The sequence below is a fragment of the Telluria sp. Soil_C_11 genome (assembly GCF_057657395.1).
This window is the reverse complement of sequence record NZ_JBDGIN010000002.1, coordinates 109665-165886: the sequence shown is the minus strand read 5'-3', so window position 1 is coordinate 165886 and position 56222 is coordinate 109665. Positions and strand designations below refer to the sequence as shown.

Annotated in this window: 47 protein-coding genes and 1 riboswitch (2 of these 48 cut by a window edge); of the genes, 24 read left to right on the top strand and 23 right to left on the bottom strand. The window is 67.9% G+C overall.

The annotated features are described in order from the left end of the window. The 3 genes from AC3A6M_RS03640 to AC3A6M_RS03630 all read right to left on the bottom strand — a co-directional run. On the bottom strand, positions 1 to 1516 hold the 5' portion of the coding sequence (locus tag AC3A6M_RS03640; RefSeq protein WP_487851376.1) for an EAL domain-containing protein. 1451 nt of this gene lie to the left of the window's left edge; the window shows 1516 of its 2967 coding nt (coding positions 1–1516); it begins with the start codon at positions 1514 to 1516; the stop codon falls past the left edge of the window. 70 nt (positions 1517 to 1586) lie between these two features. Beyond that, on the bottom strand, positions 1587 to 2345 hold the full coding sequence (locus tag AC3A6M_RS03635; RefSeq protein WP_487851375.1) for a hypothetical protein: 759 nt from the start codon (positions 2343 to 2345) through the stop codon (positions 1587 to 1589). 140 nt (positions 2346 to 2485) lie between these two features. After that, a complete protein-coding gene (locus AC3A6M_RS03630; RefSeq protein ID WP_487851374.1) occupies positions 2486 to 3328 on the bottom strand; it encodes a PhzF family phenazine biosynthesis protein in 843 nt (280 codons plus the stop codon). Positions 3329 to 3460: 132 nt separating this feature from the next. Here AC3A6M_RS03630 and AC3A6M_RS03625 point away from each other — a divergent pair, with 132 nt between their 5' ends. Continuing rightward, a complete protein-coding gene (locus AC3A6M_RS03625; RefSeq protein WP_487851373.1) occupies positions 3461 to 3748 on the top strand; it encodes an autorepressor SdpR family transcription factor in 288 nt (95 codons plus the stop codon). Next, complete coding sequence (locus AC3A6M_RS03620) at positions 3745 to 4389, top strand: SdpI family protein (protein WP_487851372.1); 645 nt, start codon at positions 3745 to 3747, stop codon at positions 4387 to 4389. Before AC3A6M_RS03625 ends, AC3A6M_RS03620 begins: the two co-directional genes overlap by 4 nt. Here AC3A6M_RS03620 and AC3A6M_RS03615 read toward each other — a convergent pair whose 3' ends face one another. Beyond that, entirely contained in the window at positions 4390 to 6216 is a 1827-nt protein-coding gene (locus AC3A6M_RS03615) for an amidase (RefSeq protein WP_487851371.1), read from the bottom strand. A gap of 49 nt (positions 6217 to 6265) precedes the next feature. Further along, positions 6266 to 7162, bottom strand: a complete 897-nt coding sequence (locus tag AC3A6M_RS03610) for a LysR substrate-binding domain-containing protein (protein ID WP_487851370.1) — start codon at positions 7160 to 7162, stop codon at positions 6266 to 6268. Positions 7163 to 7263: 101 nt separating this feature from the next. Here AC3A6M_RS03610 and AC3A6M_RS03605 point away from each other — a divergent pair, with 101 nt between their 5' ends. Together AC3A6M_RS03605 and dkgB are read left to right on the top strand one after the other, a co-directional pair. Beyond that, entirely contained in the window at positions 7264 to 8478 is a 1215-nt protein-coding gene (locus AC3A6M_RS03605) for an MFS transporter (RefSeq protein WP_487851369.1), read from the top strand. Positions 8479 to 8495: 17 nt separating this feature from the next. Continuing rightward, entirely contained in the window at positions 8496 to 9305 is an 810-nt protein-coding gene (dkgB, locus tag AC3A6M_RS03600; protein ID WP_487851368.1) for a 2,5-didehydrogluconate reductase DkgB, read from the top strand. A gap of 191 nt (positions 9306 to 9496) precedes the next feature. Here dkgB and AC3A6M_RS03595 read toward each other — a convergent pair whose 3' ends face one another. After that, positions 9497 to 10216: a glutathione S-transferase gene (locus AC3A6M_RS03595; protein WP_487851367.1), complete on the bottom strand. Its 720-nt coding sequence runs from the start codon at positions 10214 to 10216 to the stop codon at positions 9497 to 9499. A 277-nt stretch (positions 10217 to 10493) separates the two neighbouring features. Between AC3A6M_RS03595 and AC3A6M_RS03590 the strand changes: the two genes are divergently transcribed. After that, positions 10494 to 11456 (top strand): DUF535 family protein, encoded by a 963-nt coding sequence (locus tag AC3A6M_RS03590; protein ID WP_487851366.1) that lies wholly within the window; start codon positions 10494 to 10496, stop codon positions 11454 to 11456. Positions 11457 to 11539: 83 nt separating this feature from the next. Then, positions 11540 to 12697, top strand: coding sequence for an iron-containing alcohol dehydrogenase (locus AC3A6M_RS03585; RefSeq protein WP_487851365.1), 1158 nt, complete (start codon positions 11540 to 11542; stop codon positions 12695 to 12697). Between the two features lie 36 nt (positions 12698 to 12733). Here the strand turns inward: AC3A6M_RS03585 and AC3A6M_RS03580 are convergent, their stop codons facing one another. Further along, complete coding sequence (locus AC3A6M_RS03580; RefSeq protein WP_487851364.1) at positions 12734 to 13477, bottom strand: oxygen-binding di-iron domain-containing protein; 744 nt, start codon at positions 13475 to 13477, stop codon at positions 12734 to 12736. A gap of 186 nt (positions 13478 to 13663) precedes the next feature. Continuing rightward, a riboswitch (TPP riboswitch) is annotated at positions 13664 to 13767 on the top strand. A gap of 91 nt (positions 13768 to 13858) precedes the next feature. Here AC3A6M_RS03580 and AC3A6M_RS03575 point away from each other — a divergent pair. After that, entirely contained in the window at positions 13859 to 16024 is a 2166-nt protein-coding gene (locus AC3A6M_RS03575; protein ID WP_487851363.1) for a TonB-dependent siderophore receptor, read from the top strand. Here the strand turns inward: AC3A6M_RS03575 and AC3A6M_RS03570 are convergent. Beyond that, on the bottom strand, positions 16021 to 16536 hold the full coding sequence (locus AC3A6M_RS03570; RefSeq protein ID WP_487851362.1) for an AAA family ATPase: 516 nt from the start codon (positions 16534 to 16536) through the stop codon (positions 16021 to 16023). The genes AC3A6M_RS03575 and AC3A6M_RS03570 overlap by 4 nt on opposite strands. Further along, the gene (gene pnuC, locus AC3A6M_RS03565) at positions 16533 to 17135 is read right to left on the bottom strand and encodes a nicotinamide riboside transporter PnuC (RefSeq protein WP_487851361.1); all 603 of its coding nucleotides are present in this window, start codon (positions 17133 to 17135) and stop codon (positions 16533 to 16535) included. Before pnuC ends, AC3A6M_RS03570 begins: the two co-directional genes overlap by 4 nt. Positions 17136 to 17272: 137 nt before the next feature. On the opposite strand from pnuC, the gene AC3A6M_RS03560 reads away from it, so the two are divergent. The 7 genes from AC3A6M_RS03560 to AC3A6M_RS03530 all read left to right on the top strand — a co-directional run bounded on the left by AC3A6M_RS03560 (position 17273) and on the right by AC3A6M_RS03530 (position 26590). Next, positions 17273 to 19228: an alpha/beta hydrolase family protein gene (locus tag AC3A6M_RS03560; protein ID WP_487851360.1), complete on the top strand. Its 1956-nt coding sequence runs from the start codon at positions 17273 to 17275 to the stop codon at positions 19226 to 19228. Between the two features lie 168 nt (positions 19229 to 19396). Further along, on the top strand, positions 19397 to 20644 hold the full coding sequence (locus AC3A6M_RS03555) for an efflux RND transporter periplasmic adaptor subunit (RefSeq protein WP_487851359.1): 1248 nt from the start codon (positions 19397 to 19399) through the stop codon (positions 20642 to 20644). A gap of 10 nt (positions 20645 to 20654) precedes the next feature. Continuing rightward, the gene (locus tag AC3A6M_RS03550) at positions 20655 to 21353 is read left to right on the top strand and encodes an ABC transporter ATP-binding protein (protein WP_487851358.1); all 699 of its coding nucleotides are present in this window, start codon (positions 20655 to 20657) and stop codon (positions 21351 to 21353) included. Next, entirely contained in the window at positions 21343 to 22584 is a 1242-nt protein-coding gene (locus tag AC3A6M_RS03545; protein ID WP_487851357.1) for an ABC transporter permease, read from the top strand. Before AC3A6M_RS03550 ends, AC3A6M_RS03545 begins: the two co-directional genes overlap by 11 nt. Continuing rightward, positions 22584 to 23780 (top strand): ABC transporter permease, encoded by a 1197-nt coding sequence (locus AC3A6M_RS03540; RefSeq protein WP_487851356.1) that lies wholly within the window; start codon positions 22584 to 22586, stop codon positions 23778 to 23780. Before AC3A6M_RS03545 ends, AC3A6M_RS03540 begins: the two co-directional genes overlap by 1 nt. 21 nt (positions 23781 to 23801) lie before the next feature. Further along, a complete protein-coding gene (locus AC3A6M_RS03535; RefSeq protein ID WP_487851355.1) occupies positions 23802 to 25193 on the top strand; it encodes a sigma-54-dependent transcriptional regulator in 1392 nt (463 codons plus the stop codon). After that, positions 25190 to 26590, top strand: coding sequence for a sensor histidine kinase (locus AC3A6M_RS03530; protein WP_487851354.1), 1401 nt, complete (start codon positions 25190 to 25192; stop codon positions 26588 to 26590). The genes AC3A6M_RS03535 and AC3A6M_RS03530 overlap by 4 nt, the downstream gene beginning before the upstream one ends. 185 nt (positions 26591 to 26775) lie before the next feature. On the opposite strand, the gene AC3A6M_RS03525 is transcribed toward AC3A6M_RS03530, so the two are convergent. Further along, positions 26776 to 28929 (bottom strand): S46 family peptidase, encoded by a 2154-nt coding sequence (locus AC3A6M_RS03525; RefSeq protein ID WP_487851353.1) that lies wholly within the window; start codon positions 28927 to 28929, stop codon positions 26776 to 26778. Between the two features lie 197 nt (positions 28930 to 29126). On the opposite strand from AC3A6M_RS03525, the gene AC3A6M_RS03520 reads away from it, so the two are divergent. Then, positions 29127 to 30131 carry a bile acid:sodium symporter family protein gene (locus AC3A6M_RS03520; RefSeq protein ID WP_487851352.1) on the top strand — a complete coding sequence of 335 codons (1005 nt, stop codon included), beginning with the start codon at positions 29127 to 29129 and terminating at the stop codon, positions 30129 to 30131. Between the two features lies 1 nt (position 30132). Here the strand turns inward: AC3A6M_RS03520 and AC3A6M_RS03515 are convergent, their stop codons facing one another. The 7 genes from AC3A6M_RS03515 to AC3A6M_RS03485 form a co-directional block, all read right to left on the bottom strand. Further along, positions 30133 to 30597 carry a hypothetical protein gene (locus AC3A6M_RS03515; protein WP_487851351.1) on the bottom strand — a complete coding sequence of 155 codons (465 nt, stop codon included), beginning with the start codon at positions 30595 to 30597 and terminating at the stop codon, positions 30133 to 30135. Between the two features lie 164 nt (positions 30598 to 30761). Then, on the bottom strand, positions 30762 to 32225 hold the full coding sequence (locus tag AC3A6M_RS03510) for an efflux transporter outer membrane subunit (RefSeq protein WP_487851350.1): 1464 nt from the start codon (positions 32223 to 32225) through the stop codon (positions 30762 to 30764). Then, on the bottom strand, positions 32222 to 35578 hold the full coding sequence (locus AC3A6M_RS03505) for an efflux RND transporter permease subunit (protein ID WP_487851349.1): 3357 nt from the start codon (positions 35576 to 35578) through the stop codon (positions 32222 to 32224). Before AC3A6M_RS03505 ends, AC3A6M_RS03510 begins: the two co-directional genes overlap by 4 nt. Further along, a complete protein-coding gene (locus tag AC3A6M_RS03500; protein WP_487851348.1) occupies positions 35575 to 38805 on the bottom strand; it encodes an efflux RND transporter permease subunit in 3231 nt (1076 codons plus the stop codon). Before AC3A6M_RS03500 ends, AC3A6M_RS03505 begins: the two co-directional genes overlap by 4 nt. Before the next feature lie 196 nt (positions 38806 to 39001). Beyond that, positions 39002 to 40447, bottom strand: a complete 1446-nt coding sequence (locus AC3A6M_RS03495) for an efflux RND transporter periplasmic adaptor subunit (protein ID WP_487851347.1) — start codon at positions 40445 to 40447, stop codon at positions 39002 to 39004. 192 nt (positions 40448 to 40639) lie between these two features. After that, positions 40640 to 42511 carry a signal peptide peptidase SppA gene (gene sppA, locus AC3A6M_RS03490; protein WP_487851346.1) on the bottom strand — a complete coding sequence of 624 codons (1872 nt, stop codon included), beginning with the start codon at positions 42509 to 42511 and terminating at the stop codon, positions 40640 to 40642. 114 nt (positions 42512 to 42625) lie between these two features. After that, on the bottom strand, positions 42626 to 44095 hold the full coding sequence (locus tag AC3A6M_RS03485; RefSeq protein WP_487851345.1) for a sodium:solute symporter: 1470 nt from the start codon (positions 44093 to 44095) through the stop codon (positions 42626 to 42628). Between the two features lie 204 nt (positions 44096 to 44299). On the opposite strand from AC3A6M_RS03485, the gene AC3A6M_RS03480 reads away from it, so the two are divergent. Next, a complete protein-coding gene (locus AC3A6M_RS03480) occupies positions 44300 to 45388 on the top strand; it encodes a CDP-alcohol phosphatidyltransferase family protein (protein ID WP_487851344.1) in 1089 nt (362 codons plus the stop codon). A gap of 132 nt (positions 45389 to 45520) precedes the next feature. Here the strand turns inward: AC3A6M_RS03480 and AC3A6M_RS03475 are convergent, their stop codons facing one another. From AC3A6M_RS03475 to AC3A6M_RS03460, 4 genes are all read right to left on the bottom strand, one after another. Further along, positions 45521 to 45961, bottom strand: a complete 441-nt coding sequence (locus AC3A6M_RS03475) for a hypothetical protein (protein ID WP_487851343.1) — start codon at positions 45959 to 45961, stop codon at positions 45521 to 45523. Between the two features lie 91 nt (positions 45962 to 46052). Next, complete coding sequence (locus AC3A6M_RS03470) at positions 46053 to 47639, bottom strand: NYN domain-containing protein (RefSeq protein ID WP_487851342.1); 1587 nt, start codon at positions 47637 to 47639, stop codon at positions 46053 to 46055. 68 nt (positions 47640 to 47707) lie between these two features. Then, positions 47708 to 48292 (bottom strand): cysteine dioxygenase family protein, encoded by a 585-nt coding sequence (locus tag AC3A6M_RS03465; RefSeq protein WP_487851341.1) that lies wholly within the window; start codon positions 48290 to 48292, stop codon positions 47708 to 47710. Then, a complete protein-coding gene (locus AC3A6M_RS03460) occupies positions 48289 to 48711 on the bottom strand; it encodes a DUF1810 domain-containing protein (RefSeq protein ID WP_487851340.1) in 423 nt (140 codons plus the stop codon). Before AC3A6M_RS03460 ends, AC3A6M_RS03465 begins: the two co-directional genes overlap by 4 nt. 43 nt (positions 48712 to 48754) lie before the next feature. Between AC3A6M_RS03460 and AC3A6M_RS03455 the strand changes: the two genes are divergently transcribed. The 6 genes from AC3A6M_RS03455 (at position 48755) to AC3A6M_RS03430 (ending at position 54537) form a co-directional block, all read left to right on the top strand. Then, positions 48755 to 48964 carry a DUF3820 family protein gene (locus tag AC3A6M_RS03455; RefSeq protein ID WP_487851339.1) on the top strand — a complete coding sequence of 70 codons (210 nt, stop codon included), beginning with the start codon at positions 48755 to 48757 and terminating at the stop codon, positions 48962 to 48964. A gap of 101 nt (positions 48965 to 49065) precedes the next feature. After that, the gene (locus AC3A6M_RS03450; protein WP_487851338.1) at positions 49066 to 49767 is read left to right on the top strand and encodes a pirin family protein; all 702 of its coding nucleotides are present in this window, start codon (positions 49066 to 49068) and stop codon (positions 49765 to 49767) included. 165 nt (positions 49768 to 49932) lie between these two features. After that, positions 49933 to 50316 carry a response regulator transcription factor gene (locus tag AC3A6M_RS03445; RefSeq protein ID WP_487851337.1) on the top strand — a complete coding sequence of 128 codons (384 nt, stop codon included), beginning with the start codon at positions 49933 to 49935 and terminating at the stop codon, positions 50314 to 50316. Further along, positions 50313 to 51416 carry a HEAT repeat domain-containing protein gene (locus AC3A6M_RS03440; RefSeq protein ID WP_487851336.1) on the top strand — a complete coding sequence of 368 codons (1104 nt, stop codon included), beginning with the start codon at positions 50313 to 50315 and terminating at the stop codon, positions 51414 to 51416. The genes AC3A6M_RS03445 and AC3A6M_RS03440 overlap by 4 nt, the downstream gene beginning before the upstream one ends. Continuing rightward, positions 51413 to 52825, top strand: coding sequence for a glycosyltransferase family 2 protein (locus tag AC3A6M_RS03435; protein WP_487851335.1), 1413 nt, complete (start codon positions 51413 to 51415; stop codon positions 52823 to 52825). Before AC3A6M_RS03440 ends, AC3A6M_RS03435 begins: the two co-directional genes overlap by 4 nt. A gap of 2 nt (positions 52826 to 52827) precedes the next feature. Beyond that, complete coding sequence (locus tag AC3A6M_RS03430) at positions 52828 to 54537, top strand: hypothetical protein (RefSeq protein ID WP_487851334.1); 1710 nt, start codon at positions 52828 to 52830, stop codon at positions 54535 to 54537. A 19-nt stretch (positions 54538 to 54556) separates the two neighbouring features. Here the strand turns inward: AC3A6M_RS03430 and AC3A6M_RS03425 are convergent, their stop codons facing one another. Next, the gene (locus tag AC3A6M_RS03425) at positions 54557 to 54994 is read right to left on the bottom strand and encodes a hypothetical protein (RefSeq protein WP_487851333.1); all 438 of its coding nucleotides are present in this window, start codon (positions 54992 to 54994) and stop codon (positions 54557 to 54559) included. A gap of 13 nt (positions 54995 to 55007) precedes the next feature. Next, complete coding sequence (locus tag AC3A6M_RS03420) at positions 55008 to 55283, bottom strand: hypothetical protein (RefSeq protein ID WP_487851332.1); 276 nt, start codon at positions 55281 to 55283, stop codon at positions 55008 to 55010. A 95-nt stretch (positions 55284 to 55378) separates the two neighbouring features. Between AC3A6M_RS03420 and AC3A6M_RS03415 the strand changes: the two genes are divergently transcribed. Further along, positions 55379 to 55834: a nuclear transport factor 2 family protein gene (locus AC3A6M_RS03415; RefSeq protein ID WP_487851331.1), complete on the top strand. Its 456-nt coding sequence runs from the start codon at positions 55379 to 55381 to the stop codon at positions 55832 to 55834. A gap of 14 nt (positions 55835 to 55848) precedes the next feature. After that, positions 55849 to 56222, top strand: partial view of a methylamine utilization protein gene (locus AC3A6M_RS03410; protein ID WP_487851330.1) — the 5' portion only. The gene runs 280 nt beyond the window's last position; only the first 374 of its 654 coding nucleotides appear in the window; it begins with the start codon at positions 55849 to 55851; its stop codon lies beyond the right edge, outside the window.

Sequence of the window (56222 nt, the reverse complement as noted above, 5' to 3'; positions counted from 1 at the left end):
CGATGCGGCCATGCGCCAGCGTGGCGCGCACCAGGAAGCGGCGGTCGCCCTCGCGCGGGTCGATCTCGAGTTCGACGCTGAGCTGGGAATGCACCTGTTCGCGCAGGTGGCTCCAGGTGGCGTCGCTGAAGAACTGCTGCCAGCGCGTGCGGCCCGGCGCCAGCGCTTCGCAATCGAGCATGCGCAGCAGGGCCGGGTTGGCGGACAGGAAGCCGCCGTACTGGTCGAGCGTGAACAGGCCGACCGGCATCGCCTCGTAGGCGTGTTCGAGTTCGGCCTGGGCCGCGATCCGCTTCTTGGTTTCGATGCGCATCTGCTCGGCGATGGCCAGCGCCGCCAGCAGGCTGGAGGCCAGCGCCGCCGTCACGCTGTTGGCCACGCCCAGCAGCTGGCGCACGCCGAGGGCGGCGGAAAACACTTCGGTCAGGCCGCCCAGGTAGGTCACGACGAACGAGGCGGCAAACCAGATCGCCACCCGCGACTGCGAGCGCAGCATGACGTAGACCAGGCCCAGGATCATCAGCGACAGCCCGGCCGCCACGATGCCCCACATCACCGGCAGGAAGTTCCCGTAAGGCAGCCACAGCGCGCACGGCAGCAGGACCAGGGAGCCCCACTGCATGATGCGCAGCGGCGTCATGAAACGGGTGCGCAGCAGCTCGGGGCCGAACAGGGTCATGTACAGCGTGAGGGTCGAGATCGAGTACAGCGCCATGGTCAGCGCGCGGCTCGGCAGCAGCCAGTCGGCCGGCACCAGTTGCCCCAGCCACTGGGTATCCCAGCCGGCCGACAGCGCGCCCACGCGCAGGTTCAGGATCAGCCAGGCCGCGAACTGCAGGTAGATCGCCTGGCGGTTGATGATGGCGGTGATCAGGATGAACAGGCTCAGCACGATCATGCCGCCGTCGAGCAGGCCAGACTGGCGATGGAACTGCTGGGCCGACAGCGCCAGCTCGCCGGCCGGCCACAGCAATGCGGTCAGGTGCGCCGGCCCCGAGAAGGTGGCGCGGCACAGCACCTCGGCCGGCATGACGGGCAGCCGCAGGGCGAAGCCCGACTTGACGGGGGTCAGCGCCCCGCTCTCGCCGCCGCGCGAGGCGTCGCCCAGCAGCTGCAGGGTCGCGGCGTCCCAGCAGCGGATCGCGAGCGCGTGGCGCGAGGGGAATTCGACGACGTCGCCGGGAACGCCATGGGTGCCCAGCCTGAACCAGACGGGCGCTTCGGAAAGATGGGTATCGTGGAACTCGAGCGGCTCGGCCTGCGCGAGCTGGCGCAGCGCCGCGGCGGGCTGCAGCGGGCCGTGGGCCTCGGCCACGGCGCGCAAGGCCAGCGGCTGGCCGCCGGAGGCGACGTCATGGCTGTTCCACAGCGCCAGCGCCAGTATCGAGACCAGCGCCACCCCGGCCGGCACCAGGTACACCGACAGCAGGCGCATGGCCGCCTCGACCACGCGGTGCGCGGCCATCACCGGAAGCTTCTTCTGCGACGGAGTGGGCGGCTGGAGCGGCTGGAACATAGGGGCAAACGGTTGGGCAATTGCCCGCAAGCATACAGCCTGCCTATGATTCCGTCATGCAATTTTTTCTTCAGATCGCGGCAAACTCCCGGATCGGGCCAGGCGCGAGGGTCCGCTGCGGCAGGGATGCCCCGATTTTGTGGCGTGTTCGCAACTCGCCGATCTGGATGTCCGGGTGGTTGGTCTGGCGCACGAACTTCAGCAGCGGGTGCTTGGCGGCGGTCCAGCGCGCTTCGGCGGTGGCGATCTCGAAGGCCATCACGCGGTGCGGAATGTTGCCGACGTGGCTCAGCGGAATCATCTGGCCCGGCTCGAACACGTCCGAAAACATCAGCTGTTCATACTGGCGGTCGATCGGCGCGCGGCCGGTAGCGATCGCGTACTCGGTGCCGCTCTGCTCCCAGTACTGGAAGAAGGCTTTCATCAGCGCGACCTTGACCACGTGGCCGATGCGGCCCTCGGAGACGCCGAGCCGGGTAACCTCGGCCAGGCGGCGTCCCTGCAGCCACTCGGGCAGGTCGATCGATTCCTCGAGGTGCAAGGGGCCGTGCCGGTTGGTCTGGATGCGGGCGGTTCCCAGCGCCGAGCCGTCCAGCTTGGACTCGGCGAGCAGCACCACGGTGTCGTCCTCGTAGTCGGAGGCTTCAGGGATGGACAGGGTGCGCGCGAAATCCGGCACGTGGCGTGCATAGGCGGCCTGGCGGATGCGAACTGCTTTCCAGAGCGCGTCCTCGGAGTCGACGCGGCGCACCGTGAACGGCAGGCGCTCGGTCGGCATTCCTTGCGTGGCGGTAGCAGAAAGAAAAATGGCGGGGTCGCGCATATCCATGGCAGAACTTCCTTCGGAGAGATAACGGCATTTGTTTTGATCATTATCAATCCTTCAAAAAAATCCTAAACCTTGAGGAAGCGCGCTTTTTACCCCCTTTTCCTCTCATTCCGCACATCCGTACGTTTCATTTCCAGGCATTACATGAAACGGGCCGTGCCGGCCACCCGGATCGAGCTGCCGGGCTCGCTCCCGATGTCGGCGTGCAGGCGCGAGCGCATGCCCATGTCCTCGCCCTGCACCACCTCGATCGCGCCGCCATGCGGCCAGCCGAGGTCGCGCAGGTAGCCAGCCAGGGCCGCGGTGCCGGCGCCCGTGGCCGGGTCCTCGACCACGCCGCCGACGGCGAACGGGTTACGGGTGTGGAACAGGCGCGCGCTCTCGGCCCACGCCAGCACGATCGTGACCAGGCCATGGGCCAGCATCAGTTCGCGCCCGGCCTGCAGCTCGTAGCGCATGGCGGCCAGCAGCTCGCGGCTGGCCAGGGCCAGCACCAGGTGGTCGTTGCCGGCATGGGCCAGGCCGGGCGGGATGCGCGGGTCGAGGTCGGCGTTGCGGTAGCCGAACAGGTCGAGCGCGGCGGCCACCAGCTGCGGGTCGGCAGGCGCGCTGCGGGTCGGCGGCGACTGCAGCGCGGCCGCGATGCGCTGGCCGTCGTGCCGGCCTTCGACGGTGATGTCGGCCTGGTTCAGGGCCAGCCGGTAGACGCCGTCGCCGAAGCTGCGCGCCAGCGCGGCGCCGAGGGCGATGGTGGCGTGGCCGCAGAACGCCACTTCGGCCGCCGGCGAGAAGTAGCGCACGCGAAAACCGTCTCCGCTGCGCGCGGCGAACGCGGTTTCCGAGAAGCCCACTTCGTGCGCCAGGCGCTGCATTTCGGCCTCCGGCGGCAGGGCCGGACCGATCCAGACGCCGGCCGGGTTGCCGCCCTGGTCGCCGTCGCAGAAGGCGGCAATCCGCAGTACGGGGATCGAAGAGGTGTGCATGGTGTTTTCCTCGCGCTCATATATAGACAGGAGAGCCATGATAGTGCCGCCGCGCGAAGATTGCCGACGGCTTGACAAGACCGGCGGCGAAACCTATATTTAGACAAACATCTAATTAGAGAAACATCGAACATGACGGGCACGCTCACCTCCGCCTTCAAGGCCATCGCCGATCCGACGCGGCGCGAGATCCTGCATCTGCTGCGCAAGGAAGAGATGACGGCCGGCGACGTGGCCGCCCGCTTCGACATGACCAAGCCGACCATGTCGCACCATTTCTCGGTGCTGAAGGAAGCCGGCCTGGTCACCAGCCGGCGCGAAGGCCAGACCATCTGGTACGCGCTGAACACGACGGTCCTGGAGGATGTCCTGGCCTGGACCATGGACATGGCGCGCGGCGCCAGGGAGGATAGGAAATGACGAAGAAGCGCTTTCTGTGGTGCGCGATACCGATGCTGGGGCTCACGCTGGCCGCCACGCTGCTGGTCTGGCGCCATCTGCCCGACACCGTTCCCACGCACTGGAACGCCGTGGGGGAAATCGACCGCCACGGCCCGCGCGGCTGGGTGTTCACGCAGCCGCTGCTGCTGGCCATGGTCACCCTGCTGTGGACCGTGCTGCCGGGCGTTTCTCCCGACAGGTTCCGGGTCGGCGGCTTCAGCGCCACCTGGTGGTACTGCGGCATCGTGGTCGCCGCCCTGCTCGCCTACATCCAGGCGGTGCTGTTGTGGGGCGTCTCGACCGGCACGATGCCGATGGCGCGCGCCCTGCTGGGCGGGATCGGCGCCGGCATCGTCCTGCTGGGGAATGTGATCGGCAAAGTGAAGCGCAATTTCTGGCTCGGCGTGCGCACCCCGTGGACCCTGGCCAGCGACCGGGTCTGGTACGCCACGCACCGCCTGGCCGCCAAGACCATGGTGGCGGGCGGACTGGTGGCGCTGGGCGCGGCGATCTTCGGCCTGCCCTTCCACCTCGGGATCGGCGCGATCGTGATCGGGGCGCTGGTGCCGGCGGGGTATTCGCTCATTTACTACAGGCGGCTGGAACGCGGCGGCGCGTGATCATCGAAACCCCGGCGGCCGCTCGCCCGCCACGCCCGCCGCCTTCTCCAGCGCCAGTCCCACCCGCCCGATCGTGCCTTCGTCGAACAGGCGCCCGATCAAGGTCACCCCATGCGGCACGCGGCGCGGCGGCGAAAAGGTCGGCAGCGGCTGCGCCGGGTTCGGAGCCCAGTCGCTGCGCGCCTTCTCCACCGTCACGGAACCGGTGCGCAGGGTCAGCGACGGGTGGCCCGTGAAATTCGAGATGGTCAGCATCTCGTCGCGCAGCGAAGGCACCAGCAGCAGGTCGACCTGGGTGAAGATCCGCGCCATCTCCAGCGCCACCTTGCGCCGCATGCGGTCGGCCTGCACGAAGTCCACCGCCGACAGGAAGCGCGCTTCGCGGAACAGGTTCGGCCAGGCGTCCGGCACCTGGGCCTTCAACTGGTCGACGCGATGGTCGAGCGTGATCTCTTCGAAGGCCGCCGCCGCCTCCGCGAACAGCACCGCGTTCAAGGATTGATACGGCCAGTCCGGCAAGGTCACCGGCACCGGGTCCAGGCCCAGCTTCTTCAGGTGCTCCAGCGCGGCGCGGTCGGCATCGACGGCGGGCGCCTCCTTCATCCAGTCGGCGAAGTAGCCGACCTTCAGGCCCGCCACCTTGGCGTTCGCATCGAAGTCCAGTTTCGCGGGCACGCTCGCGACGTCGCCTGCGTCGACGCCGGAAATCGCCTTCAGCACCAGCATCGCGTCCTCGACGCCGCGCGTCATCGGCCCCAGTTTGTCGAGCGACCAGCACAGGGTCATGGCGCCGGTGCGCGGCACCCGGCCATAGGTCGGGCGCAGGCCGGTGACGCCGCAGCGCATCGACGGGCTGACGATGCTGCCGCCGGTTTCGCTGCCGATCGAGAAGCCGACCAGTCCGGCGGCGGTGGCCGCGCCCGGGCCGGCGCTCGAACCCGACGCGCCCTCTTCCGGCAGCCACGGATTCATGGTCTGGCCGCCGAACCAGATGTCGTTCAGCGCCAGCGCGCCCAGGCTCAGCTTCGCGACCAGCACGGCGCCGGCGGCGTCCAGTTTCGCCACCACGGCGGCATCATTACTTGGCACGCGCTCGCGGTAGAACTCCGCGCCCCAGGTGGTGCGGATGCCCTTGGTGTCCAGCAGGTCTTTCACGCCGTAGGGGATGCCGTGCAGCGGGCCGCGGTATTTGCCGGCGGCGATCTCCCGGTCGGCCTGGCGTGCGCGCGCCAGCGCGTGTTCCTCGGTCAGGGTGATCACGCTGCGCAGCCTGCCGTCGTACCGCTTGATGCGCTCGATGTAGATGCGGGTCAGGCGCTCGGAACTCAGCACGCGGGTTTCGATCCAGCGCGAGAGCCTGGTGACCGGGGCGAAGGCGATGTCCTCGTCGCGCGCCGGCAGCGGGCCGGCCTCGTTCCGGCTGCGCACGAAGCGCTCGTGGCGCGGTCCCGCCGGTGCGCCCACCGCCGCTTTCGTCCCCACCGTCGCCGGGGTCCAGACCGTGGCCGGCGCCACGCTGTCCTCGATCGCCAGCTTGCGCGGGCCGGTGCGCCGCTCCATCGTCGAGGCCAGCGAAACGCGCCAGCTGCTTGACGCCATCTGGCGCTCGGCCGGGCTCAGTTGCACCTGCATCAGCTTCTCGGCTTCGGCGAAGGTGGCGGGCGTGACTTCCGGGCCGACCGCCGGGGTGGCGCCGAAGGTCGGCGGCGCGCCGGGCGTGTCGGACACCTGGGGCACGGGTTCGGCGCCGAAGGCGGACGAGGAAGCCCCGGCCACGGCGAGCAGGCCGAGCGGCGCATTGATCAGGAACTGGCGGCGTTGTTTCATGGGTCCTCTGCTGGTTGACATGAGCTGTTTTCAATATTAACAAAAAGCATCAAGTTTCCAGCACGTTCGCCAGCCTCCGCGCCAGAAATTCGACCAGGGCCGCCACCCGTGGCGCCAGCGCGCCCTGTTTGTAGAACACCGCCCACACCGGCTGGGTCCAGGGCAGCGCGGCGTCCTCCAGCAGCGGCACCAGGCGGCCGCCGGCGACGTCGGCGCCGGTCAGGAAGTCCGACAGGCTGGCGATGCCGGCCCCACCCAGGGCCAGGTGGCGCAGGGTTTCGCCGCTGGACGCCGTCACCTGCGGCCTGGCGAGCACGCCTTCCTGGCTGCCGTCGCGCAGCGGCCAGGTGTTCAGCGAGGCCGGCGCCGTGAAGCCCAGCAGCCGGTGGCGCGCGAGGTCGGCGGGCGTCTGCGGCCGGCCATGGCGTTCCAGGTAGCCCGGCGCGGCCAGCACCCGGATCCGGCTGCGCCCCAGCAGGCGCGCGTTCAGGCTGGAGTCGGGCAGGATGCCGATGCGGATCGCGACATCCACTTTTTCCTCGATCAGGTCGACGATGGTTTCGCCGCTGGTCAGCTCCAGCGACACCTGCGGATATTCGTCGAGGAAGTCGGCCGCCAGCGGCGCCACCAAATGGTCGAGCGCGGGCGTGGCGGCGTTCACCCGCACCAGGCCGGCCGGGTGGCCGCGCCGCGCCGCCGCCTGGGCTTCGGTATCGGCCAGCTCGGCCAGCACGCGGCGCGCCCGTTCCAGCAGCCAGGCGCCTTCCGCGGTCAGGTCGAGGCGCCGCGTGGTCCGGTGCATCAGGGTCATTCCCAGCTCTTTCTCGAGCCGCGAGACGGTGCGCGACACACCCGACGGCGTCTGTCCGAGCTGCTGGGCGGCGGTCGAGAACGAGCCCGTTTCCGTGACGGTGACGAAGGTAATCAGGGCGCCAATGTCCAGCATTTGTGACTCCGAGTCAAAAGTCTATTGTACGGCAGCATGTTTTTCTTCTGTCGCCCGACGCCCAGAATGCTGGCTTCCATCAAAGGCAACAGGAGAACAACATGCCACTCGCACTCTGGGCGCTGACACTCAGCGCCTTCGCCATCGGGACGACGGAATTCGTGATCGTCGGCCTGATCCCCACCATCGCCGCCAGCCTGCAGGTGTCGGTGCCATCAAGCGGCCTGCTGGTCAGCCTGTACGCCCTCGGCGTGGCCATCGGCGCGCCGGTGCTGACCGCCCTCACCGGGCGCGTGCCGCGCAAGCTGCTGCTGCTCGGCCTGATGCTGCTGTTCACGGCCGGGAACCTGGTCGCCTGGATGGCGCCCGGCTACGAAGCCCTGATGGCCGCGCGCGTGCTGACCGGCCTCGCGCACGGCGTCTTCTTCTCGATCGGCTCGACCATCGCCACCAGCCTGGTGCCGAAGGAAAAGGCGGCCAGCGCGATCGCCCTGATGTTCAGCGGCCTGACCGTGGCCCTGGTGACCGGCGTGCCGCTCGGGACCTTCATCGGCCAGCACTTCGGCTGGCAGATGACCTTCCTGGCGGTCGCCATGCTGGGCGTGATCGCCTTCGCCGGCATCGCCCTGCTGGTGCCGCGTGCGATCGCGGGCAGCAAGCCGTCGTCGCTGCCGGCCCAGCTGGCGGTGCTGAAGAAGCCGCGCCTGCTGCTGGTGTATGCCATGACCACCCTCGGCTACGGCGGCACCTTCGTCGCCTTTACTTACCTGGCGCCGATCCTGCAGCAGGTGGCCGGCTTCTCGGCCGGCGCGGTCGGCCTGGTGATGCTGGTGTACGGCGTCTCGGTCGCCTTCGGGAATATCTGGGGCGGCAAGCTGGCCGACCGCAAGGGCCCGGTGCGCGCGCTGCAGATCGTGTTCGCGCTGCTGGCCGCGGTGCTGCTGGTGCTGCAGTTCACGGCCGGGAACAAGGCCGCGGTGCTGGTCACCGTGCTGGCCTGGGGCGCGGTCGCCTTCGGCAACGTGCCCGGCCTGCAGGTGTATGTGGTGCAGCGCGCCGGCCGCGACGCGCCGCAGGCGGTGGACGTGGCCTCGGGCCTGAACATCGCCGCCTTCAACGTCGGCATCGCGCTCGGCGCCTGGGGCGGCGGCCTGATCGTCGCCAGAGCCGGCCTGATGGCCACGCCCTGGATCGGCGCCCTGGTGGTGCTCGGCGCGCTGGCGCTCACCACCCTGGCCGGCCGCCTCGACCGGCGCGACGCGGCGCGCGGCATCGCGGCGCCCGCCCCGGCCGACCGCGCCGTCCTGACGCATTGATTTTTCGGAGAACACGCATGAAACACACCATTCCCCAACTCGGCCTCGGCACCTTCCGCCTGCAGGGCCAGCAGGCGACCGACTCGGTGCGCAACGGCCTCGAACTCGGCTACCGCCACCTCGACACCGCCCAGGTCTACGGCAACGAAGCCGAGGTCGGCGAGGCGCTGCAGGCATCCGGCGTGGCGCGCGAGGAGGTGTTCGTCACCACCAAGATCTGGACCGAGCACCTGGCCGGCGACAGGCTGATCCCGAGCCTGAAGGAGAGCCTGCGCAAGCTGCGCCTGGACCGGCTCGACCTGACGCTGATCCACTGGCCCTCGCCGCAAGGCGCGGTGCCGGTGGCCGAATCGATGCAGGCCTTGCTGGAAGCGCGCAGGCAGGGGCTCACCGCCGCGATCGGCGTATCGAATTTCACGAATGCCCTGCTCGGCGAAGCGATCGGGGCGGTAGGCGCCGACAACATCGCCACCAACCAGGTCGAGCTGCACCCCTTCCTGCAGAACCGCCCGGTGGCCGCCTTCGCCCGCCAGCACGGCATCCATGTCACGGCCTACATGCCGCTGGCCTATGGCAAGGCGCTGCTCGACCCGGTGATCCAGGCCATCGCGGCGCGCATCGGCGCCACGCCGGCCCAGGTGACGCTGGCCTGGCTGATGGCCAAGGGGTATGCCGTGATTCCGTCGTCGACCCGGCGCGAGAACCTGGCTTCCAATCTTGGCGCGCCGGGAGTGAAGCTGAGGGCTGGAGACATCGTCGCGATCGAAGGGCTGGAGCGTGGCGAGCGGCTGGTGAGTCCGGATTTCGGGCCGGTTTGGGACGCCTGATCCGTCGCCCCCGCATCTCTTCCGTCGCCCCCGCATCTCTTCCGTCGCCCCCGCATCTCTTCCGTCGCCCCCGCATCTCTTCCGTCGCCCCCGCGAAGGCGGGGGCCCAAGTTTTGCCAAAGCTAACGAAACGCTAGCAAACTTGGATCCCCGCCTTCGCGGGGACGACGGTGGTTGGCGCGGGAACGACGTTACTTCTGCTCCTGGTTTTCCAACTCCGGATAATGCCGGAAAATCCCCTCCTCGTTGAACGCCACCCGCCGCTTCGATTTCAGGTAGGCGGCAATCCGCGGACGCTTCGCCACCCGGTCGCGCAAGGCCATCAGCAACGGATAGCCGGCGTCGATCCGCCCCATCGTCGCCGGGAAGGCGTAGCGCAGCCCCTCGATCAGCTGGAACAGCGACAGGTCGGCATAGGTCAGCTGGTCGCCGGTGAGGTAGTCCTTCGGTTCTGGCCGGCCGAGGATGCCCTCGAACCAGTCGAAGAATTTCGGAATCCGGGTCTCGATGAAGTCGGCGGCGCGGCGCTTCGCTTCCGGGCGCTGGTCTTCGTAATACAGCGAGGTCGCGATCGGATGGTGGGTGTCGTGGGTTTCCGCGACCAGGTCGGCGATCGTCAGCTGCAGCTGGTTCACCCACAGCCGGCCGGCGTCGTCGGCCGGCGCCAGCCCGTGCCGCTGCCCCAGGTACAGCAGGATGTTGGCGGTCTGGCCGATCGTCAGCTCGCCCGCTTTCAGGAAGGGCGGTGCGAACGAGGGATGGTCGGGGCCGTCCATCGCCGCCATCATGCGCCCCATGCCGCCCGGCTCGCGGGCAACGTCGACGTACTCCACCCCGGCCTCTTCCAGCGCCAGCCGGACGAACTCGCCGCGCCCCTGGATCGTCGGCCAATAAAAAAGTTCATACACCATGCGCCCCTCCTCAACTTATTCGGCATGACTCAATTATTCATGACGATTTCGATGTTCGGCGCGGCAATCGTGCTAGTCTTGCATCTGGCAACGTTTGCCTGACAAAAAATCAACAAGAGACATCGTGATCACGAATAAAAAGACCCAAGGGATGCCTTATCGAGCGTGGCGATCTTGACCTGCCCAGCATTTTATTTCCGTTGAGCAATGTCACCTTGCCGCCAAGGCCGGTGAGTCAAGATAGAACCACCCTGATAATGAATGCCCGGAGCGCACCATGATTTTCGCTCACCTCGCCAGACACTGGATGGCCCGCCGCCGCCAGAACAGCCTCACTTCCTGGATTCTCTGCATTGCACGCAGCCTGCGCGTACTGGCCTACTGGCGCGACCACCGCGCCCTGTGCCAGCTCGGCGTCTACCGCAACCACGTGGCGCTGCCGCCGAACGACGACCCCTTCCACCACCTGAGCCACCGCGATTACCTGGTCAAGGGCATGCCGGCGCGCCGGCGCGTGCAGGCGGTCCTGAGCCACTACCGCTTCGAGGAAACCACTTTCAACGACGCCTACAAGCAGGCCGTCTACGGCGCCCGCTGCCTGCCGCTGTGGCAGGTCGGGGACGAAGGCGGCAGCTTCACGATCCAGCTCGAGATGGCTTCGCGCAGCAACGCCGAGGGCGACCTGACCGTGGCCCTGGTGGCCGACGGCAGGTGCCTGCACCGCCTGTCCTTCAGCTGGCTGGAAGGCCATATGGTGGGCGTCGATGCGCCGGTGGTCCCCTTCATCGCCCGCAACGAGGGCCGCTGGGCCGATTCCGGTTCCGCCTTCGAAGCCTTCGAGCGCGTCTTCCCGAACAACTCCCCGAGCTTCTTCTGCTTCGCCGCGATGCAGGGCGTGGCCCAGGCGGTCGGCATCGACCAGGTGGTCGCCATCCGCAGCGAAGACCACATCGCCTACGATCCCGATCCGGAAAAGCACTTCGCCAACGCCTACGACGGCTTCTGGAAGATCCTGGGCGGCGCCGAGATGCCGGGCAAGCAGGGCTACCGGATTCCGCTGCCCTTCTACGTCAAGCCGTTGTCCGAGATGCCGTCCAAGCACCGCAAGCGCGCCGCCCAGCGCCGCGAGCACTGGCGCCTGATCGGCGAATCCGCCCGCACCACCCTGCAGCGCCACCTGCTGCACGCGCGCGCGCACGTCGAGCACCCGGCGCCGGTGCTGGAGCCGGCGCAGGTCTGAGGTTCCAGGAACGCGCCCCTGCCGGCGCGAAAATCCCGCCTCGGCGATAATCCCCCTCCTGTGCAACCCGAGGGGGATTTATTTTGCTTAACTTTGACTTCCACAATCCAACCCGCATCCTGTTCGGCGAAGGCCAGATCGAGCGCCTGGCGCGCCTGGTTCCCGCCACGGCCCGCGTGCTGGTGCTGTACGGCGGCGGCAGCATCCGCGCCAACGGCACCTACGACGCCGTGATGGCCGCACTCGACGGCCGCACCGTGTTCGAGTTCGGCGGCATCGAGCCGAACCCCAGCTACGAGACCCTGGTCGAGGCGATCGCCCTGGTCAAGCGCGAGCACATCGATTTCCTGCTCGCCGTGGGCGGCGGCTCGGTCATCGACGGCACCAAGTTCGTCGCCGCAGGCAGCCTGCTGGACGACGACCCGTGGACGATCCTGGAACAGCACGCCAGGAACGTGCGCGCGGCCCTGCCCTTCGGCGCCGTGCTGACCCTGCCGGCCACCGGCTCGGAGATGAATTCCGGCAGCGTGATCACGAAAAAGGCGACCCAGGAAAAGTTCGCCTTCATGTCGCGCCTGGTGTTCCCGCAATTCGCCATCCTGGACCCGACCCGCACCTTCACCCTGCCCGCGCGCCAGGTCGGCAACGGCATCGTCGACGCCTTCGTGCACGTCATGGAGCAGTACATGACCGTACCAAGCCAGGCGAAGGTGCAGGACCGCTTTGCCGAAGGCCTGCTGCAGACCCTGGTCGAGGAAGGTCCGCGCGCGCTGGCCGAGCCGGACAACCATGACGTCCGCGCCAACCTGATGTGGACCGCGACCCTGGCCCTGAACGGCCTGATCGGCGCCGGCGTGCCGCACGACTGGGCCACCCACATGATCGGCCACGAGCTGACCGCGCTGTACGGCCTCGACCACGCACAGACGCTGGCGATCGTGCTGCCGGCCATGCTGCGCGAACGCCGCGATGCCAAGCGCGCCAAGCTGCTGCAGTTCGCGGCGCGCGTGTGGGACCTGGCCGAGGGCGACGAGGACGCCCGCATCGAGGCCGCGATCGCCCGCACCGAGGCCTTCTTCCGCGCGGTCGGCGTGCCGACCCGGCTGTCCGACTATGGCCTGGGCAAGGACGTCGTGCCGGCGGTCGTGAAGGCGCTGGAGGCGCACGGCATGACCAGGCTGGGCGAGACCGGCGAGGTGACGCTGGAAGTCAGCCGCAAGGTGCTGGAACGCTGCATCTAAGCACGCCTGGCAAGGCCCTCCCGGCCGGGGGCCTTGTCACGCTGGCCGCGCTGCGCCGCCGACCAGCCGTTCGCCGAGGGCACGCAACAGGCTTGCCCCATCGCCCCTCCAGGCGCTCCCATGCATGCACGCCAATGTGCCAGGCAGTTCGCCGGCCAGGTGTTCGATCAATTGCCTGGTATTGGTCGAATGCGAAAAATAGTCCATCGGTTGACGGAACGCTTCGCTGTTCTCCAGGATGTCATCCGTGGTCAATGCGGTCCCACCCGTGCCGCCCTGGGTGAACAGGTCCCCGCAAAACAGCGTCCGGGTTCGGGTATCCATCAGGAAGCCCGTTTCCCAGCCGTGCGGCAAATGGGGCGCATCGAGCCACTTGACCGATCGCGACCCCAGGCTGAGCTCGGCGCCATCCGCCATGGCATGGGCCGGCCGGTCCGCGAAATCGTTCACCGACACCATTGTGGCAACCCGGCTGCACAAGGGCGCCGCGTGGGGCGCTGCGGCCAGCCATTCATTCAGCGAGCCGCATTCATCCGCTTCGAAATGCGACAGGGCAATGAAGCGCAGGTCGCCGACCGGCATGACGCTGTCGACGGCTTCCCGCACCAGGGGAAACATCTTTCTCGGCCCTGTATGAAAGAGCAGCGGCTGGTCGTCGACGATCAGGTATTGGTTGAACGAGAACCCACCCGGCACGATGCTGACAGGCGTATTGATGCGATACACGCCATCGGCGATCTCGTGGACATTCGTGCCGGCAGAACCATTGGTGATGGCCATGGCTGCCTCCCTCCGCGTTTGCGAGTCGATTGGATAGCATACGCGCTTCCCGCACCCATTGGCATGCGTGGAACGGGCCCCGGCCGGAACCCGTTGCGCGAATCCCACGCCAGGCAAAGCACCCGGAGCGCAACCGCCCAGCCTTGCCAGACACGCCACACGCCACCCGCATCCGTGCTACACTCGCGCCTTCGCTAGGGGTCCTGGCAGCCGTAGCCGCTGCCGGGTGAGAGATACCCTCCGTACCTGATCTGGATAATGCCAGCGAAGGAAAGCGCAAGGCGGTGCCGAACGGCGCCCACACCTGTTTGCCCTTCCCCAGTTGGCTCCGGCTTTTGACAAAGCAGCGACGCCAAGCGGCGCGCGAAGACGAGCAAACCCATGAACGCACAACTGAAGTATTCGATCCTGGCCTGCGCCATCGCGCAAGCCTTCTCCCTCAACGCCCAGGCGCAGGACCAGCGCGGCCAGCCGATTGCCGAGGTCGTCGTCACCGGCACCCGCACCGGCCTCGAACGTGCCGCGGTCGGCGGCTTCTCCGAATCCTCGCTGTGGGAGACCCCGGCCTCGATCACCGCGATCGGCCGCACCCAGATGCAGGACCTGTCGATCCGCTCGACCACCGACGCCGTGCGCTACGACGCCTCGGTCAGCGACGCCTACAACGCGGTCGGCTATGCCGAGCAGTTCTCGATCCGCGGCTTCGCCCTCGACAATAACTACAGCTACCGCAAGGACGGCTTCGCGATCCCCGGCGACACCCAGATCCCGCTGGAGAACAAGGAGCGCATCGAAGTGCTGAAGGGCCTGGCCGGCCTCACCGCCGGCGTCGCCACCCCGGGCGGCATCGTCAACTACGTGACCAAGCGCCCGACCGCCACCCCATTGCGCTCGGCCACCGTGGAAGTCAGCGAGCGCGGCACCCTGTACGGGACGATCGACCTGGGCGGCCGCTTCGACGACCGCCGCTTCGGCTACCGCATCAACGCCGCCGCCGCCGACCTGCATTCCTACGTGCGCGGCGCGAACGGCGACCGCCAGTTCGTGTCCGGCGCCTTCGACTGGCAGATCACCCCGGATGCGCTGCTCCAGCTGGACCTCGACTGGCAGCACAAGGCGCAGATCACGGCGCCCGGCTTCCAGCTGATCCGCAATGAAGTCCTGCCGACCGGCGTGTCGGCCAGGATGCTGCTGAACGACCAGCCCTGGACCCGTCCCGTCGACACCCGCGACACCAACCTCGGCCTGCGCTTCGAATACAGGCTGGCGGACGGCTGGAAAGCGACCGTCGCCGCCAACAAGCACTGGTTCAAGCGCGACGACTTCACCGCCTTCCCTTACGGCTGCAGCAACGAGGGCGAAGGCTTCTATCCGGGCTACTGCTCGAACGGCGACTACGACGTCTACGACTACCAGAGCGTGGGCGAGCGCAAGACCCCGTGGGGCCTGCAGGCGATGCTGCAGGGCCGCTTCGCCACCGGCGCGTTGCGCCACGAACTGACCGTCGGCGCCTCGTACGCCGAGCGCCACGACAGCTTCGGCGACTATGTCTATGACTACGTCGGCTACAGCAACCTGTGGAATCCGCTGGTGTCGCCGCACGCCGATCCGTCGCGCGTCACCGGCCCCGTGTTCGAACGCCGCAGCGACCAGGAAAGCGCGCTGTTCGCACAGGACATCGTGACCCTCACGCCCCAGCTCACCCTGCACGGCGGCCTGCGCTACGTGCAGGCCAGGCGCAGCGACTACATCGCGCCAAGCCATGTCGCTAGCCGCGATTCCTTCCTGCTGCCGAGCCTCGCCCTGGTCTATAACGTGAACCGCGACTGGAACGTCTACGGTTCGGTGAGCCACGGCCTGCAGCATGGCGGCATCGCGCCGATGGAGACCGCGAACGAGAACCAGGTGCTGGAGCCGGGCCGCTCGAAGCAGTTCGAAGTCGGCGCCAAGGGCTCCGTGCGCGGCGTGAACCTGTCGGCCTCGCTGTTCCAGATCCGCCAGGGCCTGGAGTACACCGATCCGAACCACACCGTGACGGTCATCGTCGACGGCGAACCGGTGGAACGCAACCCCTTCGTGCGCGGCGGCCGCGAGACCCACCGCGGCTTCGAGCTGTCGGCCGACGGCAGGCTGGCCGCGGGCCTGCAGGCCGGGCTGTCGCTGATGGCCCTGAACACCCGCCAGGACGGCACCGGCGACGCCGCCATCGACGGCAAGCGCGTCACCGACGTCCCCAGCTTCAAGTCGACCGTGTGGGCCGAATACGCCGTGCCGCAGGTGCCGGGCCTGAAGGTCGACGCCAACTGGCAGTACTCCGGCAAGAAGGCCTTCGACGTCGAGAACCGCGTGTTCGTTCCCGACTACCACGTGTTCGGCCTTGGCGCCGCGTACGCGATGCACCTGGGCGCTACCCGCGTGACCTGGCGCGCCCGCGTCGACAACCTGTTCGACAAGTTCTACTGGCGCGACGTCACGCCGGCGCTGGGCGGCTACCTGCTGCCGGGCGCACCGCGCACCTTCCGCGTGTCGGGCCAGTTCGACTTCTAAGCAAGTAATGCCTCTACCTGCCGCAGCCGCCGCGGCAGGTCGCCTTCCAGCAGCGTGAACGGGATGCCCCGTTCGCGCAGCACCGCCAGCAGGCATTCATGCACCTGCCGGCGCACCTCCTCCGACTCGCGCTGCAGGCCGTCCGGCACCCACGGCAGGTCGAGCCCCGCCACCAGCGTCAGCGCGTAATCGTGCGCCGCTTCCATCTCCAGCAGCTCGGGCGGCACCCTGCCCCAGTAGATCCGGCTGTAGACCGCCGTCACCAACGGCGTGGTGTCGCAGAACAGGAAGCGCCGCGCTCCGGGCGACGCCGCCAGCGCATCCTCGCGCGCGCGCTGGGTGCGCGCGATCCCGACCTGGTCGTGCTCGAAGGGTACGCGCTGGTGGGTCTCGACGAATTCGCGCAAGTATTCCGGCACCCACAGCGTGCCGTAGCGCGCCGCCAGGGCCGGCGCCAGGGTCGACTTGCCGGTCGACTCGGCGCCCAGGATCGCGATGCGCCGCACTGTCATCGCGCGCCCTCGCGCGCCGCGCGCGCCCAGGTGCGCAGGCCCAGCGCCGCCATCACCACGAACGCCGCGTACAGGACCGCCGTCAGGTGCAGGCCCTTGTAGACGTACAGGCCGACGTACAGGACATCCACCGCGATCCACACATGCCAGTTCTCGACCTTCTTGCGCGCCGTGAGCAGGGTGCCGAGCAGGCTGCCGGCGGTGAGGAAGCCGTCCATGTGCGGCACGTCGGTGTCGGTGAAGGCGCGCAGGAACCAGGACAGCGCCACGAAGCCGAGCGCCCAGCCGGCCAGCGACCAGGCCCAGCCTGCGCGGTCGAGGCGGGTCACCAGAAGCGGCTGGTCATCGCTTCCCTTACCGCGCAGCCATTCGTACCAGCCCCAGATCGAGGCGGCGATGAATACGCCCTGCAGGCCGGCGTCGCCATACAGCCGCGACTTGAAGAACACGATGCCGTAGGCGGCCGAGGAGACGATCGCGAACAGCCAGGCCCAGTGGATGCGGCGGATGTTCAGCAGCACCGTCACGATCGACAGGACGAAAGAAATCAGTTCGAGCGGGGTGGTGCTGAAGCCCGGGAAGGCGAGTGTGTCGTTCATGCGCGGCGTAGAAAAAGTCAACAGCAGATTATCTCTTACTCCGCCAGCCCATGCCTGTGACAAAGTGTTATTTTTTAGCGGCAACGTGCATATATACTCGATCGATACCCGTCCGGGAACCTGAATGGAGACTTTCGATGCGCCTGCGTTCCGCCGTATTCTGCGCCGCCCTGCTGGCTGCGCTTCCTCTCGCCAGCCTCGCCGCGCCCCAGGTGCCGCTGGCGGCCTTCGTCCACAAGGACAGGTTCTCGAAACCGCGCCTGTCCCCGGACGGCAAGCACATCGTGATCACGGTCCTGGTGCCCGACCAGGAAAAAGACCGCGACTTCCCGGTGCTGATGACCTTTACGGTGCCCGGCATGCAGTCGGTCGGGGCGATCCGCCTCGCGAAGTTCGAGGTGCCGCTCGACTATCACTGGATCACGAATACCCGCCTGGCCATCGAAAAAGGCACCGAGCGAGGCTCGATCGACGCTCCTGTGTCCAACGGCGAAGTGGTGGCCGCGGAGATGGATGGCAGCAAATTCGAGTACCTGTACGGCCATGACATGTTCAAGTCCTCGACCCGCGGCCAGCGCTACGGCGACGATTACGGTTATGGCGATATCCAGGACATACCGCGTGCGCGCAACGGCCATCTCTACCTGGCCAGCCATCTGTGGGAAGGGTCGCACAGCCTCCTGTACGATATCGACTCGCGCTACGCCACCCGCAAGCTGATGGCCGACCTGCCGCACCCCGACCTCGGCTTCCTGATCCGCAACGACGGCAAGGCAGGCTATGCCTTCGGACTCGACCAGCAAAACGACCCGCTGCTGTTCCGCCAGGACGACGGCGCCGACAAGTGGACCAGGCTGAGCGGCCTGGGCCGCCGTTACTGGCCTCTCAAGTTTTCGCTGGACGACAAGCAGATGCTGGTCGACTGGTCGCCCGACGGCGGGCCGGACAAGCTGGTGCGCGAGGACGTGGGAACCGGCAAGCGCGTCACCCTGTTCGAGGACGCCGCCGGCAGCTACGGCGCCACGCTGTACGGGCCGGACCGGAACATGCCCTTCGGCGCTTTCACGACGGTCGGCAAACCCGAGGTGCGCTACTTCGACGACAATGACGAAGGCGCCAAGCTGCACAAACTCCTGGGTGCGCAGTTCCCCGGCCAATCGCTGTACTTCATCAATTTCAGCGACGACGGCAACACCCTGCTGTTCAGCGTCTCCAGCGACCGCGACCCTGGTTCCTATTACCTGTTCGACCGCAAGACCATGAAGGCCGACCTGCTGTTCTCCTCGCGGGAAGAGATCGACCCCGAACAGATGGCGCCGCGCCGTCCGATCACCTTCAAGGCCCGCGACGGCCTGGTGCTGCACGGCTTTCTGACCATGCCGGCCCATCCGGAAGGCAGCAAGGTGCCGCTGGTGCTGCTGCCGCACGGCGGCCCGTTCGGCATCGCCGACGACTGGTACTTCGACAGCGACGCGCAATTCCTGGCCAGCCGGGGCTATGCCGTGCTCCAGGTGAACTATCGCGGTTCCGGAAACCGTGGCCCGGACTTCAAGGAGTCCGGCTACCGCCAGTGGGGCGGCAAGATCCAGGACGACCTGGTCGACGGCGTGCGCTGGGCGGTGGCGACGGGCGAAGTCGATGGCGCGCGCATGTGCGTGTTCGGCGCCAGCTTCGGCGGCTATTCGGCGCTGATCCTGGCCGCGCGCGAACCCTCGCTGTTCAAGTGCGCGGTAGGCTATGCGGGCGTGTACGACCTGAGCCTGGTGCACAAGCCCAGGAACAACCGCTGGGACGAGGCCGCGGCCAACTACTTCAGGAAGACCCTGGGCGCCGACAAGGCGGAACTGGACCGTTATTCGCCGACCCTGCTGGCCGACAGGATCACCGTGCCGGTCATGCTGGTGCACGGTGGCCAGGACAAGAACGCCGACGTCGAGAATGCCGAAAAAATGCGCGCGGCGCTGATCAAGGCAGGCCGTCCGCCGGAATGGTTCCTGGCGCCGGGAGAAGGCCACGGTTTCTACACCACCAGGAACCGCACCGACTTCTACCAACGCCTCGAAGCCTTCCTGGCCAAGCACATCGGCCAGTAAGCAGGCCGATCAACCGGTTCCCGGGCGCGCCAGTGCCCGGATCCGGACACCGGTGCCCGCACACGGGCAAGGCGGCGCCGGCCGGACCGGGCGCCGTCCAGTGAAGGCTCCCTGGCACGATGCTTGCAATGAAGGACACATCGTCACTCCTTCATCACACGCATCGTCATGGACCAAGCCATCGGCATCGACATCCTGCGCCGCCGACGCCACTTCCGGCTCGCCGCCGGCCTCCTGCTGGGCGCCGGCTTCCTGGCCGCCGCCTGGGGCCTCAACCGCGCCGTGCGCCCCGGCGTCGCGGCCTCAGACATCGTGGTGGCCGAGGTCCGGCGCGGCAACGTCGACAACACCATCAATGCCGCCGGCGTGGTCATCCCCGTGCACGAGGAAGTGGTGTCGAGCCCCGGCGCGAGCCGCGTGGCCAGGGTCGTCGCCAAGCCGGGACAGCAGGTGAAACAGGGCGAGCTGCTGCTGGAGCTGGACGACCGCGAGATCCGCCTGGCCCTCGAGGCGCTGAAGGAGCAGCTTGCGCAGCAGGAGAACCGGATCGTCGTGCTGCGCCTGGAGATGGCGCAGAAGCTGAAGCAGACCGCATCGGCGATCGAGCTGCTGGAGATCGACCTCCAGGCCACCCGCGCGCGGCGCGAGCGCAACCGCAAGCTGCGCGACAGCGGCCTGGTGTCCGGCGAAGACCTGCTGACCTCCGAGCTCAACGTGCAGCGCAACGAGATCCAGCTGCGCCAGCAGCGCGAACTGATCGAGGACACGCGCCGCGCCACCGCCAGCGCCATCGCCGCCGCCAAGCTGCAACAGGACATCCTGCAAAAGCAGATCGCCCGCCAGGAAGGCCTGCTGCAGCAGACCCGGGTGGCGGCGCCCTTCTCCGGCATGCTGACTTCGCTGGTCGAGGAAGAAGGCGCGAGCGTGGCGTCGGGCCAGCTGGTCGCGCGCGTGTCGGAGCTGAACAACTACCGGGTCGAAGCGACACTGTCCGACTTTTACGCGCGCCAGCTGGCCGCCGGCCAGGCCGTGCGCGTCGAACAGAACGGCGAAGTGCTGGCCGGGCGGGTGCATACCATCCTGCCCGAAGTCCAGAACGGCACCGTCAAGCTGCTGGTCGACCTCGAACAGCCGCACAACCCGCAGCTGCGCAACAAGATGCGGGTCGACGTCGACATCGTCACCGACCGCAGGGCCAACGTGCTGGTGATCGACAGCGGCGCGGCCTTCAACGGCAAGGGCAGCCAGCCGGCCTTCGCAGTCCACGACGGCGTCGCCCGCAAGACCCGGATCGAGCTGGGATCGAGCGACGGCAAGGTGGTCGAGGTGATCAGGGGCGCCCGGCCGGGGGACCGCTTCATCGTCTCCGACACCAGCGCCTTCAAGGACCTGGACAGCATCCGGATTTCACAATAAGGGGAAGCATATGATCAGACTCGAAAACGTCAGCAAGACCTACCGCACCGACAAGGTCGAAACCCTGGCCCTGAAGGACATCGACCTGCAGGTCGCCAAGGGCGAGTTCGTCGCCCTGATGGGTCCGAGCGGCTGCGGCAAGAGCACGCTGCTGAACATCATCGGCCTGCTCGACCGGCCGGGCCAGGGCCGCGTGCACATCGACGGCGCGGCGCTGGCCTCGTACCGCGACAAGGAAGTGGCGCGCCTGCGCAACCGTACCTTCGGCTTCATCTTCCAGAGCTTCCACCTGATCCCGGACCTGCGCGTGATCGACAACGTCGAACTGCCGCTGCTCTACCGCAGCATGGGCAACGGCGAGCGCCGCCGCCTGGCGCGCGAGGCGCTCGAGCGGGTCGGCCTGGGCGCGCGCATGGAGCACTATCCGAACCAGCTCTCGGGCGGCCAGCAGCAGCGGGTGGCGATCGCGCGCGCGATCGTCGGCCGGCCGCAGGTGCTGCTGGCGGACGAACCGACCGGTAACCTCGACAGCAAGATGAGCGCCGAGGTGATCGACATCCTGCTCAAGCTGAACCAGGAGGGCACGACCATCGTGATGGTGACCCACGACGAGCAGGAAGCGCGCCGCGTGGGCCGCATCGTGCGCGTGTTCGACGGCCAGCTGGTCCGTCCGTCCGGCGTCGCCGGGGAGGCCGTCCATGCTGCGTAACTACCTGCTGACGGCCTGGAAGGTCTTCATGCGCCGCAAGCTGTTCACGGCGATCAACCTGGTCTGCATCGTGCTCACCCTGGTCGTGCTGATGGTGATCACCGCCCTGCTCGAGACCGCGTTCTGGCCGAGCGGCGTGGAAGGCAAGAGCGAGCGCTTCCTGCAGGTGTACGGCATCCGCAGCGAAAGCGCCGACCATCACACCGTGCGCACCACCCTGCTCGGCTTCAAGACCATCGACAAATACCTCAAGCCGATCCCCGGACTGGAGCGGGTCTCGGCCTTCACCACCCCGGCCTCGGTCTCGGTCTACCAGGGCGACCGCGTCAGCGCACTGGACATGCGGCGCGTCGACGCCGACTACTGGCGCATCCTCGACTTCAAGCTGCTGGCGGGACGCCTGCCGGACGCGGACGACGACCGCAACGGGCGCTTCGTCGCCGTCGTCAACGCCACCACTGCGCGCAGGCTGTTCGGCGACGCGGCGGCGCCGGGCCAGAAGATCAGCATCGGCGGCCAGATGTTCGAAGTGATCGGCGTGGTCGAAGACGTCATCCACATGAATGCCTATGCCGACATCTGGGCGCCGCTGTACACCTTCCCCTCCGGCACCTGGCGCGACGAGCTGACCGGCTCCTTCGCCGCCATGCTGCTGGCCAGGCAGCCGTCCGACCTGCCGCGCATCAAGCGCGAAATCGAACGCGTCGCGAAGACCTTCGTGGACAAGGATCCGCATACCTTCGCGGTCACCACCTTCTGGGCCGACAGCAAGCTCGACCTGGTTGCGCGCGAACTGCTGGGCAACAAGGAGCAGGTCGGCTCCGGCGGCAGCACGCTGCTGCTGTGGATCGCGGCCGCCATGCTGCTGTTCATGCTGCTGCCGGCGCTGAACCTGGTCAACCTGAACACCGGCCGCATCCTCGAGCGCAGTTCGGAGATCGGCGTACGCAAGGCTTTCGGCGCGACCAGCCGGCAGCTGGCCGGCCAGCTGGTGGTCGAGAACGTGCTGCTGTCCCTGGCCGGCGGGCTGATCGGCCTGGCCTGTACCCGCCTGGTGCTGTGGTGGCTGGAGAGCGCCCAGCTGATTCCCTACCTGAAGGTCGGTATCAACCCGACCGTGTTCGCCTGCGGCATGCTGCTGGCCTTCGTGTTCGGCCTGCTGTCCGGCCTGGTCCCGGCCTGGAAGATGTCCCGCCTCGATCCGGTCCATGCCCTGAAAGGAGCCGCGTGATGTTGCGCCACCTGCTGAAACTCACCTGGAAGCGCAAGTCCAGGAACCTGATGCTGAGCCTGGAGATCCTGCTCGCCTTCGCCATCGTGTTCGGCATCGCCGCCTTCGGGCTGCGCAACTGGCAGCTGTACCGCGAACCGGTCGGCTTCGACGGCGCCGATACCTGGTCGGTCAAGATGGTGATGGGCGACGTGCCCGACGAGTCGATTCCGGCCGAGGTCTACGATACCTTGCGCCGCAGCCTGCTGGCGCTGCCGGAGGTGCGCGAGGTCGGCTTCGCGGCCTATTCGCCGTACACGATGTCGACCTGGACGACGAGCTTCACGTCGGCGCAGACCGGCGCCGCCGTGTCGACCCATATCTTCGAGTCCAGCGACGGCGCCGCCGCGGCGCTCGGCATCAAGCCGGTTGCCGGGCGCTGGTTCAACGCCCAGGACGACGGCCAGGCGACGCGGCCGGCGGTGCTGAACAGGCGCATGGCTGCGGCGATGTTCCCCGGCCGCGATGCGCTGGGACAGCAGTTCACCGACAAGGAAGACCATGGGGTGCGCACCTTCCGCGTGATCGGGGTGGTCGAGGACTTCCGCAACCAGGGACCGTTGATGGCGCCGGTGAATTTCGTGATGACGCGCTTCGATCCGCATGCCGGCAAGTCGCGCGTGCGCACCATCCTGGTCAAGGTGGCGCCGGGCACGCCGCGCGCCTTCGAGACCGCGCTGAACCGCCGGCTCAAGCTGGTCCGCAACGACTGGTCGTATGAGATATCGCCGCTGCCGGCGATGCGCGCGAGCCTGGTGAAGGAACAGCTGGTGCCCTTCATCGTGATTTCCGTGATCGCCGCCTTCATGCTGGCCATGGTCGCCTTCGGCCTGTTCGGCGTGCTGTGGCAGAACACCACCCGGCGGATCCCGGAAATCGGCCTGCGGCGCGCGGTCGGCGCCAGCGCCGGGAACATCTACGGCCAAATCGTCGCCGAGCAGCTGCTCCTCAGTTCCGGCGCGATGATCGTGGCGCTGGCGCTGCTGGTGCAGCTGCCGCTGACCGGCGCACTGGGCGAGACCCTCGGCTGGCCGGTATTCCTGGGGGCCGCGGCACTGTCGATGGGTGTGATCTATCTGCTATCCTTGCTCTGCTCGCTCTACCCCGGCTGGCGCGCGAGCCGCCTCAGCCCGACCGAAGCGCTGCACTACGAATAAGAGAAAGTTCGCACCAAGCATATGGAAGCAACACGCAAGCGGCGCATCCTGATCGTCGACGACGACAGCGCAGTCCAGGTCTCGCTGGCCCTGCTGCTCAAGCAGTCCGGCTTCGACCCGTCGTGCGCCGACGGGCCGCGCCAGGCCCTGGAGCAGCTGGACGCCGTGCCGGTCGACCTGGTCCTTCAGGACATGAATTTCTCGCTCCAGACCAGCGGCGAGGAAGGCCTCGACCTGCTGGCCCGCATCAAGCAGCAGCATCCGGCCCTGCCGGTGCTCCTGATGACGGCCTGGGGCTCGATCGCGCTGGCTGTCAGGGGCGTCAAGGCGGGCGCCGCAAACTTCTTCACCAAGCCCTGGGACAACGCCCAGCTGGTCAAGCTGGTCGAGGCCACGCTGGACCTTGCGGTGCCGGACTCCGCGCCGCGCGTCACCCGCCGCACGCTCGATGCGCAATGCGACTTCTCCGGCATCGTCGGCGAACATCCGAAGCTGCTGAAGGTGCTGGAGACGATCGCCCAGGTGGCGCGCACCCGCGCCCCGGTCCTGATCCTCGGCGAGAGCGGCACCGGCAAGGAATTGATTGCCGACGCCATCCACCGCAACAGCCCGCGCGCCGGCCAGGCGATCGTCAAGATCAACATGGGCGCGATCACCTCCACCCTGTTCGAGAGCGAGATGTTCGGCCACGTGCGCGGCGCCTTCACCGATGCGCGTTCCGACCGCAAGGGGCATATCGCCAGCGCGGACGGCGGCACCCTGTTCCTCGACGAGATCGGCGAACTGCAGCGCGGCGACCAGGTCAAGCTGCTGCGCGTGCTGCAGGACCAGCGCTACCAGCCGGTCGGCGCCAGCCGCGCGGAACAGGCCGACCTGCGCGTGGTGTCGGCCACCAACCGCGAACTGGCGGAGCTGGTGGCGAGCGGCGAATTCCGCGAAGACCTGTTCTACCGCCTGAACCTGATCACGATCCGCCTGCCGCCGCTGCGCGAACGGCGCAGCGACATCCCGCTGCTGGCGCGCCACATTGCCGCCCGCGTCGCCGACGGCTATGGCCTGGGCGAAGCGGCGCTGGCGCCGGATGCGCTGGAGTGGCTGGCGGCCCAGCCCTGGCCGGGGAATATCCGGCAACTGAAGCAGACCCTCGAACGCGCCCTGCTCCTGGCCGGCAAGCCGGGCCTGGGCCAGGCCGACTTCCTGGCCGCCAGCGCGGTCGACGAAGGTGCGCCCGGCAGCCGCCTGGGCGTGGACGGGATGACGCTCGAGCAGGTCGAGCGCCACATGATCGAACAGGCGCTCCAGCAGCACACCGGGAACATCTCGCGGATGGCGAAGGCGCTCGGCCTGTCGCGCACGGCCCTCTACCGCCGCCTCGAGCGCCACGGGCTCGGCGCAAACCTGCGCGAGGAATGAAGCTGCCGGCCTTGAAACTCCAGGCGCGGCTCGGCGCCTACCTGGCCATGCTGCACCTCGCGCTGGCCGGCTGCGCGCTCCTGCTGCTGCCGGCGCAGCCGCTGCTGTTCGTCGGCGCCGAACTGCTGCTGGCGGCCAGCCTGGCGCTGGGCTGGCGGCTGCTGCGGCGCGCCCTCGAACCGCTCGGCTACACGCGCCGCTTCCACGACCTGCTGCAGGACCAGCAATACGCATCGCGCCTGGCGCCGCCCGGCGTGACGGAACTCGACGACCTGGTCGGCATGTTCAACGGCATGCTGGCCGCCCTGCACCGCGAACGCCTGGCGATCGGCGAGCAGCAGGGCTTCCTGGAACGCCTGCTGGAAGCCACGCCGAGCGCGGTGCTGGTGTTCGATTTCGACCACGCCATCAGCCTGCTCAACGCCAGCGCCGCCGCCCTGCTGGGCCTGGACGCGCCGCTCGGCAAGCCGCTCGCGGCCTGGGGCGGCGCAGATGGCGGCTTCGATCCCTCCCTCGACGAGCGCGGGCGCGCGCGCAGCCGCGACCTGGTGCGCCAGCTCGACGCCCTCGCCCTCGGCGACAGCCGGCTGCTGGTCGATACCGAAGGGCGGCGCTACCGCGCGCAGCGCAGCCGCTTCTTCGACCGCGGCTTCGCCCGCCACTTCCTGATCGTCGAGGAGCTCACCGCCGAACTCGAGGACTCGGAGCGCGCCACCTACGCGCGCCTGATCCGCGTGCTGGCCCACGAAGTGAACAACACGGTGGCGGCCACCGGCTCGGTGCTCGATTCCCTGCTGACCTACCGCGGCCAGCTGGCGGAGCGCGACGCCGGCGACTTCGTCACCGCCATCGTCGCCGTCAAGCGCCGCAACCTCAGCCTGGGCGAATTCATCGACCGCTTCACCCGGGTGGTCAAGATGCCGGCGCCGGAACTGCGCCCGGCCCGCCTGCGCGACGTGGTGGACGACATCCTGTGGCTGAACCGGGAACAGTGCAATGCGCGCGGCATCCGGCTCGGCTGGAGCCGCTGCGACGAGGTCGGCCCCCTGCCGCTCGACGTGCAGCTGATCGAGCCGGCCCTGCTGAACGTGGTGAAGAATGCGATCGAGGCGATCGACGAGCGCAATGCGCGCGAGGGTTCGAGCGGAGGCGCGATCCGCGTCGAGCTGGAAGACCTGGGAGAGCGGGTGCGCCTGTCGGTGTTCGACAGCGGCGGCCTGCTCGGCGAGGCGCCGTCGCAGCGCCTGTTCACGCCCTTCTTCAGCACCAAGAAAGGCGGCCAGGGCATCGGCCTGATGTTCGTGCGCGAGGTGCTGCAGCGGCACGGCGCGACCTGCGCGCTGGCGCCCGCGGGGGCGGGCGAGACGCGGTTCGATATCTGGTTTCCGGCGCCGTGAATACGTTGGCTCCGCCAAAAAACGTCGCCCCCGCCAGAAACACGTCGTCCCCGCCAGAAATACGTCGTCCCCGCCAGAAATACGTCGTCCCCGCGGAGGCGGGGACCCAAGTTCTGCGTGCGTTACGACTGCGCTTGCAAACTTGGGTCCCCGCCTGCGCGGGGACGACGTGGTGACTGATCCGCTTACTTCTTCGGATACTTGATCGTCATTTCCTTCAGCAGGTTGTCGGCATGGTCGACTTCCTTCATCACCCACAGCATGTAGCGGATGTCGACGTGGATCGCGCGCGTGATCACCGGGTCGAAGTACCAGTCCTTGGTGATCGATTCGTAGGTCGAATCGAAGTTCAGGCCGACCAGTTCGCCGCGCTTGTTCATCACTGCGGAACCCGAGTTGCCGCCGGTGGTGTCGGCGCTCGACAGGAAGTTCACCGGCACCGTGCCCAGCACCGGATCCTTGAACACGCCGTAGCGCTTCTCGCGGATCGCCTGCAGCAGGTTGGCCGGGGCGTTGAACGGCTCCTTGTTGGTGGCCTTTTCGACGATCCCTTCGACGGTCGAGAACGGACCTTTGACAAGGCCGTCGCGCGGGGTGTACGGCGCCACGGTGCCGTAGGTCACGCGCAGGGTCGAGTTGGCGTCCGGGTAGACCGGCTTGCCCTGCGACTTCTTCCAGGCGATCACGGCTTCCATGTACTGCGGGATCACGCGTTCCAGGTTGCCGTCGACTTCCTTGCGGTGGTTTTCCAGCGCCATCGCGGTGTCCTGCAGGCGCACGGCCAGCTGGATGAACGGGTCGTGCGAATTGCGGAAGGCTTCCGGATCCTTGCCGATCCAGGCCAGGCGCTTGGTGGTGTCGGCCAGCTCGGTCGACTTGACCATCGCCGGAATCATGTCGACTTTCGGCAGCAGCGCATCCAGGCCATGCGGGTGGTTCTTCTGGTCGATCTTCGCGTAGCGGTTCAGGGCTGCCAGCCAGCGGGCCTGGTCGACGCTCGGCACGAAGGACTGCTCCAGGCGGGTCAGGCGCGCCTTGATGAAGGAGAGATCGCGTTCCTGGTAGCCGGCTTCGCGCTGGGCGTCCGGCTTCTGGCGTTCGAGCGACAGGCGGTACAAGGTGCGCGCGCTCTTCAGCAGGTCGCTATGGGTGGCTTCCGCCCAGGCGGCTTCCTGCTGGGAGCTGGCCATGTCGGCGCCGATCGCGTTGTCGAGGTCGGACAGCAGGCTGCCGCCTCCTGTCTTCAGCTCTTTACTATGCTGCTTGTACCAGCTTCGGAACTCGGCATCCTGCACGTCCTTGATGGCGGCGATGTCCTTGCGTGCGAAGCCGTCCAGCAGGCCCTGGGTCTTCTTCAGCACATTGTTCAGGCTCTTCACTACGCTGGCGTAGCGCACGTCCCAGGCCGGGTTGCCCATGGTGCTGGCCGCGATCACCGACAGGTCGGCGGTGATGGAGGCGACCTTGGCCGGGTAGTCGACGTCGCGCGCGAAGCGGATCTCGGACGGCAGCTTGTAGCGGCTGGTGCGGCCCGGGTAGCCGGCCAGCAGGATCGGATCGCCGTTCTTCAGGCCTTCGGCCGACACGACCAGGAAGTCCTTCGACCTGTACGGCACGTTGTCGGGCGACGGGTCGGCCGGGCGGCCATCCTTGCCGACGTAGGCGCGCAGGAAGGAGAAGTCGCCGGCCTGGCGCGGGAATTCATAGTTGTCGATGTCGCCGCCGAAGTTGCCGACGCTGTCGGCCGGCGCGTACACCAGGCGCACGTCGCGAATCATCAGCTGCTTGATGCGGTAGTACTCGCCGCCGCGGTGGAAGGCCGGCACCGAACAGCGATATGCCTTATCGCTTTCGCATTCGGCAATCAATGCCTTGATGCGGCTTTCGACCTGCTCGTGGCGCTCCTTGCCCGACAGGTTCGGGGACAGGCCTTTCAGGACCCGGTCGGTCACGTTCTCGACCTTCTCGGTCACGTAGACCAGGGTGTTCGGGCCGCCCGGCAGTTCTTCGGCGCGGGTCTTGGCCAGGAAGCCGTGGACGATGTAGTTGTGTTCCGGGGTCGCGTTGCGCTGCACGGCGCCATAGGCGCAATGGTGGTTGGTGACGACCAGGCCGTCCGGCGAGACGAAGGACGCCGAGCAGCCGCCCAGCGAGACGATCGCGCTCATCGGGTGCCTGGACAGGTCGGCCAGTTTTTCGGCCGGGATGGTGATGCCGATACGTTTGAGTTCGGCTTTCAGCTGCGGCAGCTGGTGCGGCTGCCACTGGCCCTCGTCGGCGTTGGCGGAGGCGATGACCCCGACGGCCGCGACGACGGGCAGGACGATGGATTTGAACACGGTGGACCCCAGGATGAATAAAAAGCAAGCGCGAGTATATCGCCCCTACTAAACAGTGGAAATAGATTTCTCACCGATAATCACCTGTGTTTTTATGGCGTATTGACAGGCCGGACCGCGCGATGCCGCGGCCAGCGGCGGACGCCGCAAGCGGCTAGAATAGAAGGTTGCCCTGTCCGCTTTTCGGAAAATCCGTCATGTCCAGCCCACTCGCCCGCGCCGGCGCCTCCCTGCGCAGCCTCCTGCCCGATACCTACACCATGCTCCTGATGGCCACCGTGGTCGTGGCCAGCGTGCTGCCCTGCGAGGGCCAGGCCGCCGTCGTGTTCGGCAAGATCACCACCTTTGCGATCGGCCTGCTGTTCTTCCTGCACGGCGCCAAGCTGTCGCGTGAAGCCATCGTGTCGGGCCTGGCCAACTGGCGCCTGCACCTGCTGGTGCTGGCCGCGACCTTCGTGATGTTTCCGCTGCTGGGCCTGGCGCTGAAGCCGCTCGCCACCAGCATGCTGCCCTACGAGCTCTACCTCGGCATCCTGTTCCTGTGCACCCTGCCCTCGACGGTGCAATCGTCGATCGCCTTCACCTCGGTGGCGCGCGGGAACGTGGCGGCCGCCGTGTGCAGCGCCTCGGCCTCGAACTTCGCCGGCATCTTCATCTCGCCGCTGCTGGTGAGCACCCTGATCGTGCACGGCGCCGGCGGAGGCGGCGGCTCGCCGCTGGACGCCATCCTCAGCATCGTCGAACAGCTGCTGCTGCCCTTCCTGGCCGGCCAGTTCCTGCGCCCCTGGATCGGCGCCTGGATCGACCGCCACAAGCCGATGCTGAAGTTCGTCGACCAGGGCTCGATCCTGCTGGTCGTCTACACCGCCTTCAGCGAATCCGTGAACGAAGGCCTGTGGCACAAGCTGTCGCTGCCGACGCTGGTGGCGCTGGGCGTGCTGTGCTGCGTGCTGCTGGCGCTGGCGCTGGGCCTGTCCACCTGGGCCAGCCGCCGCCTCGGCTTCTCGCGCGAGGACGAGATCACCATCGTGTTCTGCGGCTCCAAAAAGAGCCTGTCCAGCGGCATCCCGATGGCCAAGGTCATGTTCTCGCAAGGCGCGCTGGGCATGGTGATCCTGCCGCTGATGCTGTTCCACCAGATCCAGCTGATGGTGTGCGCCGTGCTGGCCGCCCGCTGGGCCCAGCGCAAGGAGCCGACCTAGATCAAACCGGGGTCAGACTCCCGTTTTGGGCAAGTTCCTCGGGGGAAGCATGCACATGGGCCAGCGCCGAGCCGCCCCACCACAGCTCGAGCGAGGACGGCCCCAGCACCGCCGCGGCGCCGATCGCGGCGAAGATGCGGCGCTGGCGCAAGCTCAGGCGCGGATGGCGCAGCATCGCGCGGGCGTCATGCACGACGAAGCCGAGCAGGCCCAGCACGCCCAGCCCGAACAGCACCCACAAGGCCCGGTCGCCCAGCCGCACGCCGATCTCCTCGTCCCAGTAAGCCACTGCCGGAATCGCCAGGCTGACGCTGGCCAGCACGTCCAGCGCAGCCACCGCCGCCGCCCGGCCACCCATCCGGAACTCGTGCCGGCGCATCCATGCCGTCAGGCCGATGGTGCCGGCCAGATAGAGCGCCACCCAAGCGGGCGAGCCGGTACTGAACAATTCGGGGTCAGAGCGCATTATTTGCCAATTTCGGGGTCAGAGCACATTTTATGGCAATGGCTTCATGGCAAGACTGAATCGATCCGGGCGCCACTGCCCATGGGAGCGGCGGCGTCGGCCGCCGTGATCGTTTCCTTAGCGATCTTTCCAAAATCGGGAGTCTGACCCCGGTTTGATGGAGATCACTCGGCGTGCCAGCCGCCGCCCAGGGCCTGGATCAGGGCCACGGCCGTGGCCTGGCGGGTGGATTGGGTCTGGACCAGCGCGCGGCGGGCGTTCAGGGCGGTGACCTGGGCTTGCACCACTTCCGAATAGCTCACCTGGCCGGCCTTGTAGCGGTTCAGCACCTGCTGCTCGACCTTGTCGGCGGCTTCCGAGGCGCGGCGCTGCAGGTCCTGCTGCTGGGCGAGGACGCGGGTGGCGGCCAGCTGGTCTTCGACGTCGGCGAAGGCGTCCAGCACGGTCTGGCGGTAGCGCGCCACCGATTCCTCGTGCGCGGCGCGCGCGCCCTGTACGCGGGCGCGGGTGGCGCCGGCGTCGAACAGGGTCTGGGCCGCCGACAGGCCGAAGGACCAGGCCGCGCTCGACACGTTGAACAGGTCGCCGACCTTGCTGGCCGAAGTGCCGAGCGATGCGTTCAGGCCGATGTTCGGGAAGTAAGCCGAGCGCGCGATGCCGATCTGCTCGTTGGCCGCCGCCACGCGCCGCTCGGCGGCGGCGATGTCGGGGCGGCGCTGCAGCAAGGTCGACGGCACCCCGACCGGCACCTCCGGCACCGTGACCCGCCACCCCGGCGAAGGGGCGATCGCGAATTCGGACGGGGCTTTGCCGACCAGCACCGCGATCGCATGCTCGAGCTGGGCGCGCTGGCGGGCCAGGCCCAGGTCGTCGCTCTGCGCGCTGGTGAGCTGGGTCTCGGCCTGGTAGACGTCCGAATGCGGCACGATGCCGACATTGAAGCGGTTTTGCGTGATCGTCAGCACCCGCTGGTAGCCTTCGATGGTGGTGGCCAGCAGCGCACGCTGGGCGTCGAGCGCGCGCAATTGCAGGTAGTCGGCCGCGACTTCGCCCTGGGCCGACAGCCGCGCCGATGCGAGGTCGGCGGCGCTGGCCTGGGCGCTGGCCCCGGCGGCGCTGACGCCCGCGCGCAAGCGGCCCCACACGTCCGGTTCCCAGCTCGTGCCCAGCGACAGCCGGTAGGCGTTGCGCACGCTGCCGCCATCGCTCCCGCTGCCGCCGACGATATTCCCGTTGGCGTCGACGGTGGCGTTGCCGCTGCCGCCGCCGCGGGTGCCGGAACGGGTGCCGGAACCGTTCAGGGTCAGGTTCGGGAACAGCGAGGCGCGCTGCTCCGCCACCAGCGCGCGCGCCTGGGCGTACGCGGCCACCGCCGCCGCCACGTTCTGGTTCGAGACCTCGACGCTGGCCGCCAGCTCGTTCAGTTGCGGGTCGCCGAACAGGGTCCACCAGGGCCCGCGTTCGAGCGCGTCGGCGGGCGCCGCGGGCACCCATCCCTGCAATTCCTTGTACGCAGCCGGTTCCGGGGTCGCCGGGCGCTGGTAGGCCGGTCCGACGGCGCAGCCGGCCAGCAGCGCGGCCGCAGCCACGGCGACGAGGGAAGAGATGGGCGTGGTTTGCTTGGTCATGGATGGGAAATCGAAGGATGTTGTTCTCGGGGGTGGCGCGCCAGCTCGTGCTCGTCCGGGCTGGCGCGGCGCAGCTTGTCCATGTAGACGTAGACCACGGGCGTGGTCAGCAGCGTGAGCAGCTGGCTGGCGAGCAGGCCGCCGATGATGGCGATGCCCAGCGGCTGGCGCAGTTCGGAGCCTTCGCCGAAGCCGATCGCCAGCGGCAGTGCGCCGAGCGCCGCGGCCAGGGTCGTCATCAGGATGGGACGGAAGCGCAGCAGGCAGGCTTCGCGCACCGCCTCGGTGGCCGACAGCCCGTGCGCCCGCTCCGCATCGAGCGCGAAGTCGATGATCAGGATCGCGTTCTTCTTGACGATGCCGATCAGCAGGAACACGCCGATCAGCGCGATGATCGAGAACTCCATGTGGAACATCAGCAGCGCCAGCACGGCGCCGACGCCCGCCGACGGCAGGGTCGACAGCACCGTGATCGGGTGTACCAGGCTCTCGTACAGGATGCCCAGCACGATGTAGATGACGACGATGGCCGCCAGGATCAGCAGCGGCTGCTGCTTGTTCGATTCCTGCGCCTGCTTGGCCTGGCCCTGGAAGCTGCCGCGCACGTTGACCGGCATGCCGATCGCCGCCTCGGCGTCATGCACCGCGGCCTGGCCGTCCGACAGCGAATAGCCCTGCGCCAGGTTGAAGGAGATGGTCGTCGCCAGCTCGCCGTCCTGGTGGTTCACCGAGCTCGGGGTCGAGCGCTCGGAGAACCTGCCGATGGCCGACAGCGGCACCATGGTGGTGGCGCCGGTCGACAGCGCCGAGCCGCTCGACGGATCGCGCGCCGCGGTCAGGTTGGCCGGACTGGCCGGGGTGCCGGCGGACGCCGCGCTGCTGCCGGTGCCGCCGGTGCTGCCAGTCCCTGCGCCGACCGTGCCCGCGGCCGAGCCCACGCCGGTGCTGGCGGCGGCGTTGCCGGAACCGCTCGTCACAGCGCTCGCGGTGGACGACGCCGCCGCCTTGGCCGGCACATACACATCGTTCAGCGCTTCCGGCGATTGCGCATACTTCTGGGCCACGCCCATGATCACGTGGTACTGGTTCAGCTCATCGTAGATGTTGGCGACCTGGCGCTGGCCGAAGGCGTTGTACAGCGCGTTGTCGACGTCCTTTGCGCTGATCCCCAGGCGCGCCGCGCTTTCCTTGTCGATCTCGACATAGGTCTCGACGCCGTTCTCGGCCTGGTCGGTGTCGACGTCGGTCAGCGCCTTCTGCTGCTTCATGGCGTCGGCCAGGCGCGTTGCCCACATCCGCAGGTCGGCGCGGTTGTCGCTCTTGAGCGTGTACTGGTAGGTCGAGTTGCTCTGGCGCCCGCCCATGCGCAGGTCTTGCACCGGGTTCAGGAACAGCTGCACGCCGGTGACCCGGGCCAGCTTCGGCCGCAGGCGCGCGATCACGGCCTGGCCGGTGTCGCCCTTGGCGCGCTCGCCGACCGGTTTCAGGTTCAGGAACATGAAGCCGCCGCCGGCGCGCGACCCGCCGGTGAAGCCGACCACGGTGTCCACCGCCGGGTCGCTCTTGATGATGTTGACCAGCTGGCGCAGCTTCTGCTGCATGGCCTGGAAGGAGATGCTCTGGTCGGCGCGCATGCCGCCGTTGATCTGGCCCGTGTCCTGCTGCGGGAAGAAGCCCTTCGGCGCCGCCGAGAACAGGAACACGTTCAGGCCCACCACGAAGGCCAGGATCAGCATCACCAGCAGCTTCATGTCGAGCGCCCAGTCGAGCGCATGTTCGTAGGCCTTCAGCACGCGGTTAAAGCCGCGCTCCGACCAGCGCGCCAGCCGGCCCGGCTGGCGCCGCAATTGCCCGTCCTTGTGGCCGCCCTTGAGCAGCACGGCGCACAGCATCGGCGTGGTGGTCAGCGAGATCACCAGCGAGATCAGCACCGCCGCCGACAGGGTCACCGCGAATTCGCGGAACAGCCGGCCCACCTGCCCGCCCATGAACAGCAGCGGGATGAACACCGCCACCAGCGACAGGCTGATCGACAGCACCGTGAAACCCACTTCCTGCGCCCCCAGCAGGGCCGCCTTCATGCGGTCCATGCCCTGCTCGACGTGGCGGCTGGTGTTTTCCAGCACCACGATGGCGTCGTCGACCACGAAGCCCGTGGCCACCGTGAGCGCCATCAGCGACAGGTTGTTCATCGAGAAGCCCAGCAGGTACATGACGCCGAAGGTGCCGAGCAGCGAGACCACGGTCGCCACCGCCGGCACGATGGTCGCGCGCACGCTCCTCAGGAAGACGCTGACCACCGCCACCACCAGCAGGATCGAGATCATCAGGGTCAGCTCGATCTCGCGCAGCGACGCGCGGATCGAGTTGGTGCGGTCGGAGGCCACCTGCATGCTGACGTCCTGCGGCAGCTGGGCCTGCAGGGTCGGCAGCAGCGCGCGCACGCCGTCCACGGTCTCGATGACATTGGCGCCGGGCTGGCTGGTGACGAGCACGATCACCGCCGGCTGGCCGTTGAACAGGCCGAGGGTGTTGATGTTCTCGACGCCGTCGGTGACATCCGCGATGTCCTGCAGGCGGATCGCGGCGCCGTCGCGCCAGGCCACCACCAGGCCGCGGTAGTCGGCGGCGGTGCGGCCGTTGGTCGGGGTGTTGGCCTGCGAATAGATCTGCAGGCGCATGCCGCTGCCCTCCAGCGCGCCTTTCGGCCGGTTCGGGTTGCTGGCCTGGATCGCCGCGCGCACGTCTTCGCTGGACAGGCCGTAGCGGTTCATCTGGAAGGGATTCAGGTCGACCCGCACCGCCGGCAGCGAGCCGCCGCCGATCTCGACGTCGCCGACGCCGCGCACCTGGGCCAGCTTCTGCTGGACGATGTTCGAGACCTCGTCGTAGATCTGGCCGGGGCTGCGCGTCTTCGAGGTCAGCGCCAGGATGATGACCGGCGCATCCGACGGATTGGCCTTGCGGTAGGTCGGGTTGCTGCGCAGGGTGGCCGGCAGGTCGGCGCGCGAGGCGTTGATCGCCGCCTGCACTTCCCGCGCGGCGGAATCGATCTGGCGGTTCAGGTCGAACTGCAGGTTGATGCGGGTCGAGCCGTTGCCGCTGTTCGAGGTGATCTCGTTGACGCCGGCGATCACCGCCAGCCGCCTCTCCAGCGGCGTCGCGACCGAGGACGCCATCGTGTCCGGACTGGCGCCCGGCAGGCTGGCGGACACCGAAATGGCCGGGAAGTCGACCTGGGGCAGCGGCGAGACGGGCAGCACGAAGAAGGCGGCGATGCCCGCCAGGGCCAGGCCCAGGGTCAGCAGCACGGTCGCGATCGGGCGCCGCACGAACGGCTGCGACAGGTTCATGCGCCGGCTCCGTGCGGGCCGCCGGTCCGCGACGCGGTATCGGTGGGCTGCGGCGACAGCAGTGCCGGCTGCTGCGGCGCGGGCCTGGCGGCGGGATGGCCGCCATCCGGGCCGTCGTCCGAGCCGGGGCCGTGCGGCCTGGACGGGGCTTCGCCGCCCCAGCGCCGCGCCACGCGGTCGAAGGCGAGATAGATCACCGGCGTGGTGAACAGGGTCAGCATCTGGCTGACGATCAGGCCGCCGAAGATCGCCAGGCCCAGCGGACGCCGCAGCTCGGCGCCCTCGCCCCAGCCCAGCATCAGCGGGACCGCCGCGAACAGCGCGGCCAGCGTCGTCATGATGATCGGGCGGAAGCGCAGCATCGCCGCCTGGTGGATGGCGGTGCGCGGGTCCTTGCCCTCGTCGCGCTCGGCCTCGATGGCGAAGTCGATCATCATGATCGCGTTCTTCTTCACGATGCCGATCAGCAGGATGATGCCGATGATGCCGATCACGCCCAGGCCCTGCCCCGTCACCATCAGCGCCAGCAGCGCGCCGACGCCGGCCGACGGCAGGGTCGACAGGATGGTCAGCGGGTGGATGTAGCTCTCATAGAGCACGCCCAGCACGATGTAGACGCACACCACCGCCGCCAGGATCAGCCACAGCTGGTTCGACAGCGAGTTCTGGTAAGCCCCGGAAGCGCCGAGGAAGGTCATCGTCACCGAGGCCGGCAGCTTGATTTCCTGCGCCACTTCCTTGATCGCGTTGACGGCCGTGCCCAGCTTCACGCCGGACGCCGTGTCGAAGCCGATCGTGGTGGCCGGGTACTGGGCGACATGGGTGATCTGCAGCGGCGCGGCCTGCTCGGTGATCGAGGCGATCGCCGACAGGGGCGTCGGCTGGCCGGAACCGGTGCGCAGCTGCAGGTTGGCCAGCGCGTCGAGCGTCATGTCCTGCGGCTGCTGGGCTTCCAGGATCACGCGGTACTGGTTGGTTTCGGTGAAAATCGTCGAGACGATGCGCTGGCCGAAGGCGCTGTACAGGGCGTCGTCGATGTTCGAGGCCGTCACCGACAGGCGCGAGGCGCTGTCGCGGTCGATGTTCACGAAAGCCGCTGCGCCGGTCGCGCCGGCATCGGTGACCACGTTGCGCACTTCCTTGCGCCGGGCCATGGCCTCGGCCAGCTTGCGCGACCATTCGGTGACCGTTTTGGTGTCCGCGCCTTCGATCGACAGGCGGTACTGGGTCGGGCCGCTCTCGGCGTCGATGGTCAGGTCCTGGGTCGGCTGCAGGTAGAGCGTGACGCCGGCCACGTTGCGGGCGACCCGCTGGCGCAGGCGGTTCATCAGCTCTTCCTGGTCGCCGCGCCCCTCCTTCAGGTTGATCAGCATGGTGCCGGTGTGCAGCATGGTGTTGTTGGCGGCGTCCACGCCGACCGTCGAACTGAGCGAGGCGACTTCCGGGTCGGCCAGGATCGCGCGCGCGGCGGCCTGCTGCATCTCGGTCATCGCTTCGTAGGAGATCGCCTGGCGCGCTTCGACGCGGGCCTGCAGCTGGCCCGTGTTCTGGGTCGGGAACAGGCTCTTGGGGATGAACACCCACAGCAGCGCCGTCAGCAGCAGGGTCGCCAGCGCCACCAGCAGGGTCAGGCCCTGGCGCTCCAGCACCCAGTTCAGCGAGCGGTCGTAGTAGCCGATGGTGTTGTCGAAGGTGGCCTGGAACCAGCGTCCAAATCGGCTTTGATGCGGCGCGTTAGGAGAATTGTCGTGCTGGCGCAGCCAGCGCGCCGACATCATCGGCACCAGGGTCAGCGAGACGATGGCCGAGATCAGGATCGTGATCGCCAGCGTCACCGCGAACTCGCGGAACAGCCGGCCCACCACGTCGCCCATGAACAGCAGCGGAATCAGCACCGCGATCAGCGACACCGTCAGCGAGATGATGGTGAAGCCGATCTGCGTCGCGCCCTTCAGCGCGGCGGCCATCGGCTTCTCGCCTTCTTCGATGTAGCGCGAGATGTTCTCGATCATGACGATGGCGTCGTCGACCACGAAGCCGGTGGCGATCGTCAGCGCCATCAAGGAAAGGTTGTTCAGGCTGTACCCGAGCAGGTACATCACGCCGAAAGTGCCGACCAGGGAGATCGGCACGGCCAGGCTGGCGATCACGGTGGCGCGCACGCTGTGCAGGAAGGCGAAGATCACCAGCACCACCAGCACCACGGCCAGCACCAGCTCGATCTGCACGTGCTCGACCGAGGCGCGGATGCCGTTGGTGCGGTCGGACAGCACGTCCACGCGCAGGGTCGGCGGCAGGCTGGCCTGCAGCTCGGGCATGCGTTCCTTGATGGCGTCCACCGTGGCGATCACGTTGGCGCCCGGCTGGCGCTGCACGTTCAGGATGATGGCCGGCTTCATGTTCGCCCAGGCGCCCAGCCTGACGTTCTCGGCGCTGTCGACCACGCGGGCGACGTCGCCCAGGCGCACCGGCGCGCCGTTGCGGTAGGCGACGATCAGGTTGGTGTAGTCCGGCACCGTCACCAGCTGGTCGTTGGCATTGATGGTGTAGGCGCGCGCCGGGCCGTCGAAGCTGCCCTTGGCGCTGTTGGCGTTGGCGGCCGTGATCGCGGTGCGCAGCGTGTCGAGGCCCAGGCCGTTGGCCGCCAGCGCTTCGGTATTCGCCTGGATCCGCACCGCCGGGCGCTGGCCGCCCTGCAGGGTCACCAGGCCGACGCCCGTCACCTGGCTGATCTTCAGCGCCAGGCGGGTGTTCACCAGGTTCTGCACCTCGGTCAGCGGCATCGTGTCGGAGGTGATCGCCAGCGTCAGCACCGGCGCGTCGGCCGGGTTGACCTTGGCGTAGACCGGCGGCGCCGGCAGGTCGGTCGGCAGCAGCGAGCCGCCGGCGTTGATCGCGGCCTGCACTTCCTGCTCGGCCACGTCGAGGGTCTGGCCGAGGCTGAACTGCAGCGTGACGACGGACACGCCGGCCGCGCTGGTCGAACTCATGCGCGACAGGCCGGACATCTGGCCGAACTGGCGCTCCAGCGGCGCCGTCACGGTGCGCGCCATCACTTCCGGACTCGCGCCCGGGTACAGGGTCTGCACCTGGATGGTCGGGAAGTCGACCTGGGGCAGCGCCGACAGCGGCAGGAACTTATAGCCGACCAGGCCGGCCAGCACGATCGCCAGCATCAGCAGCGAGGTGGCGACCGGGCGGCGGATGAAGGGAGCGGAGGGGCTCATGCTGGCACCTCGTGACGCGGCCCCCGCACACTACTCAGTCGTCCCCGCGCCCCACCACGTCGTCCCTGCGCCCCACCACGTCGTCCCCGCGAAGGCGGGGATCCAAGGTCCGCTCGAGCTAACGAAGCGCATGCAAGCTTGGGTTCCCGCCTGCGCGGGAACGACGGGCATATTGCCGCGTCCCGAGCAACTGCCCTCATTGCGCGGCCCCTTCCGCCTGCTGCTGGCGGCGGTGGCGTCGCTCGCCCTGCTGCCCCGGCTGCGCCTGCTGCCCCTGTTCCGGCGCAGCGCCCGGCGCCGCGGCCGCGCCTTGCCCGCCCTGCCCGCCCTGCCCGCCCTGCCCGCGCCGTCCGCCGGCGCCGGCCGGACGATCGCCCGGCAGGGTCACCTTGGCCCCATCCTTCAGGCGGTCGGCGCCCTCGGTGATCACGGTCTCGCCGCCCTCCAGGCCGCTGGTGATCTCGATCCGCTCGGCGTTGGCCTGGCCGCGCTTCACGTTGCGCAGCGCCACCGTTTTCGTTTGCGGGTCCAGCACGTAGACGAAGTCGCCGTTGGCGCCGTGGCGCAGGGCCGTCACCGGCACCGTGACGGCGTTCCTGATGGTGTTGACCTGCAGGCGCAGGTTCACGAACTGGCTCGGGAACAGCTTGCCGCCGTCGTTGCTGAAGCGGGCCTTGGCGCGCACGGTGCCGGTCTGGGTGTCGACCTGGTTGTCCATCGCGAAGAAGCGCCCGGTCGCCAGGTTCTGCGTGCGGGTGCGGTCCATCGCGATGGCCTGCATCTGCGCGTTCTCGTTGATGCGCTGCTGCAGCGCCGGCAGCTGGTCCTGCGGGACCGCGAATTCGACGTCGATCGGCGACATCTGGGTGATCACGGCGATGCCGTTGGCGTCGCCGCTGTTCACCAGGTTGCCGATGTCGACGGTGCGCAGGCCGACCCGGCCGGAGATCGGCGCGCGCACCTGGGTGTAGCCGAGGTTGATGCGGGCGATGCCTTCGGCCGCCTTGTCGGTGGTGACCGCGCCTTCGAGCTGCTTGACCAGGGCCGCCTGGGTGTCGACGTCCTGGCGCGCGATCGAGTCCTGTTCCAGCAGGGTACGGTAGCGCTGCAGCAGCACGCGCGCGCTTTCGAGCTGGGCTTCGTCGCGCTGGCGCTGGCCGGTGGCCTGCAGCAGGCTCATTTGCGCCGGGCGGGCGTCGATGGTGGCCAGGACCTGGCCTTCCTTGACCAGCTGGCCTTCGGTGAAGGTGATCTTCTGCAGCACGCCGCCGACCTGGGGCCGCACGGTCGCCACTGCCGCCGGGGTCACGGTGCCGAGGGCTTCCAGGGTGATCGGGATGTCGCTGCGCTCGGCCTTGCCGACGCCGACCGTGGTGGCCGCCATGCCGCCGCGTCCGCCCCGTCCGCCGCCGCCCGGGCCACCGCCGCCCGGCCCCGCGGCCCCACCGCCCTGCCCGCGCGCCCCCGGTCCCGCGCCCGCGCCCGCGCCGGTCCCGGCGGGCTGGTGGGTCAGGTGCCAGGCCAGCCAGCCCAGGCCGGCCATCGCGAGGATGGCGACGATGGCGCCGATCACGCGCGAACGGCGGGTGCGCCGGGGTCGGGTGGCTGTCTTTTCCTTTTCGGGGGTGACGGTCGGGTTCATGCGATTCCTTGGCGGCCGAGTGTTCAAAAGCACAATAAAATGACCAGCCGAGATTAGCACGGAGCGCCTCGGCCTTATGTTTCGTAACGTACCAAGCAAAAACGAAAACGGGCGCGGATTGGCTCCGCGCCCGTGGGTCCGGCCCGACCGGCCGTACAACTTGTTACAAAGCCTTGACGCTTGTAAAGGCCATCAGGGGATTTCGCAAAGGCAGTGGGTCACCGCCGCGAATGGCTGGCGGCGCGATGCCACCGCCGACAGCCAGCCGAGGTCCTTGGCCACGCCGGCCGCGGCGCCGGCCGGCAGGGCCTCCAGGCTCAGGTCGGCCGGCAGCAGGCCCAGCTTGACCTGCACGGTCAGGGCCTGGGCTTCGGACAGGCCCAGGCGCTCCAGCATCCGCTCGAACAGGGTGTCCGGGCGCTCGGCGTAGGCGACGCGGAAGTCGCTTCCCAGGTTGGCGCGCTTAGCGGCCGACTGCAGCGCGTCGCCGTAGCTGCCGAGACGGTCGACCAGGCCGCGCTCCTTGGCCTGGGCGCCGGTCCAGACCCGGCCCTGCCCCACGGCATCGATCTTCTCGGGCGTGGTGCGGCGCGCGATCGCGGCCTTGGTGGTGAACTCGTCGTAGATGTGGTTGATGCTGGCCTGGACCACCTGGCCGAAGCGCGGGTCGAGCGGGCGCAGCGGATTGTAGGCGTCGGCCAGCCAGGTCGTGGTCACGCCGGCGGTGTGGATGCCCAGCTTGTCGACCACCTTGTCGGCGGTCGGCAGGATCGCGAACACGCCGATCGAGCCGGTCACCGTGTTCGGGTCGGCGATCACCTCGTCGGCCGCCATCGAGATCCAGTAGCCGCCCGAGGCCGCCACGTCGCCCATCGACACCACCACCGGCTTGCCGGCGTTGCGCGTCAGTTCCAGCTCGCGGCGGATCAGTTCGGAGCCGTAGGCGCTGCCGCCCGGCGAGTTGATGCGCAGGACCACGGCCTTGACCTGCTTGTCTTCGCGCGCGGCGCGGATCATGTTGGCGGTCGAGATGCCCCCCACCATGCCGGGGCCGCCCGTGCCTTCGGTGATGTCGCCGGCGGCGACCACGACGGCGACGGCGTCGCCCAGCACCTTCGGCGGATTGCGCGACAGGTAATCGTGGAACGAAACCTGGCGGAAGCTCTTGCTGCCCTCGTCCCAGGCGCCGCGCTTGACCATCAGGGCGCGCACTTCGTCGCGGGTCTTGAGGCCGTCGATCAGCTTCCAGTCCAGCGCCACCTTGCCGGCGTTGCCGTTGGCGGCCGCCATGCGCTGCGGCAGTTCTTCGATGCCCTTGGCGATGGCGCCGGCCGGCAGCTTGCGCGCCTTCTCGACCTCGGCCGTGTAGCTGGACCACAGGGCGTTGTACAGGAAGCTGTCGGCCTCCCTGGCCGCATCCGACGGGCCGTTGCCGATATACGGCTCGGCAAAGCTCTTGTACGTGCCGACCTTCATCAGATTGACCGTGACCCCGATCTTGTCGAGGGCGTCGCGGTAATAGTTGCGGTGGCGCCCGAAGCCCTCGATCAGCACCATGCCCATCGGGTGCAGGTAGACTTCGTTCGCGTGCGAGGCGACCATGTAGCGCTTCTGGTCGTAGGTGCCGCCCCAGGCCACGACCGTCTTGCCGGCCGCCCTGACCCTGTCGACCGCGGCGCCGAACTCGCGCAGCGAGGCCAGGCCGCCGCCATCCATCTCGTCGAGCAGCAGCACCACGCTGTTGATGTTGTCGTCCTTGGCGGCGGCGTCGAGCACGGTCAGGATGTCGCGCAGCTGGATCAGGCGGCGCGCATTGCCGGACAGGCCGGCCACCAGCGAATCGCGCACGCTGCCGGCCTTCTCTTCGACCAGCTCGCCCTTCAGGTCGAGCACCAGGGCCGTCTTCGGCGCCAGCGGCTTGATGCCGCCGCCGAACATCGCCCACAGCAGCATGATCAGGATGATGAGGAACAGCAGGTTCAGCACGAACCGACGGGTGGCATCGATGCCGCGCCAGAGCGAACCGATACCGCGGCGCAAGGAGGTCATAGGCTTGAAAGGCATGGTGGCTCCGATAAATTTCTTAAAACCGGGGTCAGACTCCGAATTTTGGCAAGGTCTTGCAGGTAATTTCCAAAATTTTGACTCTGACCCCGGTTTTAGTTAATTGATTATAAGTCAGGCGGTGACTGTGGCCGGCTTGATGGTCGCGCGGCGCGAGATGGCCAACAAGCCGATAAACACGAGCGCGCCATTGACGATAAGCAACTCCAAGCCCAGCCGGTAGCTGCCGAGCAGGTAGTGCTGGTTGTATTCGAGCAGCGCGCACAGGATCGGCGCGCCGACCGTCACCACCGGCACCAGGCGGTCGTTCAGCGTGCGCCTGGTCATCATGCCGAAGGCGAACAGGCCCAGCAGCGGTCCGTAGGTATAGCCGGCCAGCTTCAGGATCACGCCGATCATGCTCGGATTGTCGACCCATTTGAAGAACAGCACCATCAGCAGGAACAGCAGGGCGAAGCCGAGGTGGACGTGGCGGCGCAGGCGCAGCTTCGCGTCCTCGGTCATGTCGTCGCGGCGCTTGATGCCGAGGATGTCGATGCAGAAGGTGGACGTGAGCGCGGTGATGGCGCCGTCGGCGCTGGGGAACAGGGCCGAGATCAGGGCGATCAGGAAGATGATCTGCACCGCGGCCGGCAAATGGCTCATGACGACCGTCGAGAAGATCTTGTCGCCGGTGGCGGTGACGCCGGCAACCGGCGCGTACAGGTACAGCAGGCCGCCCAGGAACAGGAAGCTGGACAGCACCACCACCAGCACCGCGGTCAGGCTCAGCAGGTTCTTCTGGGAGTCGCCCAGGGTTTTCACGGAGATCGTCTTCTGCATCATCTCCTGGTCCATGCCGGTCATGGTCACCACGATGAAGGCGCCGGCCACGATCTGCTTCAGCCAGAAGTTCGGGCTGTTGGCGTCGAAGGTGAACACGCGCGACAGGCCGCGCTCGTGCATCTGCTGCAGGGCCTGCGGGATGCTCAGGTCGAGCTGGCCCAGCATGAAGCCGACGCAGGCGAACAGGCCGACCAGCATGCAGGTGGTCTGCAGGGTATCGGTCCAGACGATGGTCTTCACGCCGCCCTGGTAGGTGTAGAGCAGGATCATGCCGAGGATGACGAAGGTGGTCAGCCAGAACGGGATGCCGAGGCTGTCGAGGATGATGTCCTGCAGGACCGCCACCACCAGGTACAGGCGCGCGGTGGCGCCGAACAGCCGCGACAGGATGAAGAAGCCGGCCCCGCTCTGGTAGGCGCGGCGCCCGAGGCGTCCGTCGAGGTAGGTGTAGATCGAGGTCAGCTTGAGCCGGTAGTACAGCGGCAGCAGCAGGTAGACCACGGCGATGTAGCCGAACACATAGCCGATCAGCACCTGGCCGTAGCCGAAGGCGTCGATGCCGACCGCGCCCGGCACGCTGATGAAGGTCGCGCCGGACAGCGTGGTGCCGACCATGCCGAAGGCGACCAGCATCCAGTTGCTGCTCTTGTTGCCGATGAAGAAGCTGTCATTGTTGGCGTTGCGCGAAGTTGCCCAGGCAACGCCGAGCAGCAGTGCGAAATAAGCGATGAGGATGCAGAAGAGAAGTGCCGGGGACATCAGGGTTCCGATAACGATTGACTAACCGCCGAGCAATATACACCGAAGATGGGTGCTGGGCCACCGTGCCGGCGATCGGGTCCCGACCGTGCCGAAGGTCGTTCCTGGTATTGACGGCGCCTCGATCGGGACCTCACGGCATCTGGCGCTTGCTCAAAATACAACAGCTTCGTACACTGGGCCGAATTCTTTTTCTTCATTCAGATGAAACGTCTCATCCCTTGGATGCTCGTCATGAGTCGGATCCTGCTGGCGCCGGTCGCGATATGGCTGGCGATTGCGCATTTCCCGAAGGCGGTCTGGATGGGACAGTTCGCTTTCGCCGCACTGACCGACTGGCTGGACGGAAAACTGGCGCGCCGATGGGGAAGCGCGACACCCGGCTTGCGGCAGGCGGACAGCATTGCCGACACGGTGTATGTCATTGCGATCGCGGTCAGCCTGTGGTTCAGCCACCCCTCGATCATGTACGCGCACAGCTGGGGTATCGGTCTGGTGATCGCTTTGGAACTTCTCCGTTATCCCCTGGACTGGTGGCGCTTCGGTCGCGGCGCCAGCTACCATGCCTTGAGCGCGAAGCTGTTTGGCATATCGCTGCTGGTCGCGGTAAGTGCCATCATGGTATTCGATGACGCTGGTCCTTTCCTCTGGATTGCATTGTTTATCGGTGTCGTTTCGGAAATTGAAGGCATCGTGATTTCGCTGGTCTTGCCCAAGTGGACTCACGACGTCAAAAGTATCAGGATGGCGTTGGCACTTCGCTCGCGCAGTCTCGAAGGGAAGTTCGCGGCGATGGATAGCGGGCCCGTCACTTCAAACCCAGTCTGCAATGGACAATTGAAATTCATGGATTTTCATACCGTCCGCGAACAACTCATTTCTCTCGGGGGAACGCCTGGGACGCCAGCAAGCCAGAAGCTATTCGAGTCTGTCGAGCGTCGATACGGCGTGCGTTTGCCTGCTGATGTAAAGCGGAATTATCTCATCATGAACGGTGCGGAGACCTACACCGATGCCTCATGGATGCGCTTCTGGCCCATCGAAGAATGGCGGCCCGCTTGTACAGAGTTCCCCAATGATCATGTGGCGAGTTCTTTGCCAGAGCAAATGTTAATTTGCGCGGACTATGCAATCGAATGTGTATATTACATTATTGACCTAAACAATAAATCCTCTACCTTTGGCTATGTCTTCGGTTTAGGAAGTACACATTCAGCTATTGCCGCAAAAACCTTTTCTGAATTTGTCATGAGAGTTATCCAGGATAGCGATGAGTTGCATACCTACGGATAAGCGATTGAAAAAGCGATTCTCTAGTCACTGTCGAACGCGTTGATTCCATGCGCAAAAATGTAGAGGCAATACGGCATTAGGCCGAACATCAAGAAGCCTTGGCCTGTCCCAGGTAGCGACACGGTATCCGCCTCAAATCCCCTGCGCCGGCATCCGCTCGAACGGCCCGATGCAAGCCTGCATCGACTCGTCCTGGCACATCACGAAACGCGCTCCGGACGGATGGAAGCGCAGGTAGTTGGTGGCCTTGGTGCCGACCTGCATCACTTCGCCCGAGCAGTCCTGCTTGCCGTTGTCCTTCACGATGCGGTCTTCGAGCTTGTAGAAACCCTTGGCGCTGGGCTTTTCGGTGACGGTGAACTCGCTTTCCGACACTTCCTGCGCGCTCTTGACCAGGGTGGTGCCGTCGCCGCGGAAGTGGTAGGTTTCGGAGCAGCCGAGCTGGGGGATGCTCAGGACCCAGATCCCGAGCAGCGGATGGGAGGCCGACGGCGTTGCGGCGGCCGCCGGCGGCGCGCTGAAGCTGCCGGCTAGGACGGCGGCGAGGAGGAGCGGTCCGGTAAGCGGTCGCATGGTGTCGGTCCTTTACGCAAACGGGCAAGCCTGGGTGTGCCTTGTCATTATGGCACACCGCCAGGCCTGCCCGGCGCGCGTATGGGCCGCCTCAGGCGCCTTCCGGGGTCTTCGGCTTGGCCGGGCGGCGCGCGCGCGCGGCCGGTTTGCGCGACGGCGCCTTGTGGGGCGGACGGGTCGGCTTCTTGCGTGCCGGCTGGTCGGCCGGCGCCGGATCGGACGGATCGGCGTCGGTGATGGCGTCGCTGCCGGCATCGTCAATACAGGACCCGGCGCGCACAGCGGCGGGAACCGCGGCGGCATCGGCCGTGGCGCTGGCGTTCGTTGCCGAATCGATCGCGGCGGCGGCATCCGCGGCGATGGCCGCATTGTCGGCGCCGGCTTCAGGCGCGGCCTGCGCCGTCGCTTGTGCCGCGGCGCCCTTGCGCGCCGCCGGCTTGCGCGGCGTACGGCGGCGTTCCTTGACCGGAGCGGCCGGCTGTTCCGCAGCGGCTTCCGAAGCCGGCGCTTCCTGCGGCGCGGCGGCGGCATCGAGGGCTTCTTCCACCAGGTCCGGCGTCGGCGCCGGCCAGGTGGCCATGCCGGCCTCTTCAGCCACGATTTCCGGCGCTACCTGGGTCTCGGCCGCTGCCTGGTCGGCGGCCTCGCCGCGTCCCTTGCGCCCGCGCCCGCCGCGGCGGCGCGATTCGCGTGCCGGCGCGGCCGCGGCCGGGATTTCGCTCGGCTGCTCGCCCTGGCTCTCCGCAGCCAGTTCGTCGCCGCGCTCCGCCGTCCCGGCATCGATGGCCGCCGGTTCGGGCGCCTGCATCTGCTCGGTCTCGGCCACGGTACCGAGGCCCTCGTTGGCCTGGCCGTTGCCGCTGCGGTAGACATAGGTGCCGGACTTTTCGTCGCGGCCGAATTCGAACAGGCCGCGGGTCTGCGCTTCCTCGAGCAGGTTGCCGAAGGTGCGGAAGCCGTAATAGGTCTCCGAAAAATCGGGACGCCGGCGCTTCAACGTATCTTTTAACAGCGACGCCCAGATCTTGCCGGTGTCGCCGCGCTCCGAGACCAGGGCGTCGAAGGTCTCGACCACCATCTCCAGCGCCTGCAGCTTGCGCGCCTCCATCTCTTCCTTCTTGCGGTTGCTCTCGTCGGAAGGACGGCGGCCCTGTTGCGGCTGGGTCTTGCGCTCGTCGCGCTTGGCGGCGGCGCGGCGCACTTCGCGCACCAGGTCGTCGTAGAAGATGAATTCGTCGCAGTTGGCGACCAGCAGGTCCGAGGTCGAGTTCTTGACGCCGACGCCGATCACCCGCTTGGCGTTTTCGCGCAGCTTGGACACCAGCGGCGAAAAGTCCGAGTCGCCGGAGATGATCACGAAGGTATCGACGTGCGCCTTGGTGTAGCACAGGTCGAGCGCGTCCACCACCATGCGGATGTCCGCCGAATTCTTGCCCGACTGGCGCACGTGCGGGATCTCGATCAGTTCGAAATTCGCTTCATGCATCGTCGCCTTGAATCCTTTATAGCGGTCCCAGTCGCAATAGGCTTTCTTGACCACGATGCTGCCCTTGAGCAGCAGGCGTTCGAGGACGGGCTTGATGTCGAATTTCTCGTAATTCGCATCGCGCACGCCGAGTGCGACGTTCTCGAAGTCGCAGAACACCGCCATGCTGATGTTTTCTGAAGATGAAGCCATATTTGTTATGAGAATGTGTTGGTGGGCAAGCTATCCGCCGGATTATACGCAACAACACGGATTCCCCCTCAGCCCGCACGTTCGGGCAGCAGACAGGACGCATAGGGACTGACGAACGGGGTGGCGCGGCCCGCCGCGTCGTAACGCGAGCGGACCAGCGTCCCGATGTCGCCGCCATACACGTGGATGCTGACCGAGCTGCCGTCCGGCAGTGCGTTCGATACGCGGTGTATATCACCAATCGTGGGTGAGACCAGATCGATATCACCGGGCGACAGCTCGTGCACCGGCCCCGGCAGCAGCGGCCCGCCCGGCCCGGCCGGCAGGCCGAATTCCTCGCAGCGCTCGCGGCCGCGCAGCACGCCGACCATGCCCCAGACCGTGTGATCGTGGATGGGCGTGCCCTGCCCCGGTCCCCAGATCATGGCCGACACCGAAAAGCGCCGCCTCGGGTCGAGGTGCAGCAGATGGATGCGGTAGCTGTCGGGGTCGGGCTCGGCCAGCGCCGCCGGCAGCCAGCCGTCGTCGGCGATCAGGATGCGCAGCAGCTTGCGGCCGTCGCGGAAGATCGCGGCCTCGTCAGCGCCGCTGTCGACCAGCTGTTCGAAGGCGCGCAGGAACGAAGGCAGCGCGTCGGACCGGGGTGCGTTCATGACAGCCTCTCGATGGTGGCGGAATCGGGCACGCCGTCGAAGAAGCGGTCGAGGCAGGCCTGGAAGATCGCCTCGTCCGGCGCCACGTCGGCGAACAGGGTCATGCAGGAATGGAATTTCAGGTCGTCCGGGGCGCCGAAGATCGCGCCGATCTCGCGGTCGTCGTGCATGGCGACGGCGGACGCGCATTCGCGCAGGCGCGGCCCCAGCACCGGATGGGCGAGATAGGCGGCCGCCTCGTCGCCGTTGCGGATCGCGTAGCGGCGCGCCATCTCGCTGTGCCCCAGGCCCGCTATCTGCGGGAAGATGAACCACATCCAGTGCGTGCGCTTGCGGCCGGCGCGCAGTTCGGCGAGCGCGGTGGCGTACACGTCGCGCTGGGCGTCCACGAAGCGTTGCAGGTCGTCGTCGGTAGGCATGGCACTTTCCTCCTCGCGCTCATGCTACTACACTGGCGCCACCATGAAACCCGAACACCTGCAACTCCTCCTCGTCCGCGAAATGCCCTTCGGGAAATACCAGGGCAAGAAGATCGCCGACCTCCCCGGCCACTACCTTGCCTGGTTCGCCCGTGAGGGCTTTCCGCGTGGGGAGCTGGGCGAGCTGCTCGAACTGATGTACGAACTCGACCATAACGCCTTGCGCGGCCTGCTGGATCCGCTGCGGCGCTGAGCTTCGAATTTTTCGATCATAGCACGCAAAACAACTCGTTTTTCTTCCTGCAGCCGCCTCGCTATACTGGCTTCCATCGAGAACACAACCAGGAGCCAGACATGATCGAAATTCGCAAAAGTGAAGAACGCGGCCGCGCCCACCACGGCTGGCTGCAGTCCCAACACAGCTTTTCGTTTGCCGACTACTACGACCCGCGCCACACCGGCTTCGGCCCGCTGCTGGTGATCAACGAGGACCGCGTGGCGCCCGGCGCCGGCTTCGGCACCCACGGCCACCGCGACATGGAGATCATTTCCTACGTGCTGGACGGCGCGCTGGAGCACAAGGACAGCATGGGCACCGGCTCGGTCCTGCACTACGGCGACGTGCAGCGCATGAGCGCCGGCAGCGGCGTGCGGCACAGCGAGTTCAACGGCTCGCAGACGGAGCCGGTGCACTTCCTGCAGATCTGGATCCAGCCGAACGCCAAGGGCATCGCCCCGAGCTACGAGGAAAAGCACTTCGCGGCCGAGGAAAAGCAGGGCAAGCTGCGCCTGATCGCTTCCGGCGACGGCCGCGAAGGCTCGGTGCTGATCCACCAGGACGCCTCGCTGTACGCCGCCATCCTGAACGGCGGCGAGCAGATCGAGCATGCCCTGCAGGCCGGCCGGCTCGGCTATGTGCACGTGATCCGCGGCCGGGTCGAGGTCAACGGCGTGGCGCTGCAGGGTGGCGACGCCGTGAAGATCGGCGCCGAGGACAAGGTGGTGTTTGCCAACGCCGAAGCGGCCGAACTGCTGCTGTTCGACCTGCCTTCCTGATCCAGTCTCACGCTCCATCCATTGGCAGGCCGATCACTTCGGTATCGGTCTGCCAATGAAAGTGTAGGCCGGCAGTCACAGAAGGACCGGAAACGGACTGCCGGACGGGGGAGCGCCGCGGCTTCGGGTTAAGATGGAGCCTCAGAGCAACTTTCTGCCACCCACATGAGCGCACAACCCACCGTCCTCGTCGTCGAGGACGACGTCCACATCGCCCACGTCCTGACCTTCATGCTCGAACGCCAGGGCTACCAGGTCACCCACGTCGCCGACGGCCGCGCCGCGGTCGACCATGTCGCCGCCAGCCCGGCGCCGGACCTGGTCCTGCTGGACGTGATGCTGCCCTACGTGGACGGGTTCGAGATCGTGGGCCGGATCCGCGCCCAGGCCGGCTGGCAGGATGTCCCCGTCATCATGCTGACCGCCAAGAACACCGAGCGCGACACCGTGCGCGCGCTCGACGCCGGGGCCGACGACTTCATCATCAAACCGTTCCAGCCGCAGGAGCTGCTGGCGCGCCTGCGCCGCTTCCTCAAGACGGCGGCATGAGCCTTGCCGCCCGCCTCGGCGCGCCCGCGGATCCGATCCTGGCGGCGGCCTTCTGGACCGGCACCGCCGCCCTGCTGCTGACCCTCCTGCTCGGCCTGCAGATCGTGCGCCTGCGCATCGGCCTGCGCGCGCGCGAACGGCGTGCCGCGCGCACGCTCGCGCGCTGGCGCCCGGTGCTGAACGCCGCCATCGTCGGCGACAGCCCGGCGCAGCTGCCCGAACTGCGTCCGTCGGAGCGCCTGCACTTCATCAAGCTGTGGGTGCACCTGCAATCCTCGCTGCGCGGCGAAGCCGGCCAGGCCCTGAACCAGATCGCCTGCCGCCTCGGACTCGACCTCGAAGCGCGCGCCATGCTGGGCCGGCGCGCGCGCACCGAGCGCCTGCTGGCGGCGCTGCTGCTGGGCCACCTCGGCGACCGCCAGGCCTGGCCCGCGCTGCTGCGCCTGGCCGGCCTGGACGACCCGACCCTGTCCCTGACGGCGCTGTGGGCGCTGGTGCGCATCGATCCGCAGGCCGCCGCCGAATACCTGACGCCGCTGTTCATCGAACGCGAGGACTGGGCGATGTCGCACGTGGCCGGCATCCTGCAGCAGGCCGGCACGCCGGTGGCGGCGGTGCTGGCCGGGATGCTGCCGCGCCTTGACGCGCAGCGCCTGCCGCGCGCCCTGCGCATTGCCGAAGCGCTGCGCGTCGAGCTGCCGGCCGAACTGCTGGCCGACGCACTGGCGAGCGATGCGGTGCCGGTGGCGATCGCCGCCCTGCGCGTCGTGAACACCCCGCTGCTGCAGGAACCGGTGCGCGCACGGCTGGCGGATGCGGACTGGCAGGTGCGGGTCCAGGCGGTCAAGGCGCTGGGCCGCATCGGCGACCGCAGCGACACCGCGCGCCTGGCGCTGCTGCTGGCCGACCGCGAATGGTGGGTGCGCTACCGCGCGGCCCAGGCCCTGGTCGAACTGCCATGGATGAAGCGCGCCGACCTCGATGCCCTGCGCGCCTCGCTGGAAGACCGCTACGCGGCCGACATGCTGGCCCAGGTGGTCGCCGAACAGGAAGCGGCCGCCGGCCAGCGCCAGGCCGATGCCGCGACGGAGACCGCATGAACACCCATTACACCCTGGTCCAGTTCATCACCTGGTTCGTGCTGTGCTACTTCGTGCTGCTGAACGGCGGCTACCTGCTGCTGAACCTGATGTCGCTGCGCAGCCTGCACCGCAAGGGCCAGGAAGAGGTGCTGGACGACCTGCCGCGCGCCTACTCGGGCCTGGAGCCGCCGGTCAGCATCCTGGTGCCGGCATATAACGAAGAAGCGAGCATCGCCGCCTCGGTGCGCTCGATGCTGCAGCTGACCTATTCGGAATACGAGGTCGTGGTCGTCAACGACGGCTCGAAGGACGCCACGCTGGAGGTGCTGAAGCGCGAGTTCGGCCTGCTGCCCTTCCCGGAAGCCTACCGGCGCCTGATCCCGACCAAGGAAGTCCGCGCGATCTACCGTTCGACCCGCTTCCCGAACCTGCGCGTGATCGACAAGTTCAACGGCGGCAAGGCCGACTCGCTCAATGCCGGCATCAACGCCGCGCGCTATCCGCTGTTCTGCGGCGTGGATGCCGACTCGATCCTGCAGCGCGACAGCCTGGAGCGCGTGACCCAGCCCTTCCTGCGCGACCCGACCGTGGTCGCCACCGGCGGCACCATCCGCGTGGCCAACGGCTGCGAGGTGCGCGGCGGCTTCCTCACCAAGGTCGGCCTGCCGCGCAATCCCTGGGCCCTGTTCCAGGTGGTCGAATACCTGCGCGCCTTCCTGTTCGGGCGCCTCGGCTGGTCGGGCGTGAACGGCATGCTGATCATCTCCGGCGCCTTCGGCGTGTTCCGCAAGGACGCCGTGGTCAGCGTCGGCGGCTACCGCGCGGACACCATCGGCGAAGACATGGAACTGATCGTGCGCCTGCACCGCCTGCTGCGCGCGCGGCGCCAGCCCTACCGCATCGAATTCGTGCCCGACCCGGTGTGCTGGACCGAGGCCCCGGAAGACTTCAAGACCCTGAAGAACCAGCGGATCCGCTGGCAGCGCGGCCTGGCCGAGAGCCTGACCGCCAACTGGGGCCTGATGTTCTCGCGGAACGGCGGCGTACCGGGCTGGCTGGCCTTCCCCTTCATGTTGCTGTTCGAGTGGCTGGGCCCCGTTGTCGAGATGGGCGGCTACCTGTTCATGCTGGTGGCCTTCCTCACCGGCGGGATCTCCTGGCAGGCCTTCTCGGCCTTCATGTTCGTGGCGATCGGGCTGGGCATCCTGCTGTCCGCCTCCGGCCTGCTGCTGGAAGAGATGTCCTTCCACATCTACCCGCGCGGCAAGCAGCTGCTCGCGCTGGGCCTGGTGGTATTGCTCGAGAACCTCGGCTACCGCCAGCTCAACACCTGGTGGCGCCTGACCGGCCTGTTCCGCTGGGCGATGCAGAAGGAAGCCAGCTGGGGCACCATGACGCGCAAGGGCAGCTTCTCCGACCAGCGGTGAGCATGCGCGCCCTGCTGCCATCCCTGCTGCTGCCTTTGCTGACGATGAGCGCCCCCGCCCAAGCCGCGTGGCTGCACCTGTGCCCGCAGGCCGGTGCGCCGGCCCCGGCGCCGTCTGCCGCGCCGTTCGCCGACATCGTGGGCGAGGATGGCGCCCGCCTGCGCTGGCTGGCCGGCGAACAGGCCGAGCGCCCGGGTTGCGCCGGCGTCGCCCTGCCGCCCGGCGCCCGCGTCGAGACCCTGTTCCCGCTGGCCCCGCACGAAGAGGTCGAAGACACCGTCCTGCTGCACGGCCGCGTGCGCGAAGGCCGCTTCGCCGTCAGCGAACATGTGCTGCCATCCTCCCGCCCGGGCAGCCCGCAACCCGGCCCGATGCCGCTGCGCGCCAACCTGCTGGCGCAGATGCAGGCGCGCGCCTTCGGCGTCGAGGAACGCGTGCGGGTCACGCGCGACGGCGAGTCGCTGACGATCGCATGCGGCGCCGGCGCGCGCCCGGCCGGGGTCCTGCTGACCGGTCCCTGGTTCCTGCCTCGCGCGCGCCTGCGTGTGGCGGCATCCTGGGAGGGCGGCGCCGGCTTCACGCTGCAGGCGGCCGACGCCGCGCACGCCGGGCGCGAAACCGCGCTGGCGCTGGGCGCGCTGCCGGTGCAGCCGTCCGCCGGCGCCGGCGCGCCGCGCTTGCCGCTCCCGGATGCCCTCGACCGCGCCGGCTGGCGCCACTTCGTCCTGCAATGCCCCGCGCAGGCGTCAACCCTGACGCTGCGCGGCCTGTCCCTCGAGCCCGATCCCGCGCCCGCGGCGCGCCCGCCCGCGCGCGCGACCTGGGTATGGAAGGCGGCCGACTGGCGCGAGCATGGCGCCCGCCTGCTGGACTGGGCCGAAGCGCACCGGGTGCGCGAGCTGTTCGTTGCCGTGCCGTTCGCGAAGGACGCGCTGCAGGAGCCGGCGCGCCTGGCCGCCTTCGTCCGTGCCGCCGGCGCGCGCGGCATCCGCGTGCTGAGCGTGGACGGCGATCCGCACATGGTGCTGCCCGAACGCCAGGCGGCGCTGGCAAGGCTGGTGCGCGCCTACGTCGCCTATAACGCCTCGGTGGAACCGGCGGCGCGCCTGGCCGGCCTGCAGTTCGACGTCGAACCCTACCTGCTTCCCGAATACGGCTCCGGCAAGGCCGACTGGGATGCGCGCTACCTGGCGATGGCGCGCACCCTGCGCGACGCGGCCGGCGGCCTGCGCCTGGAACTCGTGGTGCCGTTCTGGTGGGACCGCAAGCGCGCCCTGCTGGACGGCCTGGCGCCGCTGGCCGACGCGCTGGCGGTGATGGACTACCGCACCGACCGGGCGCAGGTCACGGCCTTCGCCGTCCCCTTCCTCGACTGGGCCGCGCGCCATGGCAGGCAGGTGCGCATCGCGCTCGAAGCCGGCGCGATCGCGCCCGAGACGCAGCGCCGCTACGTGCGCGCGGCAAGCGGCGAAGCGGGCAGCCTGCTGCGCCTGCGGGTCGGGAACCAGCAGGTGCTGGCCCTGCTCCGCGAACCCGTCGATGCGGCGAACGCCGACCTGTTCCGCCTGGAATCGACCCGCGAGATCGACGGCAGCGCCACCACCTTCCATCGCGACAAGCAGGCCTTGCTGCGCCTGCTGCCCGGACTCGAAGCCGACTTCGGCGCCTGGGACGGCGCCTTCGCCGGCATCGCCCTGCACGAGCTGCGCTAGGCTGCGGCCAGCAAGCGGTTCAGCATGCGGGACGGCCGATGCTGGTCTCGAGCGCGACTCCACTGTCGGTGCCGGCGTCCTCGCGCACCGCTTCGATGAAGCAGCCCTGTTTCGCCAGGCCGCTGTGGATGGCGAGCGTCACGCCTTGCCGCGGCACCAGGCTGAGGGTCGGATGGCAGCTCGTGATCACCTGGTAGCCCTGCACCGACATGTAACGCCAGATCGCCACGCGCTTGTCGACCGGGAGCTGGACCACGTCGCCGCCATCGGCTCCCTTGCTCACTTCGAGCCGGTAACTCTTGCCGTCCCTGCACATGAATGGGTCGCCGAAGCCATACAGCTTGGCGGTGGCCAGGGTTTCGCCCTGCTGCGGGGCATAAGTGGGAAGCGCGCAGCCGCCCAGGACGAGCAGGCCGGCGGCGGCCGCCAGGCGCCCGATGCGATGGTAAAGAGTCATGGTGGATCCGGGTTCAGGTCTTGGGCAGTTCGCCGGTGGCGACCACGTCGCGCAATTCGTCCAGGGTCGCCTGGGTGTCGCGGGCGCCGGGGCGGGGCGCATCGAGCAGCAGCAGGAAGGCGGTCGCCGTCGGCTTGCCCTGGATCTGGCCGACCTGGGGAATCGTATCCGGGATCCCGCGCGCCGCGCTGCGCAGCGAGTCGTACAGGACGAAGTAGGGCTTGCCCTTGGCGTTGGCGAAAAAAACTCCCCTCCTCGACAGGTTTAACGTGTTACGTCTGGAAAACAACGCCGGTTGAGCTTTCTAGAACAGCATCTTGTTTCCGTGTATTATTTTCTGTAGGTAAATATAAATCGCGGCACAACAACGAGGAGACGCATACGATGACCCGGAACCTGAAGCAGTTCGGCGTGGGCGTGGCACTGGCAGCGCTGTCGTGCCTGCCCTTTTCGATGGCGCTGGCCGGCCCGCTCGACGACGCCAAGGCGCGCGCCCACCTGGACGCGGTCGCCGCCGGCGACCTGGAAGCGCTGATGAAGGACTATGCCGAAGATGCCTACATGGACTGGGTCGGCGGACCGCTCGACGGCCGCTACCGCGGCAAGGCCGAGATCCGCGCCGTCTGGCAGAAGTTCATCGCCGTGAATGCGGGCAAGCCGCGTCCCGCCAACTTCGGCAAGCTGAGCTCCTTCGCCAATCCGAAGGGCGCCACGGTGCAGCAGCGCGCGGAGTACGGCGGCCTGCTGCCGCTCAAGGTCCTGCATGTGCTGACCTACCGCGACGGCGACCTCGCCACCGAAGTCTGGCAGATCGCCCCTTCGCTGCAGCTCGACCAGTAAGGCGCCAGTCACCGATGCGCACGCCGACGTGGATCTTCCTGGCATCGCTGGCGCTGCCGGCGATCGCCGCCAGCCAGGCCGGCGCGGCCACCCTGGACGCGCTGGTGCGCACCCCGGCCGGCAAGCCGCTGCCCGACGCCGCCGTGGTGCTCGAGCCGCTGGCGCCGGCGTCCCGGCAGGCGCCGAAGAACCTTCCGCATGCGGTGATCGAGCAGCGCGGCGCCGAATTCTCTCCCTATGTGACGGTGGTGCAGACCGGCACCGCGGTCGATTTCCCGAACAACGACACGGTGCGCCACCACGTGTATTCGTTCTCCCAGCCCAAGCGCTTCGAGATCAAGCTGTACGCGGGCAAGCCCGGCCAGCCGATCACCTTCGACAAGCCGGG

What these genes read in the sequence shown, in the direction of transcription:
- AC3A6M_RS03540 (WP_487851356.1), top strand. Translation starts at nt 22,584, where the DNA reads ATGTTGCGCCACCTGCTGAAACTCACCTGGAAGCGCAAGTCCAGGAAC.
- AC3A6M_RS03590 (WP_487851366.1), top strand. Translation starts at nt 10,494, where the DNA reads ATGATTTTCGCTCACCTCGCCAGACACTGGATGGCCCGCCGCCGCCAG.
- AC3A6M_RS03435 (WP_487851335.1), top strand. Translation starts at nt 51,413, where the DNA reads ATGAACACCCATTACACCCTGGTCCAGTTCATCACCTGGTTCGTGCTG.
- AC3A6M_RS03520 (WP_487851352.1), top strand. Translation starts at nt 29,127, where the DNA reads ATGTCCAGCCCACTCGCCCGCGCCGGCGCCTCCCTGCGCAGCCTCCTG.
- AC3A6M_RS03530 (WP_487851354.1), top strand. Translation starts at nt 25,190, where the DNA reads ATGAAGCTGCCGGCCTTGAAACTCCAGGCGCGGCTCGGCGCCTACCTG.
- AC3A6M_RS03575 (WP_487851363.1), top strand. Translation starts at nt 13,859, where the DNA reads ATGAACGCACAACTGAAGTATTCGATCCTGGCCTGCGCCATCGCGCAA.
- AC3A6M_RS03445 (WP_487851337.1), top strand. Translation starts at nt 49,933, where the DNA reads ATGAGCGCACAACCCACCGTCCTCGTCGTCGAGGACGACGTCCACATC.
- dkgB (WP_487851368.1), top strand. Translation starts at nt 8,496, where the DNA reads ATGAAACACACCATTCCCCAACTCGGCCTCGGCACCTTCCGCCTGCAG.
- AC3A6M_RS03550 (WP_487851358.1), top strand. Translation starts at nt 20,655, where the DNA reads ATGATCAGACTCGAAAACGTCAGCAAGACCTACCGCACCGACAAGGTC.
- pnuC (WP_487851361.1), bottom strand. Translation starts at nt 17,135, where the DNA reads ATGAACGACACACTCGCCTTCCCGGGCTTCAGCACCACCCCGCTCGAA.
- AC3A6M_RS03630 (WP_487851374.1), bottom strand. Translation starts at nt 3,328, where the DNA reads ATGCACACCTCTTCGATCCCCGTACTGCGGATTGCCGCCTTCTGCGAC.
- AC3A6M_RS03475 (WP_487851343.1), bottom strand. Translation starts at nt 45,961, where the DNA reads ATGCGACCGCTTACCGGACCGCTCCTCCTCGCCGCCGTCCTAGCCGGC.
- AC3A6M_RS03560 (WP_487851360.1), top strand. Translation starts at nt 17,273, where the DNA reads ATGCGCCTGCGTTCCGCCGTATTCTGCGCCGCCCTGCTGGCTGCGCTT.
- AC3A6M_RS03635 (WP_487851375.1), bottom strand. Translation starts at nt 2,345, where the DNA reads ATGGATATGCGCGACCCCGCCATTTTTCTTTCTGCTACCGCCACGCAA.
- AC3A6M_RS03480 (WP_487851344.1), top strand. Translation starts at nt 44,300, where the DNA reads ATGAAACGTCTCATCCCTTGGATGCTCGTCATGAGTCGGATCCTGCTG.
- AC3A6M_RS03555 (WP_487851359.1), top strand. Translation starts at nt 19,397, where the DNA reads ATGGACCAAGCCATCGGCATCGACATCCTGCGCCGCCGACGCCACTTC.
- AC3A6M_RS03595 (WP_487851367.1), bottom strand. Translation starts at nt 10,216, where the DNA reads ATGGTGTATGAACTTTTTTATTGGCCGACGATCCAGGGGCGCGGCGAG.
- AC3A6M_RS03495 (WP_487851347.1), bottom strand. Translation starts at nt 40,447, where the DNA reads ATGAACCCGACCGTCACCCCCGAAAAGGAAAAGACAGCCACCCGACCC.
- AC3A6M_RS03620 (WP_487851372.1), top strand. Translation starts at nt 3,745, where the DNA reads ATGACGAAGAAGCGCTTTCTGTGGTGCGCGATACCGATGCTGGGGCTC.
- AC3A6M_RS03545 (WP_487851357.1), top strand. Translation starts at nt 21,343, where the DNA reads ATGCTGCGTAACTACCTGCTGACGGCCTGGAAGGTCTTCATGCGCCGC.
- AC3A6M_RS03500 (WP_487851348.1), bottom strand. Translation starts at nt 38,805, where the DNA reads ATGAGCCCCTCCGCTCCCTTCATCCGCCGCCCGGTCGCCACCTCGCTG.
- AC3A6M_RS03570 (WP_487851362.1), bottom strand. Translation starts at nt 16,536, where the DNA reads ATGACAGTGCGGCGCATCGCGATCCTGGGCGCCGAGTCGACCGGCAAG.
- AC3A6M_RS03460 (WP_487851340.1), bottom strand. Translation starts at nt 48,711, where the DNA reads ATGCCTACCGACGACGACCTGCAACGCTTCGTGGACGCCCAGCGCGAC.
- AC3A6M_RS03465 (WP_487851341.1), bottom strand. Translation starts at nt 48,292, where the DNA reads ATGAACGCACCCCGGTCCGACGCGCTGCCTTCGTTCCTGCGCGCCTTC.
- AC3A6M_RS03415 (WP_487851331.1), top strand. Translation starts at nt 55,379, where the DNA reads ATGACCCGGAACCTGAAGCAGTTCGGCGTGGGCGTGGCACTGGCAGCG.
- AC3A6M_RS03440 (WP_487851336.1), top strand. Translation starts at nt 50,313, where the DNA reads ATGAGCCTTGCCGCCCGCCTCGGCGCGCCCGCGGATCCGATCCTGGCG.
- AC3A6M_RS03510 (WP_487851350.1), bottom strand. Translation starts at nt 32,225, where the DNA reads ATGACCAAGCAAACCACGCCCATCTCTTCCCTCGTCGCCGTGGCTGCG.
- AC3A6M_RS03580 (WP_487851364.1), bottom strand. Translation starts at nt 13,477, where the DNA reads ATGGCCATCACCAATGGTTCTGCCGGCACGAATGTCCACGAGATCGCC.
- sppA (WP_487851346.1), bottom strand. Translation starts at nt 42,511, where the DNA reads ATGCCTTTCAAGCCTATGACCTCCTTGCGCCGCGGTATCGGTTCGCTC.
- AC3A6M_RS03505 (WP_487851349.1), bottom strand. Translation starts at nt 35,578, where the DNA reads ATGAACCTGTCGCAGCCGTTCGTGCGGCGCCCGATCGCGACCGTGCTG.
- AC3A6M_RS03485 (WP_487851345.1), bottom strand. Translation starts at nt 44,095, where the DNA reads ATGTCCCCGGCACTTCTCTTCTGCATCCTCATCGCTTATTTCGCACTG.
- AC3A6M_RS03535 (WP_487851355.1), top strand. Translation starts at nt 23,802, where the DNA reads ATGGAAGCAACACGCAAGCGGCGCATCCTGATCGTCGACGACGACAGC.
- AC3A6M_RS03430 (WP_487851334.1), top strand. Translation starts at nt 52,828, where the DNA reads ATGCGCGCCCTGCTGCCATCCCTGCTGCTGCCTTTGCTGACGATGAGC.
- AC3A6M_RS03615 (WP_487851371.1), bottom strand. Translation starts at nt 6,216, where the DNA reads ATGAAACAACGCCGCCAGTTCCTGATCAATGCGCCGCTCGGCCTGCTC.
- AC3A6M_RS03515 (WP_487851351.1), bottom strand. Translation starts at nt 30,597, where the DNA reads ATGCGCTCTGACCCCGAATTGTTCAGTACCGGCTCGCCCGCTTGGGTG.
- AC3A6M_RS03610 (WP_487851370.1), bottom strand. Translation starts at nt 7,162, where the DNA reads ATGCTGGACATTGGCGCCCTGATTACCTTCGTCACCGTCACGGAAACG.
- AC3A6M_RS03605 (WP_487851369.1), top strand. Translation starts at nt 7,264, where the DNA reads ATGCCACTCGCACTCTGGGCGCTGACACTCAGCGCCTTCGCCATCGGG.
- AC3A6M_RS03450 (WP_487851338.1), top strand. Translation starts at nt 49,066, where the DNA reads ATGATCGAAATTCGCAAAAGTGAAGAACGCGGCCGCGCCCACCACGGC.
- AC3A6M_RS03425 (WP_487851333.1), bottom strand. Translation starts at nt 54,994, where the DNA reads ATGACTCTTTACCATCGCATCGGGCGCCTGGCGGCCGCCGCCGGCCTG.
- AC3A6M_RS03625 (WP_487851373.1), top strand. Translation starts at nt 3,461, where the DNA reads ATGACGGGCACGCTCACCTCCGCCTTCAAGGCCATCGCCGATCCGACG.
- AC3A6M_RS03470 (WP_487851342.1), bottom strand. Translation starts at nt 47,639, where the DNA reads ATGGCTTCATCTTCAGAAAACATCAGCATGGCGGTGTTCTGCGACTTC.
- AC3A6M_RS03455 (WP_487851339.1), top strand. Translation starts at nt 48,755, where the DNA reads ATGAAACCCGAACACCTGCAACTCCTCCTCGTCCGCGAAATGCCCTTC.